Source organism: Pseudohongiella spirulinae (assembly GCF_001444425.1).
GTDB lineage: Bacteria > Pseudomonadota > Gammaproteobacteria > Pseudomonadales > Pseudohongiellaceae > Pseudohongiella > Pseudohongiella spirulinae.
In genome coordinates this window covers 1,149,748-1,207,418 of the sequence record NZ_CP013189.1, presented here as the reverse complement: position 1 = coordinate 1,207,418, position 57,671 = coordinate 1,149,748, and the positions used below count along the sequence as shown (strand labels likewise).

At 53.9% G+C, this 57,671-nt stretch carries 39 protein-coding genes (2 of these 39 only partly in view); 14 read left to right on the top strand and 25 right to left on the bottom strand.

What is annotated here, in order from left to right; all coding sequences use genetic code 11:
- Both PS2015_RS05465 and PS2015_RS05460 read right to left on the bottom strand, forming a co-directional pair.
- Window positions 1–179, bottom strand: partial view of a sensor histidine kinase gene (locus tag PS2015_RS05465; RefSeq protein ID WP_058023161.1) — the start only. The gene continues 1,228 nt to the left of window position 1, outside the view; 179 of the gene's 1,407 nt are visible here — the first part of the coding sequence; its start codon is at window positions 177–179; its stop codon lies beyond the left edge, outside the window.
- Between the two features lie 22 nt (window positions 180–201).
- Window positions 202–2,628, bottom strand: a complete 2,427-nt coding sequence (locus tag PS2015_RS05460; RefSeq protein WP_058021274.1) for a two-component system response regulator — start codon at window positions 2,626–2,628, stop codon at window positions 202–204.
- Between the two features lie 231 nt (window positions 2,629–2,859).
- On the opposite strand from PS2015_RS05460, the gene PS2015_RS05455 reads away from it, so the two are divergent.
- The 3 genes from PS2015_RS05455 to PS2015_RS05445 all read left to right on the top strand — a co-directional run bounded on the left by PS2015_RS05455 (window position 2,860) and on the right by PS2015_RS05445 (window position 5,257).
- Window positions 2,860–4,038: an Acg family FMN-binding oxidoreductase gene (locus tag PS2015_RS05455; protein ID WP_237113390.1), complete on the top strand. Its 1,179-nt coding sequence runs from the start codon at window positions 2,860–2,862 to the stop codon at window positions 4,036–4,038.
- Window positions 4,016–4,480: a MarR family winged helix-turn-helix transcriptional regulator gene (locus tag PS2015_RS05450; RefSeq protein ID WP_058021273.1), complete on the top strand. Its 465-nt coding sequence runs from the start codon at window positions 4,016–4,018 to the stop codon at window positions 4,478–4,480. Before PS2015_RS05455 ends, PS2015_RS05450 begins: the two co-directional genes overlap by 23 nt.
- A 147-nt stretch (window positions 4,481–4,627) precedes the next feature.
- Window positions 4,628–5,257, top strand: a complete 630-nt coding sequence (locus tag PS2015_RS05445; RefSeq protein WP_058021272.1) for a class I SAM-dependent methyltransferase — start codon at window positions 4,628–4,630, stop codon at window positions 5,255–5,257.
- Between the two features lie 59 nt (window positions 5,258–5,316).
- On the opposite strand, the gene PS2015_RS05440 is transcribed toward PS2015_RS05445, so the two are convergent.
- Both PS2015_RS05440 and PS2015_RS05435 read right to left on the bottom strand, forming a co-directional pair.
- A complete protein-coding gene (locus PS2015_RS05440; RefSeq protein ID WP_058021271.1) occupies window positions 5,317–5,718 on the bottom strand; it encodes a GFA family protein in 402 nt (133 codons plus the stop codon).
- Window positions 5,719–5,730: 12 nt separating this feature from the next.
- A complete protein-coding gene (locus tag PS2015_RS05435; RefSeq protein ID WP_058021270.1) occupies window positions 5,731–6,912 on the bottom strand; it encodes a helix-turn-helix domain-containing protein in 1,182 nt (393 codons plus the stop codon).
- A gap of 118 nt (window positions 6,913–7,030) precedes the next feature.
- Here PS2015_RS05435 and PS2015_RS05430 point away from each other — a divergent pair, with 118 nt between their 5' ends.
- Window positions 7,031–7,735: a DUF2306 domain-containing protein gene (locus PS2015_RS05430; RefSeq protein ID WP_058021269.1), complete on the top strand. Its 705-nt coding sequence runs from the start codon at window positions 7,031–7,033 to the stop codon at window positions 7,733–7,735.
- 59 nt (window positions 7,736–7,794) lie between these two features.
- Here PS2015_RS05430 and PS2015_RS05425 read toward each other — a convergent pair whose 3' ends face one another.
- From PS2015_RS05425 to PS2015_RS05350, 16 genes are all read right to left on the bottom strand, one after another.
- Window positions 7,795–8,298, bottom strand: a complete 504-nt coding sequence (locus PS2015_RS05425; RefSeq protein WP_058021268.1) for a P-loop nucleotide/nucleoside kinase family protein — start codon at window positions 8,296–8,298, stop codon at window positions 7,795–7,797.
- Window positions 8,295–9,326 (bottom strand): S66 family peptidase, encoded by a 1,032-nt coding sequence (locus tag PS2015_RS05420; protein WP_058021267.1) that lies wholly within the window; start codon window positions 9,324–9,326, stop codon window positions 8,295–8,297. The genes PS2015_RS05425 and PS2015_RS05420 overlap by 4 nt, the downstream gene beginning before the upstream one ends.
- A 118-nt stretch (window positions 9,327–9,444) precedes the next feature.
- Window positions 9,445–9,957 (bottom strand): hypothetical protein, encoded by a 513-nt coding sequence (locus PS2015_RS05415; RefSeq protein WP_058021266.1) that lies wholly within the window; start codon window positions 9,955–9,957, stop codon window positions 9,445–9,447.
- Between the two features lie 60 nt (window positions 9,958–10,017).
- Complete coding sequence (locus PS2015_RS05410; RefSeq protein ID WP_058021265.1) at window positions 10,018–10,785, bottom strand: hypothetical protein; 768 nt, start codon at window positions 10,783–10,785, stop codon at window positions 10,018–10,020.
- Between the two features lie 333 nt (window positions 10,786–11,118).
- Window positions 11,119–12,498 carry a flavin monoamine oxidase family protein gene (locus PS2015_RS05405; RefSeq protein WP_237113415.1) on the bottom strand — a complete coding sequence of 460 codons (1,380 nt, stop codon included), beginning with the start codon at window positions 12,496–12,498 and terminating at the stop codon, window positions 11,119–11,121.
- A gap of 17 nt (window positions 12,499–12,515) precedes the next feature.
- A complete protein-coding gene (locus PS2015_RS05400) occupies window positions 12,516–15,320 on the bottom strand; it encodes a hypothetical protein (protein WP_156412669.1) in 2,805 nt (934 codons plus the stop codon).
- Between the two features lie 148 nt (window positions 15,321–15,468).
- Entirely contained in the window at window positions 15,469–17,343 is a 1,875-nt protein-coding gene (locus tag PS2015_RS05395) for a transglutaminase TgpA family protein (protein WP_058021262.1), read from the bottom strand.
- Window positions 17,343–18,398, bottom strand: a complete 1,056-nt coding sequence (locus PS2015_RS05390; RefSeq protein WP_058021261.1) for a DUF58 domain-containing protein — start codon at window positions 18,396–18,398, stop codon at window positions 17,343–17,345. The genes PS2015_RS05395 and PS2015_RS05390 overlap by 1 nt, the downstream gene beginning before the upstream one ends.
- Window positions 18,362–19,315: an AAA family ATPase gene (locus PS2015_RS05385; protein ID WP_082628205.1), complete on the bottom strand. Its 954-nt coding sequence runs from the start codon at window positions 19,313–19,315 to the stop codon at window positions 18,362–18,364. The genes PS2015_RS05390 and PS2015_RS05385 overlap by 37 nt, the downstream gene beginning before the upstream one ends.
- A 139-nt stretch (window positions 19,316–19,454) precedes the next feature.
- The gene (locus tag PS2015_RS05380) at window positions 19,455–19,982 is read right to left on the bottom strand and encodes a hypothetical protein (RefSeq protein WP_058021260.1); all 528 of its coding nucleotides are present in this window, start codon (window positions 19,980–19,982) and stop codon (window positions 19,455–19,457) included.
- Window positions 19,983–20,100: 118 nt separating this feature from the next.
- Window positions 20,101–21,423 carry an ATP-binding protein gene (locus PS2015_RS05375; RefSeq protein WP_058021259.1) on the bottom strand — a complete coding sequence of 441 codons (1,323 nt, stop codon included), beginning with the start codon at window positions 21,421–21,423 and terminating at the stop codon, window positions 20,101–20,103.
- 7 nt (window positions 21,424–21,430) lie between these two features.
- The gene (locus PS2015_RS05370; RefSeq protein ID WP_058021258.1) at window positions 21,431–22,174 is read right to left on the bottom strand and encodes a winged helix-turn-helix domain-containing protein; all 744 of its coding nucleotides are present in this window, start codon (window positions 22,172–22,174) and stop codon (window positions 21,431–21,433) included.
- Window positions 22,171–22,641, bottom strand: a complete 471-nt coding sequence (locus tag PS2015_RS05365; protein WP_082627976.1) for a DUF3019 domain-containing protein — start codon at window positions 22,639–22,641, stop codon at window positions 22,171–22,173. Before PS2015_RS05365 ends, PS2015_RS05370 begins: the two co-directional genes overlap by 4 nt.
- A gap of 12 nt (window positions 22,642–22,653) precedes the next feature.
- Window positions 22,654–23,634 carry a MipA/OmpV family protein gene (locus PS2015_RS05360; RefSeq protein WP_156412668.1) on the bottom strand — a complete coding sequence of 327 codons (981 nt, stop codon included), beginning with the start codon at window positions 23,632–23,634 and terminating at the stop codon, window positions 22,654–22,656.
- A 102-nt stretch (window positions 23,635–23,736) separates the two neighbouring features.
- The gene (locus tag PS2015_RS05355) at window positions 23,737–25,008 is read right to left on the bottom strand and encodes an MgtC/SapB family protein (protein WP_058021255.1); all 1,272 of its coding nucleotides are present in this window, start codon (window positions 25,006–25,008) and stop codon (window positions 23,737–23,739) included.
- Complete coding sequence (locus tag PS2015_RS05350) at window positions 24,998–26,062, bottom strand: helix-turn-helix domain-containing protein (RefSeq protein ID WP_082627975.1); 1,065 nt, start codon at window positions 26,060–26,062, stop codon at window positions 24,998–25,000. The genes PS2015_RS05355 and PS2015_RS05350 overlap by 11 nt, the downstream gene beginning before the upstream one ends.
- A 256-nt stretch (window positions 26,063–26,318) precedes the next feature.
- On the opposite strand from PS2015_RS05350, the gene PS2015_RS05345 reads away from it, so the two are divergent.
- Window positions 26,319–28,268 carry a redoxin domain-containing protein gene (locus PS2015_RS05345; protein ID WP_058021253.1) on the top strand — a complete coding sequence of 650 codons (1,950 nt, stop codon included), beginning with the start codon at window positions 26,319–26,321 and terminating at the stop codon, window positions 28,266–28,268.
- Here PS2015_RS05345 and PS2015_RS05340 read toward each other — a convergent pair.
- From PS2015_RS05340 to PS2015_RS05330, 3 genes are all read right to left on the bottom strand, one after another.
- Entirely contained in the window at window positions 28,225–28,779 is a 555-nt protein-coding gene (locus tag PS2015_RS05340) for a GNAT family N-acetyltransferase (RefSeq protein ID WP_058021252.1), read from the bottom strand. The two genes, PS2015_RS05345 and PS2015_RS05340, sit on opposite strands and share 44 nt — an antisense overlap.
- Window positions 28,772–31,180, bottom strand: coding sequence for a sensor domain-containing diguanylate cyclase (locus PS2015_RS05335; protein ID WP_058021251.1), 2,409 nt, complete (start codon window positions 31,178–31,180; stop codon window positions 28,772–28,774). Before PS2015_RS05335 ends, PS2015_RS05340 begins: the two co-directional genes overlap by 8 nt.
- A 116-nt stretch (window positions 31,181–31,296) precedes the next feature.
- A complete protein-coding gene (locus tag PS2015_RS05330) occupies window positions 31,297–34,509 on the bottom strand; it encodes a TonB-dependent receptor (RefSeq protein ID WP_058021250.1) in 3,213 nt (1,070 codons plus the stop codon).
- A gap of 209 nt (window positions 34,510–34,718) precedes the next feature.
- On the opposite strand from PS2015_RS05330, the gene PS2015_RS05325 reads away from it, so the two are divergent.
- From PS2015_RS05325 to PS2015_RS05315, 3 genes are read left to right on the top strand one after another with little or no spacing between them, the layout of a single operon-like run.
- Window positions 34,719–35,948, top strand: coding sequence for a GGDEF domain-containing protein (locus tag PS2015_RS05325; RefSeq protein WP_058021249.1), 1,230 nt, complete (start codon window positions 34,719–34,721; stop codon window positions 35,946–35,948).
- Complete coding sequence (locus PS2015_RS05320) at window positions 35,920–37,170, top strand: exonuclease SbcCD subunit D C-terminal domain-containing protein (RefSeq protein ID WP_335338259.1); 1,251 nt, start codon at window positions 35,920–35,922, stop codon at window positions 37,168–37,170. The genes PS2015_RS05325 and PS2015_RS05320 overlap by 29 nt, the downstream gene beginning before the upstream one ends.
- 2 nt (window positions 37,171–37,172) lie before the next feature.
- On the top strand, window positions 37,173–40,283 hold the full coding sequence (locus PS2015_RS05315; protein ID WP_058021248.1) for an AAA family ATPase: 3,111 nt from the start codon (window positions 37,173–37,175) through the stop codon (window positions 40,281–40,283).
- Here the strand turns inward: PS2015_RS05315 and PS2015_RS05310 are convergent.
- Window positions 40,280–42,706, bottom strand: a complete 2,427-nt coding sequence (locus PS2015_RS05310) for a DUF5916 domain-containing protein (protein WP_058021247.1) — start codon at window positions 42,704–42,706, stop codon at window positions 40,280–40,282. The two genes, PS2015_RS05315 and PS2015_RS05310, sit on opposite strands and share 4 nt — an antisense overlap.
- A 315-nt stretch (window positions 42,707–43,021) precedes the next feature.
- On the opposite strand from PS2015_RS05310, the gene PS2015_RS05305 reads away from it, so the two are divergent.
- The 5 genes from PS2015_RS05305 to PS2015_RS05285 all read left to right on the top strand — a co-directional run bounded on the left by PS2015_RS05305 (window position 43,022) and on the right by PS2015_RS05285 (window position 55,821).
- Window positions 43,022–44,632: an amidase gene (locus PS2015_RS05305; protein WP_237113389.1), complete on the top strand. Its 1,611-nt coding sequence runs from the start codon at window positions 43,022–43,024 to the stop codon at window positions 44,630–44,632.
- A 47-nt stretch (window positions 44,633–44,679) separates the two neighbouring features.
- Window positions 44,680–48,072, top strand: coding sequence for an exodeoxyribonuclease V subunit gamma (gene recC / locus PS2015_RS05300; protein WP_058021246.1), 3,393 nt, complete (start codon window positions 44,680–44,682; stop codon window positions 48,070–48,072).
- A complete protein-coding gene (recB, locus tag PS2015_RS05295) occupies window positions 48,069–51,773 on the top strand; it encodes an exodeoxyribonuclease V subunit beta (protein WP_058021245.1) in 3,705 nt (1,234 codons plus the stop codon). The genes recC and recB overlap by 4 nt, the downstream gene beginning before the upstream one ends.
- A complete protein-coding gene (recD, locus tag PS2015_RS05290) occupies window positions 51,774–53,768 on the top strand; it encodes an exodeoxyribonuclease V subunit alpha (RefSeq protein WP_237113388.1) in 1,995 nt (664 codons plus the stop codon). It begins immediately after the preceding gene.
- 97 nt (window positions 53,769–53,865) lie between these two features.
- Window positions 53,866–55,821 carry a hypothetical protein gene (locus PS2015_RS05285; RefSeq protein WP_156412666.1) on the top strand — a complete coding sequence of 652 codons (1,956 nt, stop codon included), beginning with the start codon at window positions 53,866–53,868 and terminating at the stop codon, window positions 55,819–55,821.
- Window positions 55,822–55,837: 16 nt separating this feature from the next.
- Here PS2015_RS05285 and PS2015_RS05280 read toward each other — a convergent pair whose 3' ends face one another.
- Window positions 55,838–56,989 (bottom strand): GGDEF domain-containing protein, encoded by a 1,152-nt coding sequence (locus PS2015_RS05280; RefSeq protein WP_058021243.1) that lies wholly within the window; start codon window positions 56,987–56,989, stop codon window positions 55,838–55,840.
- A 52-nt stretch (window positions 56,990–57,041) separates the two neighbouring features.
- Here PS2015_RS05280 and PS2015_RS05275 point away from each other — a divergent pair, with 52 nt between their 5' ends.
- Window positions 57,042–57,671: the 5' portion of an SAM-dependent methyltransferase gene (locus tag PS2015_RS05275; RefSeq protein WP_082627973.1), read on the top strand. 102 nt of this gene lie beyond the right edge of the window; 630 of the gene's 732 nt are visible here — the first part of the coding sequence; the start codon lies at window positions 57,042–57,044; the stop codon falls past the right edge of the window.

Here is a 57,671-nt window from a genome sequence, read left to right as displayed (position 1 = left end):
TCGATAGGCTGACCGAGCAATTCATCGCGCTGGTATCCAAACAGTGTTTCAACACTGGAATTGGCCCGCACAATTTGGCCGCTGTCATCGACAATAACCATGCCATTGGGCGCCGCTTCGATGGCAAAGTGCATTAATTCATCGTTGTCCAGCCGTTCTGAATGATTCGCTTTCGCCATGTCTTTTCCGCTCTTGGGCTCGTCAGTCATTTCCGCGTAATAGATCAGCCAGACTTTCCGCCGGCAGTGGCTTGCTGAATAGATAACCCTGCAGTTCGTCGCAGCCCGCTGCACAAATAAATTCAGACTGCTCCCGCGTTTCTATTCCTTCCGCGATAACCTGCAGCCCAAGTTCATGACCGAGAACGATGATCGCGGTTGCGATAGCACAGTCGTTGCGGTCACCAGGTATGTCTCTGACAAACGACTGGTCAACTTTCAGCCGATGGATGGGTAGCAGTTTCAATGAGCTCATACAGGAATAACCAGTACCAAAATCGTCTATGGAGATTGTGACACCCAGGGACTCAATTCTTCGCAGTGCTGAAACACTGTCCTCCGAGTTCTGTAACGATGACTCAGTAACCTCCAGTTCCAGAAATTCTCCGGGCATAGCATGGGCTGCCAGTGCGTCCGCTACGATACTGACAAATTGCGGGTCTTTTAGCTGCCTGACTGCCACATTGACGGCAATGCGCACGCCCGGCAATCCGGCATCAACCCAGGTGCGATATTGCCTGCAGGCTTCGCCAATCACCCACTTGCCCACATCAACGATCAGATTACTGTGCTCCGCAACCGGAATGACCTCGGCCGCCGAGAGCAGCCCAGCCTCGGGGTGTTGCCAGCGGATAAGTGCTTCCACACCAATGATCGACAACTCATCCGCGCTGAACTGCGGCTGATAGTGCAAAACGAACTCATTGTTCTGCAGTGCATTGCGCAATTCCTGCTCCCTGTTCAGGTAATGCGCCACCTGCCGTGTCATTTGTGGCTGATAGAATGAATAACAACCCCGCCCCATGGTTTTGGCAGAATACATGGCGGTATCAGCCATCTTGACCAGATCATCCTTGTCACTGGTGTCATCCGGATAGATGCTGATACCAACACTACAACCCGGTGTAAATTCAGTTTTACCGAGCGTCAACGGCTGGTGTACAACATCAATGATTTTGCGAGCCAGAACCTCAAGATCCTGCAACGTACCATACGTATTGGCAATGACAATAAATTCGTCGCCGCCAATCCTGCAGAGGGTATCCGAGCTACGTAAAACCGATCGCAATCGATCCGATATAGTGCGCAGCATCTGGTCACCAATCTGATGTCCCAGGGCGTCGTTGACACGTTTGAAGTGATCGAGGTCGATGAACAATATAGCCAATCGTCGGGCAGTCCGTTCGGCATGTGCAAGTGCCATATTCAAGCGGTCCATGAACAGATGACGATTGGGTAATTCAGTCAGGGAATCGTAATAGGCTATGTAAGCCAGCTCAGCCTGGGCACTGCGTATTTCCGTGATATCGGATATAAGGATGACATATTGTCTGGCCGCGCTGCCGTTATGAGTCATCCGGGAAACGTTGACCAAGGCATGAAAAACTTGCTGATTTCGCCGGTACGAACGAATTTCTCCTCTCCAGCTCGCTCCCCGCTTAAGCTTTGCCGTCATCTGTCTGCGCGCCTGACGACCAATGCTGTCTGCTGACAATAAGGCCAGCGGCTGACCCTGCACATCTGGCTCTTCTAGCCCGGTTATTCTGTAGAAAGCCGCATTTGCGCTTATAACTTTAAGACTTTCATCCGCAATCACGATGGCTTCAGAGCTTGTGTTAAACACCAGGGCTGCCTGCCTCAGGTCTTTTTCCATCCGCTTACGTTCGGTGATATCCTGAATGACGCCCACTGCGTCACAGCAATGCTCATCACCGCGGTTTCCGGAGATACCGTAAAGAGTATAGAAACGCTGTCTTTTTTGCGTATCGACAATCTCAAACTCAACCTCAATCGAACGCTTTATCCTGCGTTGCAGGGCGTTTATTTCAAGGTCGACCCGGCCTCTGTCTGCAATCGCGATCAACGGGCGAAACTCATCCCAGCTTGATACATGCGCCAGATCCGGATGCGGAAGATTAGCCAGAACGATCGGATTACCGGTATTTTCTCCGATCTCCCAGGTCCCCATGTTAGCGGCATCAATAGCCAGCCTCAGCTGTGCTTCGCGACGCTGTATTTCCTGATCCCACTTTGAACGTTCAAGAGAGATACTGATCACGGCGTACAGATCGCGTTCGGAAAACGGTTTTAGCAAATACCCATAGGGTCGTGCCTGAGTGGCGCGTCCCATGGTGGAGTCTTCTGAATACGCAGTGACAAAGATGACGGGGATATGAAACTTTTGGTTAATTATATTGGCGATATCAACGCCATCCAGCGTGTCATTCAGATGAATATCCATCAGGATAATATCCGGAGGGTCTCCTTCCAACAGATCAAGTGCCTGTTTTGCCTTGGCTGCCAGGCCCGTAACCCGGTAGCCTAGCCTCTCCAGCCTGCGCTGGATGTCCATCGCAACAATAGTCTCATCTTCGACTATCAGTACCTTGCTCTGTGCAGCGACATTCACGTTGCCTCCTCACCGGCGAAGAGCATACAGCTTTCGCGACGGTTGTTTAACGGTAATAACTCACGTGACCCTGGATGTCAAATTACGAATTACTCCAGTCAGATCACACATCTCCAGCCATATCACTACAAATTTAGAAGCCACACACATTTAGTTCGATTTCGTACTTGTTTAGTTCGATATCGTACTTTATAGTGACTTACCAATCAGTCATCGTTAGAGGCAAACGTCATGAGCACACAAGAAAACAGAATGACCCGCCGAAAGTTCATTGCCACGCTTGGTGGCGGGATTATTCTCGCCGCTGGCGGCGGAATTACCGGTTTCTCCATGACCCGCACACCCAGCGAGGCACTGGCTCCCTGGGACGAAGCCGGACAGTACAATGAACCGCGCCGTTTTGCCCTGTCCTACGCAATTCTGGCACCCAACCCGCACAACCTGCAGCCCTGGATGGTTGATCTGTCGGAGCCGAATGTGGTCACTCTGCTGGCCGATCCCACCCGCCGGCTGCCCGAGACCGACCCCTTCGACCGCCAGTTAACCATTGGCCTGGGCTGCTTTCTGGAATTGAAGCGGATCGCCGCGAGTCAGCAGGGTTATAGCCTTAGCACAACCCTGTTTCCGCAAGGCAGTAATGGCCAGTTGCTCGGCTCAAACCCGGTTGCCAGAATCGTTTTCCAGCCATTAAACGCCGCCACCAACAGCCAACAGCGTAACGCTGACCCGCTGTTCAGCAGCATCCTGCAGCGTCGTTCAACAAAAGAGCCGTTTGACAGCCAACCGGTTGCCACCAGCACCCTGACAGGTCTCAATCCGGATATTACTGGCGTACGCTTCGCTGGCAGCAATGATTCTGATCAGGTCGTGGCCCTGCGTGAATTAATCTGGCAGGCATTCAAAGTGGAGTATGAAACGCCGGCAACGCTTCAGGAAAGTATTGACCTGATGCGTCTGGGCAAAACGGCCATCAACGCTTCGCCGGATGGCATTGATGTCGGCGGCATGCCGCTGGAAGGATTGCAGCGCGTCGGACTGCTGACCAAAACAGCACTTGCCACGCCCGGCACGTTTGCCTGGCAGACTGGCCTTGATATGTACGAGAGCATGTTTACCGCCACGCCTGCGTTTGTCTGGCTGTGCACGCCCGGCAACAGCCGCGAGCAGCAGATTGCGGCCGGTCGGGCCTGGGTGCGACTTAACCTGATGACAACGCAGGCTGGTCTGGCCCTGCACCCGGTCAGTCAATGCCTGCAGGAATACCCGCAGATGCAGACCCACTACCGACGTGCGCGGGAAATGCTCGCTCAGGGCGGGGAAACCGTGCAGATGCTGGGGCGATTAGGGTATGCTGCGCCCGTAGCCCGCACACCCCGATGGAGACTGGATGAAAAAATCCGCAACGCCTGAATCCGATAACGGTCAATTGATGTTTGATGTGCTTAACGAAATCGGCATCATCGCCCAGCTCAGCCGGGCATTGCTGGAATCGCGGCTGGGTGATGGATTGACGCAGCATCATTTCAGCGCACTGAACCATCTGGTCAGACTGGGGGATGGTCGCACGCCTCTGCAAATGGCGCGGGCCTTTCAGGTGCCAAAAACCAGCATGTCACATACCTTGGCCGGGCTGGAGAAACGAGGCCTGATCCGCATGGAGCCGAATCCGCAGGATGGGCGCGGCAAACTCATTTATCTGACCGATGCGGGGCGCACACTGCGTGACACGGCCGTCAGAATGATTACACCCGACATCATGGCCCTGATACCTCAGTTTGGCACTGAGGACGCGAAAGCTGTATTGCCGGTATTGAGGAAATTACGCGTATTATTGGATGAGGCGCGTGACTGACGACGCTCTACACACTCCCCCATTCTCCGAAGGCATTATTGAATCAAATAGCAAGCTTGCCCAGACACTCAGAAAGAAAGGACTCTATGTCTGACTGCTGGTACATTTCATAATCATCCAGCACATACAACAAGGTATCCAGAGAAAATGAGCAAAGAACATCCCTCAGCCCGCTTCTGGGACAAACTGGCACCAAAGTATTCAAAAAAACCGGTGCCCGATGAGTCGATTTATCAGCGCAAACTTCAGCTTACTCAGAAATACCTTAAACCCGACAATGTGGTACTTGAGTTTGGTTGTGGCACCGGCAGTACGGCTTTGGTGCATTCGAAACACGTGGCACGCCTTGATGCCAGTGACATCTCAACTGCCATGATCACCATTGCCAGAGAACGCGCTGAACAAGCGAGTGTATCAAACATCTCGTTCAGTATCGGTCAACTGGAGGATTTTGACTATGCAGCACAGACCTATGACGCCGTGCTGGGACTCAACATCATGCACCTGGTAGAGGCACCTGAGCTCACACTCAACGAAGTTCATCGGGTACTTAAACCAGGTGGCGTCTTTGTATCGAGCACAGCATTACTGAAACATGAGCCGGTTTTTGTTCGCTGGATACTCAAGGTGATGCAACTGTTTGGCCGGGCACCCCATATCAACCTGATGACCAAAGATGAATACTTGAAGCAGGTCACTCACGCTGGCTTTGAGATCGTTGAACAATGGATCCCCGACAAATCCAGTCTCTTTCTGATCGCCCGAAAGACAGTTTAGAAAAGGTAAATAAATCCCACACCGATTTCAGCTTCATAGTCGGCGCGGGCTATCGGGCTCTATTTGGGCGGCCCCTCGAACTCAGGCAAGGCCTCTAACTCTTTGTCCCAAATCGCTTTGCTGGCTGTAAACAAGTGGGCTGTTGGTTTTATAGAGACTTCTGTGTCCAGACATCCAGCAGGAACAACAAGCAAACCAGGCATGTGCGTGCATGGCAGTGCGGACCCACAACACCGACAGAAACTTTTACTGTGGCGCGTGCCCGCCAGTGTAAACGTTGTCACAGAATCCGATCCCGCCAACCAGGTCAGTTTGGCTGACTGCGAAAACAGATTGGCCGCATGGGCAGATCCGGTATCCTTTTGACAATGCCGACAGTGGCACAGATAAAAGCTCTCAAACTCACCCTGCACTTCAAATTTTGCAGTGCCACACAGACAGGACCCAAGGTAACTGTTCATTAATCTTCCTTTTTAACTGGCTTTTCGGAATTGGTTGGGCGTGATCCCCGTTTCTTTCTTGAAAGCCGTATAGAACGAAGACTTGGCGTTAAAGCCAACATTCATCGCGATATCCAGCACCGTATCGTCCGTGTTTTGCAGCTGTTCTTTAGCAGCATTGACCCGGTAACGATTCACATAGTCGAAGAAATTGACCCCCATGGTTTCGTTCAAGGTCTGTGAAATGTGATTCGCCGAGCGTGAGATATGCCTGGCAAGCCTGGGCAATGACAGTGAGGCATCCAAAAAGAGTCGATCGTGTTCCATGGCGTGATTCAGTTTGGTCACAATACTTTCAGCCAATTGCTGGTTTAAAGCAGAGCGCTGATATTTAACGTCAGTGATCGATTTAAGCACCTCCTGCGCCTCTTTATCACCCTGATACACCTCTTCAAAGCCCGGCTTTTGCCGCAACCCCCATATCGCGACGCTCCAGACCATAATCAGAATCACAAGATCTCTGATCACAATATCTGTCTGGACAGGGGCAACCAGGTTGCCGTACAGCAGAATGCCGGCCGTCAGCAGCCAGACACCACCGACAGCGAGCATGAGCCACAGAATCCAGCGCCCTTCCCGTGCCTCAGTACTGGCGAACAACTCCCTCAGCTGAGTCCGATAGCTGTGCAAGCGGCGAAACACTGAGTGAACATAGAAACCCGCCTGCACAACCCAACCCAGAACCATCATAAAGGTGATGATCAACAGACCATAAACAATGAAGCGCAGCATGTCGGGTGTTGATGTCAGCGCAGAAATGTCCTCTTCCACCAGCATCGCATCGCGTAGTTCACCGGGTAGCAGCAGTGCACAAATAACAATGAATAGCCCGAGCCCAGCAGGAGTAAAATGTTTGAGATGAGCGCGTTCAGGTCGCCACCTTGCACTGCTGGTGATGCCTTGTACATAAAGCCAGAAGCAAGGTGGAATAAGATACAACGCGGGCAAGGCCAGCAGCAGAATATAAGTTTGCAGACCGGGCGCGAGCTCTTTAACAACCGGCTGGCAAATCAATACCGCAACTGCGCTCAGGCAGCCCGCCAACGGCAAATACACCGGCTGTTTTGCCGAGCGCAAAAGCAATAGATGAACACTGAATCCGATGATAGCCAGGGATGAACTGGTCAAAAAATAGGCAACAGCGCTATCTGACACGGCAATCTTCCATATTTTTTATTCCTGAAGGTCCGAACCTTTAGATCCGGACGACGATTTCCACGGTTTAGCGCAACATTTAGGGCATGTTAACCAACCAGGCCGACGAGACCAACCGATGACTTCTATCAGTCCAGATAAATTCGACAATTCACCTGCTGTAATCGCCTCTGCCTCTGTAAAACACAACTGGCCGCTGGTGGGCACCTTGTTTGTATTAACCGCCATCCCCGGTATTCCAGCCATTCTGATTGTCCTGCTGGTATTGATCGGACCCGTGGACTCCCAATTTCTCACGTCCCTTGTCAATGCACGCTATTTCGAAGCGCCGCTGGCAGTATTGGTTCACGGCAGCAGTGGCATCGCCTTTTTCCTGACTGTTCCCTTACAGTTCTCGCCCGCATTCCGACACAAACACCTTCAGGGGCATCGCATCAGTGGGCGAATTGCTCTACTAAGTGCCTATATCATGGCTGCGTCAGGGGTCTGGATGCATCTGGTTCTCACACCGGAAGAACGTGGCATGCGCTTCACGGGTCTGGTCATCGTCAGCCTGAGTATGGTCGTGGCCTTCACAATCGCGTTTGGTCATGTACTCAAACGCCAAATCGCTGCGCATAGACGCTGGATGTACCGCGCCGTCGCAATCTCCCTTGCAGTGGTCACACCCTTATTCGTCGAAACCGTTGCCGCGCTAACGCTTGGACAGGTGGAAACACTCAGGCCGCTTCTGGTTCAACTGCTTCATGACTACGACAGACTCATTGGATTGACTATCAATCTGCTTATTGCCGAGTGGTTGATCAGAAGCAATCGCCTTTAGGCCTTCATCCGGACCTGCAGGGCCGAGCTGTTTGTGATTGTTACATGCCGGTTAACACTTCAATTTCGGGGTGACGTCGCTGCAATCACAGTAATGTTAAATCCTTCATCGGCTGTTGGCGCCGCAAAGTGCGCCGTCACCCGATCAAACATTTCTTTGGTATCCGTTGCTGCTCTCTCTGGTTGCTCCAGGCGCCTTTTGGCTATATGCAACAGGCAGGTCTCGTCTGAGTGATCAATGTATATCAGCTCATGTGGCGCCTGAATTTCAGAAAAAATGCCCCTGAACCAGGCGCGTTGCTGAACAGTGTTTGCCGGAAAGTCCATGACCACATTCGTACCAGATAACAAAATTGACTGAACCAGCTTCTTCATCGGCGCTTTGAGCCGACCAGCATGCTCAATGTAATCATCCAGGGTCTTGATTGCGTGCGGGTAAAGTGATGCCAACCACTCGTCTTCTGACAGCAACACCGCATTCTGCGCTTGAGCGATCTCACGAGACCAGGTTGTTTTACCTGCGCCCATTTTTCCACAGAAGAATGTCAGTAATCCTTTTTTCATTTTAACCACTGTGTGATTGACCCCTGGCCGTTTACCAATCTGATTTCAGCGACACTTCCATTGATAAGGGTCAGGTTCGGTGGCACATGCCCAATATCCACGTCGTACATTACCGGAATATTCTTGTTCGCCAGATGTTCAGTCAATACGTCAAGATAAGTTAAGTCATCTTCAATTTGTGAGTCTGCCCGTAAGTTGCGTCCGAGTATCAGCCCATTCACGTTATTAAACACACCGCGAAATTGCATGTTATGGATAGTACGAACAAGGTCACAAGGGCTCATTTCCGCATTCTCAAGATACAGCAGCAATCCCTCTTCATATTTTGAATTCAGCTCGGATAGCGCCAAAAATGGTGTTTCGAATAAATGAAACAGGGTGTCCCAGCACCCACCGATCAACCGTCCTGATACAGCATCCACGGACATGGGCCTAACGAGCCATTTCCACTGGGTCTTTGTTTCGCCAACGACATAAGCCAAAGGTTCAGTTTCAATCTCCGGCCATTTTCTTGTATGGTTTTCAGAGCCAGTTTGCACAAAAGTGCCGCCTACAGGTGTTTCCAAATGATTCAAGGTGTTTGCAATCAGCGGCTCAACATTTGTATCAACCAGATCCATAAGGTTTGAGCAGTGCACGGTAGCCCATCCAACCACGGAATTAATCGATGCGGCAATCGTGCTGACATCAGAGAATCCGAATATCCACTTAGGTTTTGCTCTTGAAATTCGCTTGAAATCCAGCAGAGGCAGTAACTCCATTGCCAATTCTCCGCCCCACGGAGGGGCAACAGCGTCTATGTTGTCGTCGGTCAGAAATCGCAGTAACTCGTCAGCTCGTTGCTCCTTCGGAGCGCTAACATGCTTTTTCCTGGACTTTAAACAGTCCCCGACTACGACATCGTAACCACGCTGCTTCAGCGTTCGAACAACTTCCTGAAATCGTTTCTCATGACGCTCAGCAATTCCCGACGAAAACGCCGTAATAGCAACGCGACTGCCTTTTTTCAGTGGTTCTGGGTATTTCAATTTTCGCAATCCCTTATGAAAAAGATTGAGGACCGCCCGAATTCACGCGCCAGCGCAGCTGGTCGCGTGGAATCGTTTGTTATGTGTTGGTCGCTAAATGGTTCACGGATAAGATTCATTAGGATTCAATTATTATCTTCTCAATAACATCGCGAGGTAGTTTTGCTTCTGTCTCTGCTATTCTCGCCTCGTTCACGAGAGCTTGAAAATCGTCATTGAAAAAATGGTGCCGACTTTCCCACCATTGGGCAACAGCATCGCTTTTCATGATTTGTTTTAGATGCTCCACATGTCCTTGCCACACTTCATCTTCCAGGTATCCTTTCCTGTGGTAATACTCTCCTTGCTCGAGGACCCTGAACCAGGAAAATACCCATACAGTAAACTGGGCTTTTTCATCATCAGGCAGAGTCTCGAAATCCGACTGGCCAAGTATGAGAACTCTAGCAGTTTGTGGCGAAGAAGAAGCCACCTGAAGCGATTCGTTTAGCGAAGAAAGTATAGACTGACCGGCACTGATTCTGGTGGCGTCATTATTCTGCCGAATCTGAAGAGCCAGATAAACCAACGTGGCTATAGTTGCGATAGCAGCTATCAGTTCGCCAATGTTCCCAAGGTCTTCAAGATTCATCGTTTCTCACCTAGCTCTCTAATGGCACTGAAACACATAACGCCCAAAACAGCGGCGCATTTATGCGTCCGGCTGGTTTTGCTTGTTATGTGATACACGCTCGGACTCAATTTCCAGACTTTCCGTTCGGTCAGGGTTTTGCTCTTTCCACGCGTCGACAAAACCTGAACCAAGATTCTCTACGGCTTTATCAATAAACTTTGCAAGCTTGATATTGATATGAGTATTCTCAGAGTCACCATCTACAACATTTTCATAGCTCCAAAATTTCGCCTCTGCTGAAGTGACGACTTGCTGCCCTTTTTCCGTCTTGATGTTTATCTCCAGGGGAACTGAACCCAATAGAACAATAAGTGAGCCGGCAGCTAATGAGTTTTTGTACCAGGGTGGATCTATGAGTAGTTCTTTTTCCTCGAGCTCTCTAAGGGTGTTCTCATACATCTCTGATGCTTGCTCATAGGCAATAGAGACCTTGCTACGCTTCTTCCCCTCTTTCCCTACGTTTGGTTCATCAATGACCAAGGGGAAACCGATGTCATCTAGTTTCTCTAGCAGCTTTCTGACTGGGAGATCGTAGCGCACATAGCTTCCACGTTCTGCGATATGCTGCACCAAGTCTTTGCTGTATGTTGAAATCTCAGACAATGCTCTTTCGGCTAGTCGAGGATTATTGAGCTTGGCAAAACCCTGGGCCAAAACTGTCATCAATATCAAGGTTGCATTTGAAGCCAGAATTGTCGGTTTTTCTTTATCATCTCTGGTCAGGTCAGAGGCCAGCCACAGGATAGCAACTTCCGCGGGGTTAAGACTTTCGAACTCATACTCCAATTTGTCTCTCCTTGCTTTGTAGACCTTGAGTATTCACATAACTTTTGTATAGCGCGTATGCACGAATATCCATAATTAAAAAAGACCATCTTTTTGAATACTTGATAAATTTAAACCGAAAATCCCGATACTCTGCACACCTTACCAACATTCCGTGCCCGCACGACCTTCCAGGGCACGCCTATTCCTTGTTCCCGACTATAAATCCAAATCCTTCACCCCGCCAGTCAATCAGCCAATTGTCCTGCCCTTCAAGTCAGTCGCTCAGAACTTCAGAGCGCAGATTTCCTTTATTGTCGTAACTACTCAAGTTCCAGCCATACAGCAGGGAATTCAGGTCAGAACCTTTTCGATGATGCGCAGGGCAGCGGCCTGCCCACTTTGCAGCGCACCGTGTACGGTTCCGATTTCTTTGAGCCAGGTATGTTCCCCGGCAAAGTAAAAAGGCGGGCAGTCTGTTGCCAGCGCATCGAAATCAGCTTTCTGCGCACCCAAAGTTGGGTAGGTATAAGCGCCATAGCCGCTCAATGGATCGTTGTTCCAGGCAGACCGCAGGATTGCCAGCGGTTTAAACGGAAGCGTCTCCAGACCAAAGGCTGCACATAGACGCTGACTAACCAACTGTTCTAACTCATTCTCCGTCAATGAGTCCACATGCAGAGCACCATGGCTGGTGGCAATACCCAATAATGCATTTGGCTTGTCCGGCGCAGCGCCATGGATTGCGCTGACATTGTGCCACACGCAAAGGTATGATGCCGAATGAAGCTCGTTGCGCGCTGCGGAATCGTCGCGTACAACAATAAAACCGTGCTTGCCGCTGTCCCAGAATCGTCTTGGAAATATCACAAGCACTTTCGTGAATTTCGCCATTGCAACACGCTTCAATGCCGCCAGATGCGCAGGAGGAAGTGGTGGCGAGAACTTGATCATGTCATTTTTCAGTACCCCAAGTGGCACCGTAACTACAACGCCCAACCTGGCGCTGAGCGCACTACCATCTGCGCAGCAGACGTGCGCCTGAACGCTTTCATCGGGGGAGGCGTGCGACAGACTGACCACGCGCGCACGATAACGAATAGACGGCGCACAATTAACCAGTTTCTTGACAAACCACGACATACCTTCATGCGGCTGTGCGTCAATGCCTTGAGTTTCATTTTGGCCGAGTAACGAGACAGCCATATCGCTCAAAGGAGCCGCATAACTGGCTTCAGCCTGAGTATAAAGCAACATTTGCGCTTCGGGCGTCCGGTGCAAGCTCGCAACAGGAAACAACGTCGACGCCGCAGCTTTGGACTGATGTTTAGAGGTCAGCGCTCTTCGAGCATAGCCAATCGCTGCAGAGAAACCGACCCGCATCATCGCGCTGCCAATCGCCAACAATCCAAGTTGGCGGCCGGAACCTTGATAGCTGAATTGGGTCCGGCGCCAATCGGTAACAACAGGCTCCCCTGCTTTGCTCTCGCTCAGCAACTGACTCAAGAGGTGCTGTTTCCCATGACCATGTATCCAGCCAGCTCCCATTTCGAGCGCTGCAGGGGAAATCCCGGACAGTGGAATGTCCAACATGGGGTCATCAGCCGCATTGTGAATTCGGCCACCTGACCTGTCACGTGCTTCCAGAATAACAATACGGTCTGCAGGAATACCGGATTCAACTAACTTTGTCGCACACCCCAGTCCAGCAATCCCTGCACCGATAATTATCACATCATAATGCGCTTGGCTCACAGCCGGCTCAGGCTGAATATTGCCACAACATTTCTGGAGGTAGTTGAACTGCCGACGCGAGTGACCCGCTGCAACACGGCACGGAAACTGAGTTGGGTTTCTGTCCTGTTCACATCGTTGATCTGGACGCTGTCCGGATTTTCAATTTCATCGAGCAGGAATGAGCGAGCAATGTCAGCCAACCTGGTATCAGTTAGCTCTTCCGGTTCGAAATCTGCCTGCCTGACTATATTCAGGGTTCGGTTAACATTGTACAGGCCACTGAGATTGACGGTCGAAGTTCCGGTCACGGTGACTGAAAAGGTGTTTGAGGTAATCGGTGCTGTTTCAATATCTTCAATCAATGCAGGAATGAGTTGCTCAATTGTGCCAACAAAGAATTCGCTGCTGCCAAACTCGCCACCCCGGACCAGAACCTCACCGTTAAGCACACTCAGGCTTACGCCAGTTGATTCGTAATGACGAAAAATGACTGAACCAGCGGTGCGCGTTACGGCACTGTCTGTAGCAGGAAAGTATTCATCGTAGCGCCGCTCGGCGAGCTCAAACAGTTCGTTAGCGGTACTGATCTGTTCCGCAGAGGGTGTGGTCGTGGAACAGACGGTTGCATTGCTGATGCGCTCCACCGCCAACTGTCCCAAAGCTTCGCCACGAGTATTGGAGAGCGTCAGACTCAATTGCGTCAGATCATCCAGCGGCAAGGATGCGGACAGATCGCTGGAGCCAGCCTGCCAGGTCGCCATGGATGGTGAAAGCGGATAGCTGCTGGTTGGTGTCAGCGAGAGATTATTCAGACAAAGACCGCCATCAGGCTGCAGCACCAGCCGCACAAGGGAGCCTGTGGGGAACGGTGCAAACGGATTGGCACCACTGACCAACGCCTCGTAAGTCCCGGCCAGGTTGGTCGGCACCGGGGGTTGCGCCCGCAGATTGGCAAGCTCCGCGCCAAGCGACTGGCTCAGGCTGGACACACTGCCCAGCGCGACATCGTGATCACCGAACTCGCCTCCGTGCACAAAGACCTGGCTGCCCAGTACCGTCAGCGTAATTCCGCTGGCAGCATAGTGACGAGTCACGGCACCGGCGGCATTGCGCGAACTGACTACCGAACTTGGCGGCAACAGGTTACCGTAGATCTGCTCTGCCAGAGCAAATAACTCCTCAGCGGCCTGAGCCTGAGCGGAGTCTAATGGCGCTCCTGGGCAGCTGCCCAGCCGGCTTGCGCGATTTCCTGTTAACTGGCCAAGATTGCCGCCCAGGTTACTGGTCAGATCGATTGTCAGATCCGACCCGGATGCTGGCACTTGCAGCGACGCGCTGACACCGGCCTGCATATTGGTCCAGTTGACGTCCTGCGGGGCACTGAGCAGACTCAGGGGCGAACTGAGCATCAGATTATCGATGCAGAGACTGCCATCGGCTGCCAGGATCACCCTCACCCGGTCACCATTGCGTACCGGAGACAAAGGATTTGCCGCTGAAACCAGCATGTTATAACTGCCGACCAGCGATTGAGCCGGCACAAAAGCGCTTGTGGCGCTGGTAAACGACTGAATCACTGACGCCAGTGTCCCCAGCGGGGCTGAATCGAAATTGACTGCGCCAGAACCAGAATAGACTTGACCATCTCGAACTGCCAGAAAGACGTCGGTTGCCGGGTAGTAGCGAAAACTATAATTGTCCACGCGCTGGGTAGAACTCAATGGTCCGCCCGGTGTGCTGTCGGGATAAAGCTGCTCAGACAGGTCAAACAGGCGTTCGATTTCATCAGCATCCGGGTTAGCTGGCAACGCCGGATTGCAGACCGCATTCAACGATATCTTTTCGCCCTCCAGCTCACCATACTGGGTATTGCCCGTGCTGGTAATTTCCAGCAGATGCTCATCCGCATCGAACTGAGCAGCCCGCAACCGGTAAATTCGGCCTCGTGCGGCATCAAACCAGGTAGCCCTGACAGTATCGTTATTGCGGTACAGTGGATTGGAGAACTGCGTATTGTCATTAAAACAGAGCACGCCATCACTGTTGATTGCATAATAGAAGTCAGTGCCGTCCGGGATGGGTGAAAAAGGTTCAGTTTCGGCCATGGCACCCGAATAAGTGCCTGTCCAGGAAGAATGCACAGTGGCAGGTCTTGGTATCAGATTTACATTGGCATTCAGCGTTTCGAATGAGCCCAGCGGCACATAGCCTGCACCATAACCGTCACCCCTGGCGTAAACCTGACCATCCCTGATAGCCAGCGTAACATTGGTCGAGTCATAGTGCCGGAACGTGTAGCCACCCGACTGCTGGGTAAACGTGAAGGGCCCACTGGGAAACAGCGAGCTGAATGCCGCTTGAATCGCGCTGAAATACGCGTTGAACTCCGTCAGACCCGGCTCGGCGTCCACAGCGCCACAGGTGCCAGTTGCAGCCGCGTAACTGTCCAGAGTAAAAGCGCCGTATAACACACCGGCATGGGAACGGAAATCAATACCTGCAAATGCGTAGTTCACCACATTCGGATCAGGGTCCGTGTCGGTCAGTCTGACGTCAAACCTGGCATCGGACAGCATACTGTTCCAGGAAACGGCAAATGACGGTGATGAGACGGTAGTCGGTGAGCTCAGATCAAGATCAGACGTACACAGCCGGTTGTTCAAACCAATGATGAAATTGACCTGGGTACCGTTGGCAACCGGGACCGCATCCGGAGCATCGGCATCCTCCGTAAACGTGACAGTGTAGGTGCCGCGCAAGGGCGTCAGAATATCTTCGATGGACTGGGCCTGGATGGCTGATGAAAACAGACATGCCAATATGCACAGAGACCTCCAAATGGTCAGTGTGTTATTGGACCTGCAATTGGGGTTGATATGTGTTTGCACTTCGATCCTGCCAGAATTAGTCGCCGAAGTATATGCCACAACCTGCCACTTGAGGAACACGCAGAGTACCTGTGATGCCCTATTTTAACCCTTTTAAACCATTTAAACCCTCCGCATCGGTCACCAGCCGCTTGCCTGCTGAGGCAATAAGCTGCCGGATCAGTGTTGAGTCCTGTTCCTCTTCATTGCCGTACTCCGCCTTGTTCAGTGCATCAGCCAGCCGTTGCAAGTGAGGCTTATTTTCCGGCCAGTTTTCACCAACCCGTTCCAGATGCGCCGCCATGGTTTCCCCCGGTTCGCGTCCAAGGCCTCTTCTTCGCAACCTGCCATCCAGTCGCAGATACATCCGCATGGCAGCCGACCTGGCTGGTTGCCTGAATTGCCCCCCCGACATGGCCCGTAGTCCGACAGCCACCAACAGCAGCGCCAGCAGCCAAAGTGGCAGATTGTCCAGCCCGCGCTCTGCCAGCCAGTTGTTCAGATCCTCAGTACGCAGATCACCATTGTTGTCATACATGCCCAGGTTCCAGCCATATTGCAATGCATCCAGCGTGCTTCGAACACTCTGATAGCCCGGAATATCAGTCAATTGAAGGCGCAGACGGGTATCGTGGTCCAACTGGCTGCGCTCATTGCTGCCAAGCGAAGCGAGCCAGGCTTCGATACCGCTCTGGATTCGTTCAGGGGCAATGGCGGCGGTTGGATCAAGGCGCTGCCAGCCAACACCGGGGTACCAGGCCTCAACCCAGGCATGTGCGTTGTATTGATAAACACTCCAGTGGCCAGTGATCGGGTTAAATTGCCCGCCCTGGTAGCCGACCACAACCCGGGCAGGAATCCTGGCGGCACGCAGGATGACAGTCAGCGCGCCAGCGTAATGTTCGCAGTAGCCTTCTCTGGTGTTGAACAGCAGATCATCAACGCTGTGGGTGCTGTTGAGTGCCGGTGTCAGCGTATAAAAGAATGCTTCCTGATTGAAATGCTGCAGCACAGCCTGAGTAAACTCAAAATCATCGCGGATGTTGCCGCGCAGCTCATTAACCCACTGACGTGTTGCCGGGTTTGAATCAGGCGGTAGTGCCAGATTTCGTTGCCGATTAGTATCACTGAGTGTCAATTCCGGCAGCGGAGCGATACTGGTGACCGGATAGCGCAGGCGCTGGCGAACCATTTCCGATGTGATCAATACGCCTCGCCTGTCGCGAAAAGTCAGAGGGCGTGTTGCATAGGCCTGGTGCAGGCCATACAGCCAGAACTGACGACTGGGCTCCAAAGTCACCAGATAGTTGAGGCGATCCGCTTCATCCACGCCATCGGGAATCGGGCCCAAATCATATTCCAGGCGATTGTTGCGCGACCAGGTACGTCCATCAAAGTCTTCCAGAACGATACCTCTCCAGTACAGATTCTGTGCCGGTGGGACCGTTTGACCGTCACTGAAGCGAACACGCATGGCCAGATCACTATCGTTGACCAGCTCACTCACCGTGCCCGGTGTCATGGATGGGCTGATACCGGTCACGGCCCGGGAACCGGTATCGCCTTGAGACCATTGTGCCCCGGCGGCCAGCATCATGACTATAATAACCATCAGAATCGGTGCTGCCAGCAGCAATTGACGCACAGCACCAGCGATCTGGTTGATATGGCTGGCTACCGGATTGCTGTTCATGCGCATCATGAACAGAACGATCAGCGCCAGAAAATAGACAGCGGCAGCCCATGTCTCGGCATAAGTCATGGCAGCAAACAGCAACACGAAACTGATACTGCGCCAACCCAGAATAAGGCCAATCAGGCAAGGCAGGATCAACCACCAGGCCTGGGCCTGCAGTGGCGGCAGAATCAGAGCAACAGCGGCCATGAGAGAGAAAGGAATGACCAGGTCGAGGCCGGGAGTCGGCTTCGTGCCGGGCTCCGCTGACCGCCGAACTGACTGTGAGATGTGCGACATTACTCCTCCCTGATGTCCGCGTTGTTAAACAGCGCCAGGGCCTGCAAGAGAGCATGCTTGTTGGCATCACCCTGCGCTGGCGCCATGACTATCTGACCTGGCAGTTTCAGACCCACTGCCTGTCCGCGACGGCTGAGCTGCAGAACCTGAAAGCACAAACACGACAACACAGATTCCAGCTCACGGCCCGGGAACTGATCAAATGAAAGCAACACTTGAGGGTCGGCTTCGCTCACAAACTGTCGGGTTTTCAGACCCTGTCCGCGGGCCAGCGTTTGCCAGGCTATGCGGCGCCGACTGTCGCCCGGCTGGTAGCTGCGCAAGCCGGCAAAGTCATCAACTCCCGCCTGTCGCGCCGTGATCTTGCGGCCATGGGCAGCATCGGGTAACCGGCGAACGTTGGCGGGTAAAGCGCAAATCTGCGGCTGGGGATACACCAGACATCGCATGGCCAGATCAGGCCGACTCCAGCCTTGCCACAACCCCATGGGATAGAGTGTGCGCAGCGTCAGTCGCGGTGCACTCAGCAAGCCGCGCTGCGTCGCTGCAGTTGTCAGGTTAAGGGTCACCTGATCGCCTTTGGGTACGCAGACATACTGCATCGCGTCATTACTGAACCCGAGCCAGAGATCCTGATGAAAGCGGCGGCTACCGGCTGCTCTCAATGTGACAGCAAAATTGGCGTTACCTCCAACATAGCAACGCTGCATCGTTGACGTCTCCTTACCGTCTGCAGATGTTTGGGCCTGCAGTTGCAATCCGCTCAGATTGCGATAGCAGAGCACCAGACTCAGCAAGAACAGACTCAACATCGACAGCGCCAAAATCAGGGCAACCGAATTCCGATCGGCGATAGCAATGATCAGCACAACCACCGCGCCCAGACCAAACAGTGTGCCGTGCAGCGTAGGCAAGATGAAAATGATGCGCTGACTGAGCTTCAGACTGTCTGTTGCCGGCACACGTCGTGCCAGCCACCGCGCCTGGCGCGCAGCCATCAGCCGCTGCCAGCGCTGTCTCAGCCCGGCAAGACGTTGACCGAGTCCAGAACCCATTGCGCCAGTACCCCGCTTGGCTGTGATGATGTAACTGAGGTAGCAGAACCGGAAACGGCGAATTGATCACTCGCACTCAAACGATGATCTGCCACGGCGACGAATATTGCCTGCACATCATCCGGTGTCACGTAGTCACGCCCATCCATGAGGGCATAACAGCGTGCTGCCCGCACGATGGCCAGACCGCCGCGCGGCGACAACCCAAGGTAAATACGTGACGTCTGCCGACTGAAATCAATCAGGCGCTGAATGTAATCCAGCACTGCGTCGCTCAGATGGACTTGCATAAGCAAGCGTTGCCAATTTTTGAGATCGGCAAGCGACAGGCATTTGTCGATTTTCTGTGCAATCAAACGCTGGTCGGGCTGCGCTAGCAACTGACGCTCGGCCACGGTATCCGGATAACCCAACGAAAGGCACATCAAAAAACGGTCAGTCTGTGATTCAGGCAGTGGATAGGTGCCAGCCAGTTCAGAAGGATTCTGGGTGGCGATGACAAAAAATGGTTCAGGCAAGGGACGGGTCTCACCATCCAGCGACACCTGTCCCTCTTCCATCGCCTCCAACAGGGCGCTCTGGGTGCGCGGTGTGGCACGATTGATCTCATCGGCCATCAGCACCTGGCAGAATACGGGGCCTTCATGAAAGTGAAACTGCCCGGAAGATGGGTCAAACACCGAGCCACCCAGAATGTCCGCCGGCAGCAGGTCGCTGGTGAACTGAATGCGGCGAAAACTCAGACCCAGCACCCCGGCCAGAGCATGCGCCAGTGTGGTTTTACCCATGCCGGGCAGATCTTCCAGCAATAGGTGACCGCCGCTGAGCAGACAGCAAAGAGCCAGTCGAACAGGCTCATCCTTGCCCAGAATGGCGCGATTAAGCTGAGTCAGGGCGGTGTTGATACTACTTTGCATGGTGTCCTGCATCGGGATTCGCTCTCCTTGAATGGACAGAGTGTATCCCGAAATGCAGGCGCCGTGCTATCAACCATGTGCCGCGCCGGCGCCACTGAACTGCGTGGCCACCGGCGCGGGTTTTCAGATGCGTCCTGCATCACTCCAGCGTGAAGTCAATTTCATCGCCGTTTACCACAACCAGATAGTCACCCAGGGGCAATCCCTTCACATCCAGCGGGAAGGTGATCTCAAATGGTTCTATCACCTGCACGCAGGCCACCAGGGTCTGCAGCGGCGTTTCGCCTACAGCCACATAGAAGGTGCTGTTTTTGCGCGTGACCGCAATGTCCAGTTCCACACACGGAGTTGACTTGTAACCCACCACACCCAGCTCCACCTCGGCCGGATCTGTGAAAGAAACCGCCACTGACAGTTCGTTTATGTAAGCGAGCTGTTTTTCAACAGAGTCAACAACCTTGAAGTCACCGTTTTGCGTCATGGTCAGACGCACTTCCTTGAAGTAGTGGGTTGTCCCCGCATTCCTGACAATAGCATCATTGATAGTCAGCTCATTGTCCTCATAGAGCACGCTGTCTCGCTGGGCATGGGCCGTCTGCAGTAAACCAACCATCAGGCCAGTCATCATCAGTTGGGCACCGAACAGTTTTAATATCCTGGAACTCATAATCCTCACCTCTCCTGCATTTTGCTTCCAATGCTTTCCGGCACAATTGTCGGAAATTGTGTGCATTGTGCAAAAAGGCGTTAGAAATGACTGTTGCGGAAATGTAGAAAAATTGTGACTAATTGTACGGCCAGCTCAGCACAAAACAGGCACCTTGCGGCGAGTGCTCAGCAAGGTGGATATCGCCACCATGACGCTGCAGAATCCGCTTGGCAATCGCCAGCCCCAGGCCATAACCGCCAGACTGTCGGTCACGGCTGGTGTCCAGCCGGGCAAAGGGTTCGAAAACCCGCTGCCAGTCAGCTTCGGGAATGCCGGGGCCGTCATCAAAGATGCACAGTTTGACCTCACCTGCCCTGATCAGACAACTGACAGTCACCTCCGTTACCGCATAGCGGAGACAGTTACGGACGATGTTATGAATGGCCCGGGCCAGCAGTTCGGGATTGAATGCCACGGCCGTCAGGTCGTCTTCGGGCTTTACGTTCAACAGCACGGGCGGTTGTGAGTCTCGATACTGTGCCAGTTGCAACTTCAACCAGTCATTCAGTCTGACAGTGTGCAACTGAAGTTGCAGGTTATCCTCGCTAAGTCTGGCATAGGTCAGCATCTCATCAATCAGTTCCTCCAGCTCCTGGACATCGGATTTCATGCCGTTGAGGTGCTCTGTCAGACGCTCGCCGGCTTCCATCTTCGGGATCATTTCCAGTCCGAATTTGAAGCGCGCCAGCGGTGTGTGTAACTCATGCGCCACCGCATTGGTCAGATCACGATGCGCAGTCACCAGATACTGTATGCGCTCCGCCATTTTGTTAAATGAGCTGGCCACCGGCAGAATACTGGAGTTGCTGCCCACCGCTACCCGCGTCTCAAAGTCATCGCGGCCGAACTGGCTGGCCGCGTGACGAAGTGCACTCAGATCCCGGTAGAACGGCCTGAGCCATAGAAACAGCAGCAGTGCCACCAACAAGTAGTAGCTGACAATCACCAGGGTTTCGACAGAGGCCTGGGATACGGGCGGCGCCGGCAGTGGCCCGAGCGCAATGAGCTGCTCGCCTGAAGGCAACATGCGGTAGAGGATTTCCTGCGAATTTCCGTCTATAAAGGTCTGCACGGTCCCACTGCGAAGCGCGGTCAAAAACGCCTGCTGGTCACCCATTTCGGCAACCTCGTAGAGACTCACCGGCACGCCGGCCGCCTCCTCCAGCGTTGGCTGCATGGTCTCAAACAATCTGCTTACAGCGCCCGGCTCTTCGCCTTCCCCGGCCAGTATCAGTTCAATGAACGCGAATTCGGCGCTATAACGTTCCGCACTGCTCTGCTGATTATCCGGCAGCAGCCAGAGCAACAGGCTATCCAGTGCCAGCGCGACAATCAGTATGCCGGCGGCAATGACGCTGTAAGAGCGGAAAAACAGCCAGGACGACAATTGATTTTTCATAGGCCGTTCACGCCCAGGCCGAGGCGACAAACAGATATCCCTTGCCCCAGATGGTGCGGATCCTGAATGGTTGTTCCGGGTTATCGTGAAGTTTTTTGCGCAGCCGCGAAATGCGCACATCGACCGTGCGATCCAGGCCGTCATAGTCAATGCCGCGAATACGGCTGTAAATATCATCGCGACTCAGCACAGAGCCGGCATGCTGCGCCAGGTAGGCGAGCAGCTCAAACTCCTGGGTTGTCAGATCCACATCAACACCATCCAGCACCACCCGGTGCGACTGCAGATCCACCAGCAGGCGGCCAAATACCAGTTGTTCGCTCTGGGGTGAATGTGTGCTCTGCCTTGAACGGCGCAGCAGCGCCCGCAATCGCGCCAGCAGCACAGGTGGCTCAATCGGCTTGGTGACAAAATCATCAGCACCCAGCTCCAGTCCCATCACATGATCAATATCGCTGCTTTTCGCCGTCAGGATCAATATCGGGCCGGCGAAAGTCTTGCGCAATTCGGTACAAACCTGCAGTCCGTTCATGCCGGGCAGCATCAGATCCAGAACCACTATGTCCACCTGACTGGCATCAAAACTGGCAATGGCGACATCGCCCTGATGCTGCACAGTGACTTCAAAATATTCCTGCGCCAGGTAGTCTCGAACCAGACTGGCCAGACGCACATCATCTTCGATCAGCAACAGTCGAACGGCAGATGACGGGGCAGATGTTGTCTGAGACGATGCTGTCTGTTGGTTCATGAGAAAATACTCCAGGCGTGACGGCGTCGTCGGCGCGTATCACGCAGGTCTCGTTTGATTACCGGTATGTCGATCTGGCTCAGAATCTGCCCGGTCTCTGCATCCTGCAGAAGTACACTAATATTGTTTTCCCGCGTCAGTTCAACAGTATGGTCACCCTGCCGTCGTGCCTGCCAGCACTGTAGAACGCCGGTCTGTTCTGCCAGCCTCAGACAGACATTCCGGTCATGTTCAGCCGTCCAGCTTAGTTGCAGTTGCAACTGACACAGCTCTTCACCGGGAGCGATCACACACAAGCGCGGCTGCGCACTCAGCGTAACGCCTTCATCGGCCTGCACGTCGCAAAGTGCCAGGGCAAGCAACATGGCACACAGATACATCGCAACAGATTGTGCGGACGCGAAACAACCCACAGTCCGGGTTGCCGTGTCTGATACCACCCTGCGCGCTGTAAATTCTGTCAACATGCGGCAGCAGGTTTATTTGAATTGATAATAAATACCGACAAATGCCGTACTCACACGACCTCGCTCGATAATGGGACTGCGTTTGATGTTCTGACTCAAAAATTCCTGTTCCACGACGCCGACCAGCCGCCAGCGTTCGCTCAGGGCCCGGCTGGCGGAAAAACGGATCACCGAGTTGACGCCGGATTTGCCCCGATAGGCCGGTCGGCCCTCAATCACTTCGTCGGGCCTGACGCCATAGTAATAATCAACCAGCTCACGGCTTTTCCATTCCATGCCCAGCGTCAGGCTGAATTCACTGTGACGCGTAATCCAGGGGTATGAGTAGGCCAGCCACGCTGACTGCCCGCGATGCGTGCCACTGACATCGCTCAGCAACTGCGCCTGCAGATCGCCCCAGCGACTGATATACAGCAGCTCTATGCCTGAATTGACGGCAAAATCCCGTTCCGGCAAGGACGCATCCAGATCTTCAAAAACAAATTCTTCAAGTTCCGAGGTGCCCAGCGATTCCAGATCGACCGTCTCACCGCCGGCAATTCCAATCGTCCCGAAGCCCTTGTCGATGGCCAGTTCCCTCAGACTGGAAATATCCAGTCCCGAACTGCCATTGCTCAAGTAGCTGAAATAGTTACGCTCATTGTTGAAGGTCAAAAGAAGGTTAGCGGAGAATTGATCAGTCTGATTGAAGGTATAACCAACATCACCATTATCAAAAAACCAGCGCTCGCCATACCAGGCCAGATCAACGATGGCATTCTGGGTAAGATCATCCGAGGCAACAAACGGATTACTGCGCCGCCCGACCCCGGCGGCCACACCCATGGTCCAGGCGCTTGGCTGAGCGCTGGCTGTTGCCTGCGGGGATTCCTGCGCGGCAGCAGGCAGCGGAAGACCCAGAGCCAACGCAATCGACAACAGACACCCGGCATACCACCGGAGTGCAGTGACAGGGTGTGTTGACTCAATGCGCCGGAACGGAATTCTCGTCAAGATCAGTCTCGTGAAATTTCATCAGAGGTAACAGTGTCAGTCTACCGACTTGGCACTGCAGAAATTGTATGGGTTTTGACGTTGAATTGTTAACAAATGTAATCAGCTGCCAACACCAATCCATATGCCAGCCAGCATACCGGGCATCAGCGCCAGCGCCAGCACTGCCACAAACCAGATATTCTGCTTGAGCCCGGTAATGTACGCAAATATCACACCCTTCACCAGTGTGTTAACCACTGCCGCCATCAGAATGCCGTTTGCGGCAACAGGCGGAGCCAGCTCCTCTGTGGCCATGCGCGACAATGACAGCGTAATGGCATCCACGTCAATCAGCCCCGAGGCCAGCGCCAGGGCGTAAATACCACTGTCACCAAACCAGGCCACCAGCGCTTTGGACAACAGCAATATAACGGCCAGTAGCAATCCGAATTGCATGGCGGTCTTCAGCTGCAGGGGATTAGGCAGCTTAACCTGCTCTGCCAGATTTGCCGGTGCCTGCTGATGACGACGCCAGATAAAGCCGGCCGCCACCACCATGCCCACACCCATGAGACCCAGCGGCAAAATTACCAGCGACAGCAGCGCCGGATTGACAACCAACACCTCGATCAGCACTCTGGCAAACATCACACTGCCCGCCAGCAAAATGCCGGCGATATACAAGTGCTTGCGCGCGGATTTGTGGCAGAAATTGGCCAGCGTAATGGTGACGGCTGTCGAAGATGCCAACGCACCGGCCAGTGCAATGATCAGTACTCCCATGCGGGCACCGGTCAGTTTGACGGCTATATAACCCACAAATGACAGCCCGCTGATCAGCACAACCATCCACCAGATCCAGTAGGGATTCAACGCCTGCCAGGGGCCGAAACCCTGATCGGGCAACAGCGGCAGCATCACCACAGAAATCAGCAGCAGAATCACCCCTGAAGAAAATTCCTGTTGTGAGATCTGGCCCAGCCATCTGTGCAGTACGCGTTTATAACCCAGCAGCGCCACAACAACCACGGCTGCACCCAGCGCCGCCAATTGCTGGCCAGCAGCAGCCCAGGCGGCCAGCAGGAAAGTCAGCAACATCGCAAAGGCTGTCGTTGTCCCCCGGTCCTGATTGGTTTTGAAATCCAGCACGTGGGCAACCACCACTAATGCAGCCACTGCGGCAAACACCGACACCAAAAGCCAATTACCGAACTGCTGTGCAGAGATGGCTGATACACCGCCCAGCACACCAATAATGCCAAAGGTCCGCAGTCCCGCCACACGCGAGCCTTCATTGGCCTCGCGCCCGCTCCAGCCGCGCTCCGAACCGATCAGCAGGCCAACAACCAGCGCAGCTGTCAGATTCAGTGCCAGTTGATAGTCAATGTCCATCTTGCATACCTGCCTGTCGGCGGTAATCGGAGGGTGTGGTGTCCATTCGCTCCCGGAATGCACGATTGAAGGCAGACAGTGAGGAATAACCGACATCCATGGCAATGCGGGACACCGGGTAGCGGGTGCTACGAATCAGATGACAGGCCTCACGAATCCGGTAGTTGTTCAGAAACTGATTGAAGTTTTTATAACGCATGGATTTATTGATAGTCTGTCTGGCCTTGTATTCCAGAACACCAATGTGCCCGGCCAGATCAGCAATGGTAAGACCCGGCTCTCTATACAGATGCTGCTCCTGCATGGCCTGTTCTATCGCCGTAATCAGCGCCTGATCAGTTGAATCAGCCACTTCGTCACCATTATTCGCAACGGGTGGCGGTGCGGGATTCGGGGCCACAATCTTCAGCGCACCATCGGAGGTGCCAATGGCGCCCAGATTAAATGCCAGAGCAACCGCAAACAGGCTGAAAGAAGCCAGTATCACGTAAGGATCAACACCACCGGCAAGCCCATCCTCCAGTAAATCATTCAGGATGTCGCAGGTCACAATAAAAATGACCACCGTACCCAGACCGGTGACAAAGGCAATACGGAACTTACGACGCTCCTCCAGCAAGTCGAAGCCGTAACCACGTACCGCCAGATAAATAGCGTGCAGCGGAAAGCCCAGTAGAATCAGCTGTGATCCATAATTAACCAATAATGCTGCCAAACCCGGTGCCAGAATGACCGAACCAGTAAAGTCCAGCGCAAAACAGGCAGCGATCGCCAGCCAGGCTATGCCGTGCTGTTTTTTCTCATCCACAAACAGGATTGATGCAATAAGCCACAGAAAAAAGGGTGCCAGCGTTGCGAGAATGTCCAGTACGATATCAGTCCACGAACCAGCCTGAAGATTCAAAGATTCGTTCAACAGATAGGCAATGGTACACAGGCTGAACGCACTAACCAGTTTACCGATTGTATTTCGGTAGTGAATCAGAAAGTGAATCGCCATAAACACGAACTGTGAAATGGCCATTGAAGAGACGATGATCGTTGCTGCGTCCATAGCTGTGCACGTCGACTGATACAGCGTTTATTCTGAACCAGCCATGTCTGGCTTTAAACCTTATTTTCAACTGAATTCTGATCAATTCTGAAGAGATCACAATCAGTCAATGCAAGCCATTGAAATATGGCCATATATGACAACTATTGTGCATTTCTGAAATTCGCAGCAAAGGCCAAATCATTTTGATATAAGGGAGCGCGTCAGCGTTCAGCTCGCTAGCATGACGACTGTTTATCACTCAGGAGACATGGCTATGGGACAACTCGACTGGAAACAACGATGGCTGGCACTATGCCTGATTATTTGGGGAAGCGTGGCATTTGCCAACGAACGAATCGGTAACTTCACACTACTTGATCAGCACGGCAAAGCCACTGAGCTGCACTATCACAGCGATGCCACTGCGGTGGTATTGATGGCCTATCGAAGTGACTCAGCACCGGCGGTGCAGGCTGCCAGAGCACTGATGCAGCTGCAGTCGCAATTCGACAATCTTCGCGTCTTCCTGATCAATACAGGCAATGAGCAACGGGCCGATATTCGGCAATCTCTGCGTGAGTCTGGTGTAGAACTGCCAGTGCTCATTGATCGCGTCGGCCTCATCAAGCAGGATCTGGGTTTTGAATATGCAGGGCAGGCTCTGTTACTGGACCCGGCGCGCTGGCAACTTGTTTATCAGGGCCCGGTACTGAATCCTGCCAGTCAAGCCACAGACCCTCTTGCGCGGGCACTGCAGGAACATTATGCCGGCCAGCCGGTCAGCGAAGCTGTCATCGCCATGCCTGACTCATTCCATGACCAGACACTGGCCATTGATAACACAGCGGCACAAAATCCGGTCTCTTACAGCGAGACCATCGCACCCATATTGATGCAGAAATGTGTTGACTGCCATCGCCCTGGCGGCATCGGGCCCTGGTCCATGACCGGTCATCTGATGGTGCAGGGTTTTTCTCCCATGATTCGCGAAACCATTCTGACCAAACGTATGCCGCCCTGGCATGCTGATCCGGAGGTGGGACATTTCGCCCAGGATATCAGCCTGACGGTGGAAGAAGAGCGCGCGATTATCAACTGGATTGATGCCGGAGCGCCAAGAGGTGACGGACCCGACCCGCTGGCGGATGTCACACCGGTAGAAAGCAACTGGACCCTGGGGGAGCCTGATCTGATCATCGACCTGCCCGCCTTTACGGTGCCTGCCACCGGGGTGCTGGACTACGAGGATTTTGAAGTGCCTAATCCTCTGAACGAGCCGGTCTGGGTAAAGGCCGTACAGATCATTCCCGGCGATCGGCAGGCCGTGCACCACGTTATTGCAACCGTCGGTCCCAACTCGACAAGCAGCGGCGGAGTAAACGGCAATGCCCTGACCGATCCACAATTAATGACATTTGTCCCCGGCAACGATGTTTATCAATATCCTGAAGGGACGGGACTCTACGTGCCTGCGGGCAGCTCATTCCATGCACAGATGCACTACACGACCTACGGCCGCGAATCGTCTGATAAAACACGCATAGGCCTGTACTTTGCAGATCACGAACCTGAACATGTCCTGCAGCACTATGCCATTATCAACCCGCAGCTGAGTATTCCGGCAGGTGCCCGGGAGCACGAAGAATCCGCCTACTATCAATTACAGAGAGACGCAGTGGTGTACGCGCTGTTTCCGCACGCACACTATCGCGGCAAAGCGTCAAGTTTCAGTTTTCGCTACCCCGACGGACGAGAGGAGCTGGTGTTAAGTTCACCGAATTATGATTTTAACTGGCAACGTTATTTCAAGTTTGAGGAACCCAAACGAGTCCCGGCTGGCACCATGATCATTCATCGAACGATTTATGACAATTCAGCCAATAACCCCAGCAACCCTGAACCTGATGCGCTGGTCAGCTGGGGTGAGCAAACCTCGGAAGAGATGTTGTACGGCGGCATCTCCTATCGCTATCTTGAGCCACCGCAACCGGGATTTATCGTCGACCCGCAGTCCCATTTCATGACCAGCCTGGCGTTAGGTTTTCTGGACATCAATATGGATGGCAGAGTGTCGTTGAGTGAGATGCCAGCCCCCATGAGAGATGCGCTGGCACTCACCTTCACCATGCTGGATAACAATAAATCAGGGGGGCTCGAATATGATCAGCTCTTTCAACTGATCACGCAGACGCCGGTGGGGGAGGCGCTGATGGACGCGATATAAAAAAGACCTGAGTTTGCGTGCCGTCCTCATTATCCTGCAACTCACCGCGCTGCATGCCCGCCTTGAGCAGCACGCGGTGAGAAGCGGCGTTTTCGGGTGCTGTGGTCGCGATCACATAGTGAATGCCCAGACTGGCAAAGGCGTATTCCAACAATGCTGTAGCAGCTTCAGTAGCAAATCCCTGACCCCAGACTGAACGCATAAAAGCGTACTTGATCTCGGCCTCCGGCTGCCCGCCAGGGTGGACAATGCCGCAGAAACCAATAATCTCGCGGCTGCCTTTGAGCTCGACCGTACACATGCCGTAGCCACGTGTCACATAATTATTTTGCGTGATCTGCATCCACTGGCGACAGCCTTCCTCGGTAATCGGCGACCCGTCCCCCACCCAGCGCATGGCTTCAGCGTCACTGTACACCGCAAAAATGGCCGGCAGGTCAGATTCACGCCAGCGCCGTACACACAGACGTTCGGTTTCAAACAGCTTGTCGGCATGCTCGCTGTCAGTCATGATTAGAAGCATCTAACCCAAGAAAGGTGATTTCACCATCCTCACCAAACAGGTATGCACAGTTCTTGCCGGAGTTTTTTGCTTTGTACATAGCCTGATCTGCCTGCCGTAACAATTGATCCTCCGTTGTTTCAATTGTTTGCGGAAACACGCTGATGCCAATACTGGCAGAAATGTGACACTGAACCCCGTCAACATCAAAAGCATCAGCGGCTGCGTGCAGCAAACGGCGCAGCACAGGTGTAATATCCTGGATATTGTTAAAACCTGTCAGCATGACCACAAACTCATCACCGCCCAGGCGAGCCGCCGTATCGCCGTCACGAATTGATGCAGTCAGGCGATCACCAAACAGTCGCAGCACCTGGTCACCTGCATCGTGGCCATGGGTATCGTTAATTGTCTTAAAACCATCCAGATCCGTATATACAACAGCCAGCTTATTGCCTTGCCGTCTTGCATTTGCCATGGCCTGATGCAGTCGGTCAGACAACAGCAGTCGATTCGGCAACCCCGTCAACGCATCATAATGAGCAATATGTTCCATTTTTGCTTCATGCTCTTTCAGTGGCGTGATGTCTGTTGATATGCCCAGGATACCAACAAGCTTGGGGTTATCACCTCCCTCATAAATCGGTGACTTGACGTCGAGATAGACCACTCTCAATCCGTCTTCACGGATCACTTCCAATTCTTCTCGGGTCTTTTCACCAGCCAGCACCACCTTATCTGTCCTAGCGATATGCTGGCAGCTGGATTCCGGAAAGAACTCCTCATCAGAACAGCCCCGCAGACTTTTTTCATCACGCCCAAAAAGTTCCAGCGATGCACGGTTTGCGTAAACATAACGACGCTGCGTGTCCTTGATGTAGATATAGGCATCAACCACATCCAGCGCCTGACGAAAACGTTGAGCTTCTGCGTTGGCCTGCCGCAGCGACAGCTCCATTTTCTTGCGATCACTGATATCAGAAACACTGCCTATCAGTCGCAGCGGCTTATCTTCAGCGTTACGACTGACGACTGAGCCACGATCCAGTACCCATATATACTTGCCGTTATCACATCGCAGGCGGTATTCACTGTTATAACTGTCTGTCACGCCTTCGACGTAGTCCTGAAGAGTCTGCCTGGCACGCTCATCGTCGTCCGGATGGATACGTGATTCCCAGTCGTGCAGGGAATCACTGGTGGTCGACTCGGAGAGCCCTAACATCTTGCGCCAACCGTGTGAATAATAGACCGTGTTGGTGCTCACATCCCAGTCCCAGACCCCATCGCCCGGGCCGTCAAGGGCAAAACGCCAGCGCTGCTCACTGACCTTCAATTCCTGCTCACGTTCCCGGATGTCTTTGGTTAGCTTTTCCGCCAGATGCAACGCTCTGTTGCGCGTGGCAGACAGGCTTGAAATCAGCGAATACAAAAGAATGCTGATCATGCTGCCAACAATACCGGTCGCAATCGTCAGGGAATAATCAACCGCGCCCGCACCTGACTGCGAGGCAAACTGCAACAGCCAGCGTTTGCCGTTAAAGTCGACAACAGACTCCAGCACCGGCTCAAAGTCATCGAGGTCAGTTGTTAGGTTACTGAACAACAGTGACGCTTCGCTGACAGTTTCGTCATAGATCCGGATTGCAAAGTCCTGTGAGTCGGCTGAACCACCACCTGCAATCAAACCGCTCATCAGATCAGACATCCGGTATGGGCTATAGGCCCACCCTATCAACGCAGCACGACGCTGTTCAACAGTGGCTGCAGCCTGTCCGGGGCGGTAAACCGGCACGTACATCAACGTGCCTGCCTGCACATCAACACCGGTCTCCTGAAGCAGCTCAACCTTTCCAGTCAGCGCGGCACGGCCAGTGTCTCTGGCCTGTGACATGGCTGCCTGACGTACCGGCTCGGAAAACATATCAAAACCAAATGCCTGCTGATTTCGCATGTCAAATGGTTCCAGATAGACAATAGACGAATAGATCTCACGATCTCCGGGCGGCATGACATGGTAATCAGGAAAACCTTCCGCCCTCACTGATGCTTCGTGTTCGGCAAGGTCCTGCGGATAGATAAGCTGACTGAAGCCAATGCCCTGAACGTTAGCCATAGTGCTGTTCACACGCATCAGCTCGGTGTGTCTGCGCCACTGGTCCCGGGAGATCTGCGCATCAATCTGAAATAGACCGGCCATACTGCGTAGCACCAGCGCATAGGCTTGTAATCGCTCCTCAATCTTCACGATAGTCTCGCTGGCTCGCAGCCTGATCAGGTCATCAGCCTCGTGCGCAGCATTGCGTGCTATCGCAACTGTCACCAGGCCGGTCAGCAAAAGTGACAGGATCAAAATCCCGATAGCGAAGGAAGATTTGTGAGTAAAAAAAGGCAGTTTGAATAACAACATTGAGCAAGAGCCTGGGAACAATCAACTGATTGTAACAGCACTCGTCAGGCACCAAAAGCCGGACACGGCACAGGCGCTAACCTGCGCACCGTGCCGGTCCTGCAATTGAGCCGCAATCAGAACTCCAGCTGCACACCCAGGCGTACTTGCCACAGAGACTGGGTCTCTTGCAGATCACTGATGCTGCGTGGGTTAAAGCGCTCAAAGACGTACTGTCCCTGCGCGTTAACCGACTGTGTCACCACATCCGGCGAGAAGAACTGGGCATCGTACTGGTGTCCCCACTCGTCGTTGAGCAGGTTCAGGAAGTTGTACACTTTGACATACATCCTGGCCTTGGCACCCTCAAAGAAGGCCGGCAGCTCCTGATCCAGTCGCAGATCCATGCGCGAGGTCCAGCGTGAGTACTGGTCGTTACGGGTCGTAAAACCCTGGTCAAGGCCGTTGTCGTCAATGAACTGCGCAAAGGCCGCCACGTCAAAGTTCGGACCCACCACCACATTCGGGTCGTTCGGGCCGGGCACGTAGAGCAGGTGTCGACGGTTTCTGCTGTTAGAACCTTCCAGACCGCTACTGCTCATGGTCCAGCTCTGCGGCTGACCCTTGGCGCGGAACCACTGCGCCGTAACACGAGTCTCGTACCCCGGCAGGAACTCGCGACCATAGCTCACCCGCGCCGTAAAGCGGTGCGGCGATTCATAGTTTGACGTCCCTGCAGTCGGGTTGTTCAGGTCATACAGCGCCAGGTTGGAGAAGTTGGAACCGGCGACGGCAGAGGTCATGGGGCTGACATCCTCGGCCTGGGTATAAGCATAGCCGAAGGTCCAGTCCAGTCCCCAGTCGTGAGTCTGTTTGGCCAGCAGCGACAAGGAATGACTGTCAGGCGACTCGCTAGAGTTGGTCAACATGTAGTTGCTCTGACCACGCACATTGCCATAAATGGGCTGACCGGCCGTTGTGCTGCCGACAACATCCTGAGCCACATCGACGTAGTAGGCCGGGTCGTTCTGCTTTGAGTACAGGTAATCGCCTTCCAGTATGGTGCCCATCGGCAACGTATAAGTGGCACCCAGTGCAAACTTCCATTCAGAAGGCTGTTCGTAGTCAGGGTCAATCAATACCAGGAAGTTGGTCGACGCATTGGCAGCTGTGGTGGAGGCAACCGCATCCTTCATCGCCTGCGGTACGTCATAACCCGGTCGCTGGCTGCCGCTGAGCACATAATCAGTCAACACGGACTGATTGGCATTGTTGCGGTCACGGATCTGCACATTGGACAGACCGTCATTGCTCCATGCATTGGAAATCCAGACATTGGGGTTGCCACCGGAGTAAAGCCCCAGACCACCTCGGACGGTAAGATTATCCATGGCCTCCCAGGTAAAGCCGATACGTGGCATCAACAGATCCAGGCCGTCAATATTGGCGTCGTTGCGCAGACCACCATTAAGGCTGGTAAATGCCTGGTTAAACTTGGGCCGGTCATCACTGCTGAACCAGTCATAGCGAAGCCCCGCTACCAAGGTCAGGTTGTAGTCGTATAACTGAAACTCATCCTGCACATATAAAGTGTTGAGTACGTTACTGAAACTCGCTGCCGCGTCCGCTGCATTATTGGTACCACCACCACTGCCATAGAAAATGTCAGTGGGAATACCCAGTTCAAAGTTGTCGATGCCGGTCAGGCCACAGTTCGGATCATTCTGACGACCCTGCGCGGTCAGATCCGCACAATAAGCCGGGTTGTTTGCGGAGTCATCGGCAAAGCGATATTCACCGCCGCGGGCGTGCTGCACGAACTGATTGAAAATAGCCAGGTCTTCACGCTCGTAGCCCACTGTCACCACATGGTCGCGCCACAGGTATTCAGCCGTCAATTTCAGGAAGTCAGACTCAGTGTTCAGGGCATTGGCCTGTCGGGAGTCATCCGCACCCAGGTAAACAGTATTGCTGCCCATATAAATCTGGAACTCGGCGAAATCACGCGGTCCAACGGTGATCTGGGAGTCGTCCATGGTGTTGCGACTGACAAACAGGTCGGTGGACAGCGCACTGTTCCACTGCGAGGCCAGCTTGAAGGTCAAGGTCTCTGACACGGCGCCCTTTTTGTAAAAGTGATTGGCAAACTCAAACTCGTTGCTGTCCGAGTCGGAGGCGCGATCTTCCACACCATCATAGAAGTTATAAATCACAGAGGCGTCGTGCTGCTCACTGATATTCCAGTCCAGACGCAGCATATACTTCTCTTCGGTCTGAGCACCGTCTGATGGCATGCCGCCGGTATCATAGTCATACACACTGGAGGCAATGTTGTTGATGCGGTCGAAATCAGACTTGCTCAGCCATGGACGGACCACACCGTTGGACGAGCCGGCATAACCCTGGGCAATAAACTCGGGCTCTTCACGCTCTTCATAGGCGCCGTAGAAAAACACTCTGTCGCGCATCAGCGGGCCACCGATGCTGAAACCACGGGTTTCTTCGGTGTAATCCTGACTGGGGAAGTTCTGCTCAGCACCGTCCACGGTCAGTTTGTCGCCGCGCATGTCCTGATTGTTGTATTCAAAGAAGGCCGTACCGGTCCAGGTGTTACTGCCTGACTTGGTGACGGCATTGATGTTACAGGCTGTGAAACCACCATAGGTGACATCAAAAGGTGCCAGTTCTACGGCTACCTGCGCGACCCCCTCAAACGGAAACGGCATACCAGTGGCTGTTGAATAACCATTGTCGTTCAGACCAAAGCGATCGTTCTGACTCACACCATCCAGGCTGATGCTGTTAAAGCGCGGATGTTTGCCAATACAATTGATGGCTGAGTTGGTATCCAGATTAAGACGCGGGTCGTAAATAAAGACGTCTTTGATATCGCGATCGAAGGCCACTGATGTCGCCAGGTCAAACGTAGAATAGGTAGCCGCCGGGCCAGATGCCACATCCACAAAGTTGCCCGATCGTCCCAGCACCAGAACCTCTTCCACCTGCGCGGCATTCATATCAATGCGCAGGTTATAAATATCGCCCAGTGAGATAGAATCCACGACAACCGATCGACCACCATCGACAGTAACGCGATAGGGACCGCCGACCGGCAGATTGGTCGCATAAAACGCGCCCGAGTCATTGGTCTGCAATGTACGGACGGCACCGGTACGGGTATCCTCGATCACAACGGTGGCATTGGCCTGTGGGTTGCCGCTGCTGCCGCTGATCACACCTCTGATTGCCGAGGTCATGTCCTGTGCGAAAACCGATGCTGACAGACCCAGTCCGATCAGGACTGAGGTCGCCAGCAATTTCTTCTTCATGAAACCTTTAGATAAAACCATTTCTGCTCCCCTTAAGAGTAATAACCAACTCGTCAAGATAAGGGGAGTAGTTGACAATCAGATGAAATAATTGCGTCAATTCTTTGAAGGTTGTACGACACCTTCTGAGCATCAGGTAGGCTCCTGGAAATTCTGGTGTTATACTCCGGCTCGCCCAGCTTGAGAAAATCAAAAAATCCAATTAAAACAAAACCAAACCGGACAGGAATGTGCTGACTCTGCTCAATGCTCTGCAACCCCTCTATATTGTCAATATCCTTATAGGCATGACACTGGCGTTCTGTGTGAGTTTTGTGGCAGCTGGTCAGCACCGTGACCTGATGGTATGGGCTTCAGGATTTGCCCTGTATGCCCTTGCTTTTGCGCTCTTCGGTCTGCGAACTGAAATTCCTCCTTTTTTAAGTGTCGTGGGTGGCAATGCAGCCATGGCCATCATGTTCGCGATGTTTTCCGAGGGACTTTGCAGACTTTATGGTTTTAGCGTTTCGCGCTGGATAATCTGGGTTATGCCTGCCCTGGCGGTAGTGGCCTTTGCCTGGTATCACGATGATTTCGAACGCCGCGTTCAGGTTGGTGTTGTTGTCAGCAGCTACCACAGCCTGTTGGTTTTATATCTGATCATCCGAAGCGTGATGTCGGGTCACGGTCGGGGACGTTGGATTATATTCGCTGCCGTTGCCACTTATGCTCTGATGTTTCTTTTCAGATCTATCCTCGTTGTATCCGGTGTGAGCCGCGGCGACGGATTTCTGGCTCCAGGTATAGAACAGTCTATCTATTTTTCGATCGCTGCTGTATCAATCGTCATGTTTGCGATTGGACTACTCGTCATCTACAAAGAAAAGGCGGAGGCGGTTGCCTTGCAGCAAGCACATAACGACCCATTGACCGCAATCGGAAACCGGCGTGTTCTGAAACAGCGCCTGCAGGAATTGTCTGGCAGGCCCACCGAAGGGCCAATGTACTGCGCCCTGCTGTTGCTGGATCTGGACCACTTCAAAGATCTGAATGACACCTATGGTCATGCATTAGGCGACCAGTTGCTTGTCCACGTTGCTGAGCGACTTAAGCGCTGTGTGAATCATACAGATACGGTAATCAGGCTGGGTGGAGATGAATTCGTCGTTATCCTGGATCATCTAGGTTGTGACGAATCGGAAGCTCGCAGCAAATCTGAATCGGTGGCACGAAGGATTCTGGATCAGATCTGTCAACCTTACCGATTAAAGCTGACCTCTGAACAAACTAATGAAACAGAAGATCTGAACTACCGAATTACCGTCAGCGTTGGAGTGGCTTTGTTTTCCTGCCGCGGCTTTAATCACGAAGATGTCCTGCGTCAAGCCGATATTGCCATGTACAATGCCAAACGCGTTGGTCGCAACACCTATCATCTGGATATCTGTCAGCATGACTCTGAAAGTACTGCACACCTCTGACTGGCACCTGGGCCGCAGCCTTTACGGACAGCGCCGCTATGAGGAGTTCGATGCCTTCCTGGCCTGGATGCTCGATACCCTTCGTGAGCAGCAGACAGACATTCTGCTCATCGCTGGTGACGTGTTCGACACCACAGCACCCAGCAACCGTGCCATGCAACAGTATTACAACTTTCTGCGTGATGCCGCGCACAGTGGCTGCCAGCATGTCGTAATCATTGGCGGCAACCACGATTCACCGACTTTTCTTAACGCTCCGCGACAGATATTAAAAACCCTGAATGTGCATGTAGTCGGCGCCAAAACCGACAACCCCGCCGATGAAGTGCTGCGTCTGGATGATGCTGACGGCAAACCCCTGGCGCTGGTCTGCGCCGTGCCCTATCTGCGCGACCGCGATATCCGCAGCGCCGAAGCGGGTGAGAGCATCGAAGACAAAGAGCAGAAACTGCTGGATGGCATCCGGGCCCACTATCAGGAAGTCACAGAGACAGCAGAGCGTCTGCGCGGCGAGCTGGAGCAGCAGTTTGCCAACGACATCCCGCTGATTGGCATGGGCCACCTTTGGACGGCAGGCGGCCAGGTCGGCGAGGGTGTGCGGGAGCTGTATGTCGGCTCGCTGGCCCATGTTGGCACAGACATTTTTCCACCCACGCTGGATTATGTGGCGCTGGGGCACTTGCACATACCGCAATCGGTCAGCGGCAAGGCATATATCCGCTACAGCGGCTCTCCTTTGCCTATGGGTTTTGGTGAGGCGCGCCAGCAAAAGACTGTCTGTGTTCTCGAATTTACGGGACGCAAGGTCGAGATCACTCAGACCGACATTCCCGGCTTTCAACGCCTGCGCCAGATCAGCGGCAATCTGAGCGGCTTGCAGGCCGAGCTTCAGGCGCTGCTTGAAGACGGCATTTCTACCTGGGTAGAGGCTATCTATACCGGTGAAGAGATCGTGCCCGACCTGCGCGACAAGCTGCTGGAGGCCCTGGCCGACGATGAACAGCAACTCATCACCCTGCTGCGCGTTAAAAATCAGCGTATCAGTGTGCAGACCCTGAAGGCACAGGAAAGCGATCAGACCCTGGATGACCTGACGCCTCAGGATGTTTTTGCCCGCTGCCTGGACGCCCATGACGTGCCTGAAGAGCAGCGCCCGGAACTGCTGCATCTGTATCAGGACGTGCTGCGCCGGGTGCAGGAAGCGGATAGCAGGGCGGAATAAAAATGCGCATCCTCAGCATCCGTTTTAAAAACCTTAACTCTCTGGCCGGCGAGTGGAACATCGACCTGACTCACCCCGCCTACACCAGTGACGGCATATTTGCCATTACCGGCCCCACCGGCGCGGGCAAATCCACCCTGCTGGATGCCATGTGCCTGGCTTTGTACGGACAAACACCACGGCTGGGTAATATCACCGCTTCCGGCAATGAAATCATGACCCGGCAGACCGGCGAGTGTTTCGCGGAAGTCACGTTCAGTACCCAAAGCGGCGTCTATCAAGCCCACTGGTCCCAACATCGCGCGCGCAAAAAGCCGGGTGCCAAATTGCAGCATGCCAAACACGAACTGGCAGATGCCACCAGCAGCAAAATCATCGACAGCAAACTGAGCACCGTCGGTGCCCGCATCGTCGACATCACGGGCATGGACTTTGAGCGTTTCACACAGTCCATGTTGCTGGCCCAGGGCGGCTTTGCTGCCTTTCTGCGCGCCGATGCCGATGATCGCGCCCCCATTCTGGAAAAAATCACCGGCACTCGTATCTACAGTGACATCTCCATTGCCGTGCACGAGCGACTAAGTGAGGCAAAACAACAGCTGTCAATGCTCACGGCAGAGCTGCAGGGCATGCGCCTGCTCAGCGCAGAAGAAGAGACGCAACTGCGCACCGAAATCGACACGCTGTCCGGCCAGTTGCAGACAGAAACGGCCACGTTGAACAAACTGCGTGAGCAACAGCAGTGGAAACTGAACTGCGAACAATTGACTAACAAACTGAAACGACTCAACGCAGAACTGGATCGCTGGAAGCAACAGGACCAAGCGTTTCATGCTTCACGCGACACGCTGGCAGCTGCCAATCGCGCCATGGAGATAAGTGCTGTTTATGCCACGCTGACGGCGCTGCGCAGCGACCAGCAATCGGAGCAGCAACAGCTGAACAAAGCCCGCGCAAGGTTGCCGGAGCTGATCAACCTTCTGCAAACAGAACAGGCTCAATTGACTGAGGCCCGGCAGGCCAGCAAGCAAGCCAGCACAGAGCTGGAGAAAATGCGCCCACTGTTCAGACAGGTGCATGTATTGGACAGCCGCATGGCTGACGCACAGCAGAATCTGCTCAGCCTGCACGATAAACTGGCTGACGCCCTGCCGGACAAGATCAAGCTGCCGGACAATCAGAGCATTGCTGAACAGCATTTGCTCGCTGCACAAAAAGCCGTTGAAGAGCGCCAACTCAAACTTGACGGCATCATGCAGGACAAAACCGCCGCCCAATGGCGCGCGGCGCAGACGACCCTGTCGCGGCAGATCGCTGATGTTGACACCTTGCGCGGCTTGATGACTCAACAGACCGAGCTGAACAGCCAGTTGACAGGCATTGAGCAGGATTCAGTCGGGACTGACGATGCCCTGTCGACTTGCCTGACGGAACTACAGCAGGCTGATGAACTAGTGTCGGCACATAAAAAAACGCTGAACGCCCTGCGCCAGCAACAACAACTGAAGCAGCGGCTTATTGATCTGGAAAACCTTCGATCCCAACTTGAAGAGCAGCAGCCCTGTCCACTCTGCGGCGCTACCGATCATCCTTACGCAGAGCATTTGCCCGATATCAATCTTGACTCTGTGCAACAGGAAATTGATCAGGCCGAACAGCAACTCTTTACGAGTGAGCAAAAACGCAGTCAGCACCATACAACCCAAATCAAGCTTGGCACCCAACGTGAATTTCTGATCCGGCAGAAAACAGATCTGCAGGACAGGCTGAGTAAACTGGCACTGCGCATCGAAGCATTATGCAATGAATTTGAGCTTGCCAACAATACCGAAGCCGCAGACGCCTGCCTGCAATCTCTGCACAAACAACAGCAGCAAATCTCAGACACCCTGCAGGCTATTGACGAGTGTGAACTGGCACTTAAACAAAGTCAGAAAGAGCTGCAACAAACCCTGCTGATTCGCGATGCATTGCTGATCAAAGCCGATATCAACAAACAGGAGCAGCTGCTGGCGGAACTGCGCCAGCAGCGCCACTCAATGTTGGGCGAAAAGAATGCTGAGCAGGAAGAAACCCGCCTGCAGAAAGCCGTTGAACAGGCGCAGCAGCACCTGGAGAAGATTCGCACGCAGCACCTCAAGACCGAACAGGATCAACAACGCTGCGATCAGCAGATACAGACACACACGCAGAGCCTCGAATCGCGCGCACCCAGGCTGCAAACACTCGAAGACGACTTCGGCACTGCGCTTGAGAGTCAGCAATTTGCTGACGAGGCCAGCTTCAAAGCAGCGCAGTTAAATGAGTCGGAACGACGCGCCCTGGAAAAATCTGACCGTGAACTTCAGCAACAGGGTACGGCCCTGCGCGGGGCTCTGGATCAGACTCATCAAGAGCTGGACCATGAGCTGGCCAGAGCACTGACAGAAGAGCCGCTAAGCACGCTGCAGGAAAAGACCAGCAAGCAGGACAGTCTGACCCGCACCTTGCAGGAAAAACTCGGTGCCCGACGCCAGCAACTGCAGTCCAATGAATATGTGCGCAAGCAGCAACAGCAACTGTCAGAGAAAATTGACCTGCAAAAAGTTGAGACGGAGCGCTGGGCACGCCTGCACGATCTGATTGGCTCAGGCGACGGCAAGAAGTACCGCAATTTCGCCCAGGGCCTGACCTTTGAGTTGATGATTCAACATGCCAATGTGCAGCTACAGAAGATGACAGATCGCTATCTGTTGACCCGTGACAAAGGCCAACCGCTGGACCTTAATGTCATCGACAATTATCAGGCAGGCGAGATCCGTTCCACCAAAAACCTGTCGGGCGGCGAAAGCTTTATTGTATCGCTGGCGCTGGCGCTGGGTTTATCACGCATGGCCAGTCGCAATGTCAGAGTGGATTCTCTGTTTTTGGACGAAGGTTTCGGAACCCTGGACGAGGAAGCGTTGGAGACGGCGCTGGAAACACTGACCAGTCTGCAGCAGGAAGGCAAACTGATTGGTGTGATATCGCATGTCAATGCGCTCAAAGAACGCATTGCCACACAAATTGTTGTCAGCCCGGTCGCCGGCGGGCGCAGTCGCCTGCAAGGACCGGGCATCAAAGCCGTCGATTAAGTACCCAGACGATATCGCAGCTTTATCACCAATTGGCTGGCCAGCGGATTCTCCCAGGCATCATCAAACTGATCGCGGAAATCAAAGATACCAACGCGACGATTACTGTTGCGGTTATAGACAATAAACAAATCTGACAAAGGGGCTATCTCCCAGCGATAACGAAGCTGGAAGTTCATCCGCGAAATACTGAAGTCACCAGGCGTGCCGGCATGCTGGGCTACTTCAACCAAATCGCGATTTCGCGTGGGTGCGTCAGCCGGCAACAGGAAATAGCGATCACCACGAGCTTTGATGCCGATCCATTGCATGCCGGCACTGATCTGCTGTTTAGCAGTCAGATAATATTCCAGACGCAGGTTGCTTTCCCATTGGTTGGTATCAAAAGCCGTAAAGCGCTGATCACCCTGATGCAACAGCCAGCCGCCGCGCTCCTGATAGGTCACATCGGCAGACATGTTCAAATTGGCCAGCGGACGATAGTTCACGCCAAGGTCGTATCTGTAGCTATTGCCGCTGGCAAATTCCTCCGAACGGCCAACACCGACATTCCAACTGAACGGCAACGCCGTGTTGGTGCGGTAGTTGATACTGCCGTTTACCCGTTCCCGGGTTGAGAACGTACCGTTCCCGAAACTGTTCAAATCGTCATAACGCTTCGGGAAATACTGAAAATTCAGATTGATGCGATCAAGGTTGTTCAGCGTTATGTTAGTACTGACAACGGGGATCGCATTATTGGTCCTGTCCCCATCCAGACTCTCCTCATAACGCAAAAAAGGACTGACACGAATATCACGCACACGGGTCAGACCAGTCTTGACCCATTCGAAGCGATACCAGGCTTCCCAGACATTATTGCGATCCTGATAACCGAAGTCATTAATATCGATGGTGTCATCGAGGTAGGTCAGATTCAGGGTGTGAGTAAATCCCTGTCGAGGCGAATACACAATATCAGTGAAAGCGCCATAGCCTTGCCCTTTGTCATCGGAATCCGAGGTCACTACCGCGCCATCAAAACTCCAAATACCGCCCTGCGTCAGGTAACGGTAGTCTACTGCGTGAACTTCGGCATCGGACTCGTTGTGGGCCACCAATGTACCGATGTAACCGAGACCACGATAGGCCGCTCCGCCGCCTGCATCCTCATATAACACTCGAAAAGCGGTAAAGTCCCGCCCAGTCTGCTCAACACGCTCACCATTGCTGGCCCTAAATTGCGTATCGTCTTCAAGCGCGGTCAACAGGCCATAACGAATGTTGCCTGCCTGACCCGTTGCTTTGACGGCACCCAGCAAGTCGGAATTCTTAATACGTTCGCGTGCGCTTAATGACACCCCTGGTTCCAGCTCCGGCGTGCGTGGACGGCCGCCAATCCGGCGGGTGTTCAAGATGGTAAAGCGCTTGCCGGATCTGCCATTGGCGCGCGAGGTGACATTGAAAATTTCCTGACCTTCCTGAAAAAACAGTCGTTTTTCAGGGAAAAACACTTCAGTGGCGGTCAGGTTAACCACTACATCGTCCGCTTCGGCAGAACCAAAATCAGGATTCAGGGTGGCAGTCATCTGAAAATTACTGGATGGGCGCCAGAACACGTCAACGCCGGTACGATGATCCCAGGTGCTATCAATCTCATCGTAGGTTGAAGCAACAGACGGAAACAGACTCCACTGCTGCCGCGGATTAACATCATCCAGGACCAGTCGCGGATAATTGCTCAAAAAGATGGGATCTGAGCGCGCAATCACCGGCCACGCCCAGAACTGATTCAGGTGAGCGACAGCACGCTCCGAATAGAACCCGATTTGGCGCTCACCGTCTCGTGACGGCATTGCCAGTTGCCCCCATGGTACAAAAAATTCTGCTGACCAGCCGTCATCTGTCTCTGCGGTTGCCCCATACCAGGCACCATCCCACTGACTGTCGTACTGGCGCTCCGGCAAGATGGTGCCGTCCATCTGATTGTCACCAAGCGCCAAACTCATCCAGTAGCCGTACTGACCTTCACCGGAACTGTCCAGGGTGAAGGTAATTCGATCACGATTCTCCATACGGTTATCGCGAGCCGTGATCCGCCGAACTAATGTATCTTTGGGCTGTTCCATATCAAAGCCAACATAGATACCTCGGTCAGTGTAAAAAATACGAATCTCAGTCCTGTAGGGAACCCCCTCCAATGTTTCCGGGTCTACCACGCCGTAGCCACTGTAGACCGTCAGGCCGGACCAGACGTCATCATCCAGGATACCATCCAGACTAATATCGACATTATCCGCAACGCGTTGCAGAGGTAACTGGGTCTCACGACCGAACCGGGCAACGCTCTGATCAGCGGAAGGTCCGGGAGTTTGTGCAGAGGCAAGCTGCCAGGTCTGGGAGGCCATAATGCCGACGATAGACAGATGTAAGAGGGATTTCAAAACAACGTTCCTGTAATTTGAATATGTGAAATTAAACTGATTGAGTATAGCGGAATTGCGGCAACACGACGTTCAACGAATTGCAGCAAATATTGTCCAATTGTGAATGGGCGGTTGTATTCAAAGGTTCAATCCCTTGCCAGCCCGGTTTAATTACTCAATAATCGAACCGTCGACCGACATTAAACTGTAACGATAGTTGACGACGGGGAGGAGAATAATAATGAATTTCCGATTGAAAGCCAGTTATTTCATCCTGAGCCTCAGTACGCTGGCCGGTGCCCGCATGGCCGAAGCTGACGCGGTGCAGCAAGAGTGAGGTGCATAACCACAGGCTTAAGACTGGCCACCCTTGGTGCACTCATGGTGCTGGTGGCCTGTCAGGACTCACAGACGCCCGCCACTGAGATTGAGATGTTGCAGTCAAACACCGCAAGTCCTGCTTTAAACACTGTCCCGCCAGACCCCACTGTCAATGATCTTCAGGATCTGATGCGCACCGGACGGCTGAGCGCCGAACAACTGGTGCAGCATTATCTGGATCGCATTGCCCGTCTGGATGCTGATTATAACGCTGTCGTAGAGGTCAATCCTGATGCACTGCGCATTGCCCGGGAGCTGGACCAGGAACGCGCCAGTGGACGGGAACGCTCCGCTTTGCACGGCATTCCTGTGCTTCTGAAAGACAATATCGACACCGCTGACCAAATGAAAACCACGGCCGGAAGCCTGGCGCTGCTGCATATGCCAACACCTGCCAGTGATGCTTTTGTGGTTCAGCGACTACGCGACGCCGGTGCCGTCATACTGGGCAAAACCAACCTTAGCGAGTGGGCCAACTTCCGCTCCACCGAATCATCCAGCGGCTGGTCAGCACGCGGTGGTCAAACCCGCAACGCCTATTCGGCAGCGCACACGCCCTGCGGCTCCAGCTCAGGGTCAGCCGTCGCCGTGGCTGCCGATCTGACGGTCATCGCCGTCGGCACCGAAACCAATGGCTCCATCATCTGTCCGGCCAGCAATAACAGTGTTGTTGGCATCAAACCAACTCTGGGGCTGATATCCCGAAGCGGCATCATCCCGATTGCCATCAGTCAGGACACCGCCGGCCCGATGACGCGCACGGTTGCTGATGCGGCCCTCAGTCTGGGCGCCATGGTGGGTGCTGACCCGTCTGACGCCATCACTGACAATGATCAGACCCGCAGCACTCTCGACTACAGTGATTATCTGCTGGATGGCAGCCTGACAGGCAAACGTATTGGTGTGATGCGCAGTCTGTTCGGGCGCAACCCTCAGGTCGATGCTCTGATGGAGGCGCAACTGGACATATTACGTGAGGCCGGAGCCACAGTTGTCGACATCCCGCTGGGCGGCAACAATGAAATGAGTGCGGCGAGTTATCAGGTTCTGCTCTATGAGTTTAAAGACGGACTGAATCGCTACCTGCAGAGCCGGGGCGGCTTTTATCAATCCCTGGAACACATCATACGATTTAATGAGGTCAATGAGCGCTTGCAGATGCCCTGGTTTGGCCAGGAGATTTTCTTGCAGGCCCAGGCCAAGGGCAACCTGGACGAGCCGGCTTATCACAACGCCTTGCGACTCGCAAAAAACACGGCTCAAGAGCTGCTGAACGAAGCATTGAGCGCCGACAATCTGGATGCTATTGTTGCACCCAGTAACGGCCCGGGATGGCTGATTGATCTGGAAAACGGTGACAACGGTGCATCGGTCAATTATGTCTCCAGCTCTGGTCTGGCGGCGATATCCGGCTACCCTTCCATTACTGTGCCAGCGGGCTATGTCAACGGCCAGCCCGTGGGTATATCTTTTATGGGACAGGCTTTTTCTGAGCCCTTGCTGATCAGCATCGCTCACGACTATGAACGCCTGAGCGCAGCCCGGGAATCTGCCCGCCGTTAAAGCGGCCTGATGGCCGACCGGATTATTCAATTGCAGGGACACGCCCGATGATACAAAGCGGTTTTATGGTGCTGCAAAGCAACCGCCTTGAAAGCCTGCGCCGGGTCACTGTCGAGTGGCTGCGACGCAATCCGCTGAATCCGCTGGAAAATGACATCATCCTGGTACAAAGCAACGGTGTTGCCCAATGGCTGAAAATTGCTCTGGCACAAGACGATGACGGCAGTGACGAAGCGGGTTGTGGCATCGCCGCCGCCCTGAATATTGATTTGCCCGGGCGTTTTCATTGGGACGCCTATCGGGCGGTGCTGGGTGATTTGCCCAAGACCTCTCCTTACGACAAACCACTGCTGACCTGGCGACTGTTGCGCTTGCTGCCAGACCTGCTTGAAGAACCCCGGTTTGCCACGCTGAAACATTTTCTGGCAGACGATCGCAGCCAGCGCAAACTGTTCCAACTGGCTCAGCGCCTTGCTGACCTGCTGGATCAGTACCAGATCTACCGCGCCGACTGGCTCAATGACTGGACTGCAGGCAAGGATCAGTTTACCCGCCTCAACCAGCATCAGACCTTGCCGGACAGCCAGCAGTGGCAGGCGGAGCTGTGGCGGCGCGTACAGGCTGACATTCCCCCTTCACAGCGACACAATGGCCGGGCACAGATTCACGCTGATTTTCTGGCGACATGCCAGGCCGGATTAGAGCCCGGCTCCCACTCACTGCCGCGCCGCGTCATTGTCTTTGGACTGTCCTCTCTGCCAAAGCAGACTCTGGAAGTGCTGGCCGCTATCGCCAATGTCAGCCAGATTCTGTTGTGCGTGCAAAACCCCAGCGAACAGTACTGGGGTGACACCATCGATGCACTTTCTGATCACGGTAATGCGCTGTTAGCCGCCTGGGGCCGCCAGGGACGAGACTATCTTCGCCTGCTGGCCGAACACGATGAACGCAGCGCCTATGAGCAACTGTTTGCGGCCAATAAACTGGCACTGGATTTATTTGAGGCCCCGGATGAATCGAACCTGTTGGGACAGCTTCATGCCGACATTTTTTACCTGCGCAGTCGCTCCGAACTCAGCAGTCTGGCCGCGCCGTCGCCAGACGACCACAGCATCAGCTTCCATATTGCTCACAGCCGTCAGCGCGAAGTGGAAATTCTGCAGGATCGCCTGCTGGATCTGATGGCCGAAGACCCTGATCTGCATCCGCGTGACATTCTGGTCATGGTGCCGGATATCAACCAGTTTGCGCCGCATATACAGGCCGTGTTTGGTCGCCTGCGCCCCGATGATCCTCGCTACCTGCCTTTCACCGTCTCTGACCAGGGCCAGACCCAGCGTGCACCGGTTTATCAGGCGCTGGAAATGCTGCTGTCCCTGCATCGATCACGATTCACAGTCAGTGAATTGCTGGATCTGCTGGATATTTCCGCCATTCAGAAAGCGTTTGGTCTGCAGGCAGCCGACCACAGCCTGCTGCACAATTGGGTGGCCGGTGCCGGCATCCGCTGGGGACTGGATGGCCAGCAACGTCTGCAACAGGAGCTGCTTTGTAGCGAGGACCCGGATGTACTTGATCAGAACACCTGGCAATTTGGCCTGCGGCGGATGCTCTTGGGTTATGCCGCCGGCAACAGCGAGGCCTGGCAGGATATTGAACCCTATGATGAAGTCAGCGGACTGGACGCTGCTCTGGTTGGCACAGTCAGCCACATTCTGCAGCGCCTGGCGCACTATCGCGCGTTGTTTATGCAGCCTGCTAACGTTGAGCAATGGACAACGCGCATCACGCAACTGATACATGAATTTTTTGTCCCCCAGGATGACCGCGAACAGATTTTAGTAAGCCGCGCCGAGCAGAAACTGCAACAGTGGCTGGCACAATGCGATGAGGCGGACTTTCACGAGCCGCTGCCTGTGGACGTGGTCAGCGAGCATTTTCTCTCAGCGCTGGATTCCGCCGATCTGAATCAACGCTTTCTGGCTGGCACCATCAACTTTGCCACCCTGATGCCCATGCGGGCCATCCCGTTCCGTCATATTTGCCTGCTGGGCATGAATGACGGCGAGTATCCGCGTCAGGTGCCCGCTGTTGATTTTGACCTGATGCGCCACGACTACCGCGCCGGCGACCGGTCGCGCCGCGAAGATGATCGCTACCTGTTTCTGGAAGCCATCCTGTCCGCGCGCGATTCGCTGTATATCAGTTGGGCGGGGAGGAACATCCGCGACAACAGCGAACGGCCGCCTTCCGTACTGGTTGCCCAGTTAAGAGACTATCTGGCACAGCGCTGTAATGTGGAAAAACTCACGCGCAGCTACCCTTTGCAACCGTTCAGCCAGCGTTATTTTACGGAGGGTACTCCATGGCACACTTATGCCCATGAATGGCAAACCACTGCTGAGCCCGAGCCAACGCAGCAAGAACAGACACCTGACTACCTGCTGGCCAGAGCAGTCACAACACCAATACCTGATGCGATCAGAATACGACAGCTCAGCGCCCTGCTGAAAAACCCCGCCGCCGTGTATTTTGAGCAGGCACTCGGCACCGTGTTTCGTGACGCCAATATCGATGTTGAAGATGATGAATGCTTTGATATCGACGGCCTGCAACGCTGGCAATTACAGAACCAGATGATCAATCACACAATCCGCAACATCATGCAATCTGACTCACCGGAATTGTCAGTGGAGACGCTGCTGGAAGCAGCCATGCATCGCCTTCAGCGCCAGGGCCAGCTACCAATGGCCGGCTTTGCTGAACTACAGCATCGCCGCCTGATTGATCCATTGCTCAGACCCATGCAGCGCTTTCAGGCTCTGACCAGCGAATTCACGGTTCGCAGCGAAGGTCAGGTTGAAATACAGCTGCCCGATTCACCGCTCAGCCTGACTGATCGTTTGTCGGATATTCTATTGAATGACAAGGGTGAACGGATTCGAATTGAAATGATCAGCGGACAAATCTGGGACGGTGCCAGCAGCGGCAAGAAAGCAGCCAGCATTAAATGGCACTACCTGGCACGTCTCTGGCCAGCTCATCTGGCCGCGCAGTTAAGTGGACCGACACGCACGCATATTCTTGGGCCGGATACACATCAGGTGACACTGCCATCCGTGCCAGTTGATCAGGCCGTCAGGCTGTTGACGGATCTGCTGGCGTTGTGGACGCAAAATCTCGACAAGCCCCTGGCCACCGCCGTGAAAACCGGTTGCGCCTGGCTGACCGCTGACAATCAGGACACGCCATCAAAAGCCATCGCTCAATACGAAGGCGGCTTTGTCGGCACCGGCGAGATGCAAAGCAGCTATGCCTTGTATCGACTCTGGCCGGATTTTGAAACCATGCTGGAGGCCGGTTTCCGTGAGGCCTCAATCGAGCTGTATGCGCCCATGGTTGAATTCTGGCATCAGTACCGTCAGGGAGATGAGGCATGACACAAAAGCTGATGCCTTTAACTTTCCCCTTGTACGGTAGCCAGTTGATTGAGGCCAGCGCGGGCACGGGCAAAACCTATACCATTGCGCTGCTTTACACACGACTGGTCCTGCAGCACGGCCAGGCGCAGGCCTTCCAGCGCCTGCTGACACCCGAAGAAATTCTGGTGGTAACATTTACTGATGCCGCCACCCAGGAGCTGAAAGATCGTATCCGGGCCCGCCTGGCGGACGCTGCACTATGCTTTCTGGCAAACGATCCCTGCAGCGATTCTTCACTGCAGGCTCTGCGCGACAGTTACCCGAGTGACAAATGGCCCGAATGCGCCAGACTGTTAACTCAGGCGGTGCAGTCCATGGATCAGGCGGCAGTCTCAACCATTCACGGCTGGTGTTATCGCATGCTGCGCGAACACGCATTCGACAGCGGCACCTTGTTTCAGCAAACGCTGACCACCAGCATGCAGGATATTCACGCAGAACTGATTCGGGATTATTGGCGTCAGCATTTTTATAGTCTATCAGCCGAGACCGCCGCTTTGATCGCAGATACGTTCAAAAGCCCTGATGATCTGCTACAGGCGGTCCGGCCACTGCTTAATAAAACCAATACGGTCATCACCTACCGGGATCAGCCACTGCCTATCGCCGATTCACTGAGTGAGACACTCAATCCATTTGTAAATGCCAACAGTACCGTCAATAACGAACTGGCAAGAGCACGCTCGCTGTGGTTGCAGCATTGGGATGAACTCAACACATTGCTGGATCAACTGCGGCCCGGAATGAACCTTAAGTCCTACGCCGAAGCCAAAAATGACGCCGACTTCGCGCAGCTAAAACAGCAACTTCTGGATTGGGCGCAAGGCGAGGCCAGCCCCAAAAATCTGCTTCGTTTTGGCTCAACAGGCATGAAACTGAAAAACGGCTACACGGCGCCTGATCATATCGCCATGCACGCTATTGATCGCTGGGCTGAATCGGTGAAACTGGCAAACGATGAAAATCAACCCACGCCTCGCTCACTGATCATGCAGCACGCCCGGCACTGGCTGGAGCAAGCCCTGCAGCAACGGATTCAAACGCGGGCAGAACTGGGTTTTGACGATCTGCTGCTGCAACTGGATCGGGCCTTGCAGGGACCCCGCGGTGACCACCTGGCGGCCCAGATCAGAGCCGAGTTTCCGGTCGCATTGATCGATGAGTTCCAGGACACCGATCCCCTGCAGTACCGGATCTTTGATCGCATCTACCGTATTGCGGATAACAGAAAAGAGCAGGCTCTGATTCTGATTGGTGATCCCAAGCAATCCATTTATTCGTTCCGCAATGCCGATATTCATACCTACCTGACAGCACGCCAGGCAACGTCTGGCCGACACTATCACCTGGACACTAATTACCGATCCAGTCAGGCCCTGGTAGACAGTGTAAACACCTGTTTCGGTCATGCTGAAAGTTTTCCGGAAGGCGCCTTCCTTTTCAAGACTGGTAATGAGAACCCTGTACCCTTTTTGCCCGTTAACGCCAACGGCCGTCGTGAAGTTTTAAGCACACCATCTGGTTCCGCCCCGGCACTGACTTTTTTGAATCTGCAATGTTCAGAACCGGAGAACGGTGTAGTCAGTAAAACACAATACCTGCAGGATATGGCAGCCATCTGTGCGGCACAAATTGCCGATATTCTGGACAGCAAACAACACTGGACATTTACGGGTGATGACAGCTCACCAGTCAGACCCAGCGATATAGCCATCCTGGTCAGAGACTTCAATGAAGCCTCGTCAATCCGGCAGGCGCTGCAGCAGCAGGGCCTGGCCAGCGCCTATCTATCGGATCGTGAATCGGTGTTTGCATCGGCTCAAGCCGATGACATGCTGCGCTGGTTGCACGCTTGTGCCGAGCCCGGTGATGAGCGTCTGATCCGGGCAGCACTGGCCACCCGCTCTCTGGATCTGCCCCTGTGGCAACTGCAGGCGTACTATCTGAATGAACAGTCCTGGGAGCAGCAGACTGAACTGTTCCGTCAATTGCAGCAGCGTTGGCAGCGCGACGGTGTACTGCCCATGCTCAGAGAACTGATGCAACACTATAAGTTAGCCCGGCGCCTGCAGCGCCAGCCCGATGGCGAACGCGCGCTTACCAATCTGTTACACCTGGCTGAATATCTGCAACAGGCGAGTGTTAACCACGTGGGACAACAGGCGCTTATTCGACATCTGAGTGACATGTTGGAGAATCCCGGTCAGGAAGAAATACTGCGTCTGGAAAGCGATGAGGATCTGATTCGAGTGGTCACAATCCATAAATCCAAGGGTTTACAGTACCCTCTGGTATTTGTGCCCTATGCGGCCAACTGGCGCGACCAGAAGTCAGACAAGCCATTCACGATTTCGGACCCTGACAAACCTTCGCAGAGAAAGCTTGAAATCAGCAAAAGCGACAAACACAGTGACAGTCGACAGCAGGCCGATAACGAGCGTCTGGCTGAAGACATGCGTCTGCTGTATGTGGCTATGACGCGAGCCATACACGCCCTGTGGATTGGTGTGGGACTGGTTTCACAAGGCAGCAACAAAAGTTCGCTCACTCACAGAAGTGGCATTGGCTACCTGCTGTCTGGCGGCAATCAACTGGACAGCATCAGCCTCAGCCAAACCCTGACAACGCTGGCTGAACAGTGCGATAAGATCACTGTGCAGAACATCAGCGAATATCCGCCTGTTCCTGAATCTTCGCAATGGCGGCAACCAGCCAGCCCGGCGTCCACTGCGCGCAAACCAGCAGCCACGGCCCGGCACCGCCCGCCAACGCCCTGGTGGATCTCCAGTTATTCGGCCATTAAAGCGGGTGCACATGACAGCGAACCGGAGGCCGCCAGTATCGATCAGGCTCTGGAAGAACAGCAGTCAGGCCGTGATGTCAGCGCCATCCCATTGAGCAGAGGCAAACGTGAATTCAATCGTCTGGATCCCGGACTGCACGGATTTCCACGCGGTCCAAGAGAAGGCACGTTCCTGCATGATCTGCTGGAATGGGCCTGCGATGCCGGCTTCGAACAAGCCGCACTGAATGATGATGAACGACTGTCGGTCATTGATAAGCGCTGTCAGGTCCGTGACTGGAAAGACGAAAAAACGCGACTGGATGGCTGGCTGAAACACTTTTTACAATGCCGCTTCAGGCTCCGTGATGGCAGCGATTTCACGCTGGGAGAGTTAAAAGAAGTGCAGGCTGAAATGGAGTTTCTGTTTGCAGCCAACCGCGTTGATACCATGCAGATCGATCAACTCTGCACCCGATTTCTGATGCCTGGCGCACCTCGTCCGCCGCTACAGGCAGCCGCACTGAATGGCATGATAAAAGGTTTTATCGACCTCACCTTCTGCCTCAATGGTCGTTATTATGTTGCCGACTGGAAGTCCAATCATCTGGGCCGCACAGACGCCGACTATCACCCCGAAGCGCTGCAGCAGGCAGTCCTGCAACACCGTTATGACGTTCAATACGCCATATATCTGCTGGCTCTGCACCGCCTGCTGCGCAGCCGTCTGAGTGACTATCATTATGATCAGCACATCGGTGGTGCCGTGTATTTCTTTCTGCGTGGCTGGCAGTCGGAATCACAGGGCCTGGTTTTCGACAGACCAGCCGCGGAATTTATCGATCGGCTTGACCAGATCTTCAGCGGAGGACTTTGAGTGACCGCCCACCCACTGAACAATGCCGACGCCATGCTTGCCACCCTGGAAGACTGGGCGGATGCGGGCTGGATTCGCTGGCTGGATCTGGAACTGGCGCGTTTTATTCACACCCAGACAATCAACTCGCAGGCCGCTTCTCCCGCGCTGCTGTTAGCGACAGCGCTGTGCAGCCATCAGAATGGCCATGGCCACGCTTGCCTGGATCTTGCGCATTGTCTGGCCGACCCGCACCGTGCCCTGTCGCTGCCACCGGACGGCAAGCATCGTCAGCCGGCGGTATCACCTGCAGAGCTATTGGCGCAGTTAAACCTGCAGGACTGGCTCAGGCAACTTGAAAACCCGTTACTGACAGGCGCCGGCGAGGGCAACACACCGATGGTGCTGCCGCCTGAGCAGTCAAAACACCTGCTTTACCTGCGTCGCTACTGGCAGTATGAACAGGCCATCCTGAAACAGATTAATCAACGCCTGAAACAAACAATAACGCTGGACACAGCACACCTTCGGCAAATACTTGACCAGCTTTTCGGTAATACTACTGATGATTGCGACTGGCAAAAAGTCGCCTGCGCCGTTGCCGCAGCCAATCCATTTTCGATCATCACTGGCGGTCCGGGCACTGGTAAAACCACCACGGTTGTCCGTCTGCTGGCGGCCCTGACTCAGTTGCATGACAAACCGCAGGCCTTGCGTATCCGACTGGCCGCACCAACGGGCAAAGCAGCTGTCCGACTGAGCGAATCCATTAGCAGGCAGTTGCAACAATTGCCTGTGAGTGTGGTGATACCAGATGAAGTGAGCACTATTCACCGACTGCTCGGATCGGTGCCGGGCAGCCGCCATTTTCGCCATCATGCCGGCAATCCTCTGTCGGCTGATGTGGTTGTTGTCGATGAAGCTTCGATGGTTGATATCGAATTGATGGCACAGCTACTGGAGGCGCTGCCTGCTGATTGTCGACTGATATTACTGGGTGACAAAGACCAGCTGGCATCCGTGGAAGCCGGGGCGGTACTGGGCAGCCTGTGTGAACGCGCTGATCGTGCGCACTATACAAGGCAGACTGCCGAATGGTTACAACAGGCAAGCGGCCAGACAATTCCTGCTGCCTGTCGGGATGATGACGGGCAGTCTCTGGATCAGGCAATCACCATGCTGCGTTACAGCCACCGCTTTGGACAGGTTCCCGGAATCGGCGCACTGGCCAACGCGGTCAATCAACAGTCAGATTCGCCAGACGATCTTCTGCAGGGTACCTACAGCGAACTGCGACACCTGGCGGTGACAGCTTATAATGATCCGGGTCTGCGGCGTCTGGTGCTGGACAAGACGCATGGCTATGGCCACTACCTCGATGTCATCACCACGCAGCAGCCTGCTGCCGATAACAGCGACAGCCAGACCTGGAACGACTGGGCCGCTAAGGTGCTGGATGCGTTTGCCCGTTTTCGGCTGTTGGCCGCCATTCACAGTTCTGAGTGGGGCACTGAAGTGCTCAATCAACAGATCTCCGGCTGGCTTCAGAGCGCCGGCCTGGAACATGGAACCGGACCAACAGACAGTGAATGGTACAGCGGACGCGCAATCATTCTGACGCGCAATGACTACAACCTGGGCCTGATGAACGGCGATACCGGCATCGCACTGCCCTGCCCCGACGCCAACGGCAATCTGGTGCTGCGGGTAGCCTTCCCCGTCGCCTCCACAGAACAGGTCAGGTGGGTATCACCGGCCCGGCTGCAAGCCTGCCAGACTGCCTTTGTGATGACCGTGCATAAATCACAAGGATCTGAATTCGCGCACACCGCGCTGGTGCTGCCTGACTTCGACAGCCCTGTGCTGACCCGCGAGCTGGTGTATACCGCTGTCACCCGCGCCTCAGAGCGTTTTACCTTGATTGCCAGGGATGCAGAGCTGATGCGCAAAGCGATATCTCGCCGGGTCTTTCGGACCAGTGGGCTGCTCCGTGACACAAGACCCATTCAGGCGTGATTTAACGAGTCTCAGTCTCATTCTGTCTTTTACAGGGAATGCGCAGGAGAAAGTGCAGTAAGGTATGTCATCGAAGTAGACAAGGGAGTCAGTCGCCATGAAACGCACTTTTAGGACAGGGACATCACTGCCCGTCATGTTTTCAATCCTGATTTTCTGGATAAGTGCCGGGGTTTTCGCTCAATCGCCACCCCAGACTATCGGTGACCTTATGTCAGGACGTCACGCCTCGTTTTTACAGGGCAGTACGATCCCGGATTTCACTGAACTACCGTCCAACATCACTTTGACCGCCGTGCGTCTGCACGATTTCATGGCACCCGGCGCATACGATTTACTGGAAGTTGAACTGCACAACCCGGCAGACTCACCTTATACAATCACCGGCCTTACCGGCTCCTCAATCAGTCGGCTGAGCCATCCGTATCAGGCGCTGGGATCAGAGTTTACCCACAGCAATCAAGAACCAGCAGGCTGTCACGACACGACGTTTCTTTGTGCCCAAGGCGTCGGATTTCCGGTAGCTCCCGGCCAAACTGCACGATTCGCAATCAGGCAGGTTTGGTCTGATCCGTCGTTCCCTGAAGGCAACGTGATGGTGACAACAGTCCGTTACACGCTGCGCCTGCAAGAGGCTGGCGAGCCAGTCAAAACGGCCGCCACATCCGCTATAACCTTTCTTCGCATCATGAATCACACTGGCGCCGAGGATCCGGCAATTTTCAATGAGCTGATGCAAAGTAATGAGCCAATCAACCCTGTCGAACGACCTCAACTACAGGTAAGTCTGCAACAGCCGTTGGTGGCTTCAGCCGGACAACAGTATGCAATATATGCACGTGTAACAAATACGGGTGAAATTACCGTTCAAAAACCACGCATCATGGATTCACCGAGCATGGGTGCTTTGGACGAGAACTTCAATGTTATTCCCTGCCAGGCAGACTGCGTCATTGCCGGTCCACAGTTACTGGCGCCCGGCGGCGAATGGTTGATGCGGGTCGGCACGCTGGTTTATCAGTCACCCTGGCTGGACAATCTGTCATTCACGCTGGACAGGCTACTACTTTCTGTAAGAGGAATCGACAATCTGACCTTCACGGCTATCCATAGCATCAACCAGACCATCGAATTCAAGCATTCAGGTCCACCCGCCCCGAACCCGGCCATGCAATTCACTCCCAGAGAACACATGCAGGCCCTGCAACATGGGCTGGTACGCGACCCACACACAGGAAAAGAATGGCTGCCGCCTGTTCACACGGTGGGTCTGACACGGGCACAGCTCGATGAATTTCTGGCCACTAACGATGCATACCGGGGCATGACAATCGCCCGAGCCAGTGAAGTAGAAACGTTGATGGAAAATTTTGTTCTGTCTCAACAGGTTTTACCCGGTCCGCTAGGGCTTTATCAGGCCGGCTCACACCCCTTGGTTACACAGATCACCGAATTTGCCCGTGGGGCGGGAGTGACGGACACTGTATCGAGCAGGCCAACAGTGCGAGGTGTCGTGCGTGACCTGCCTATTCTGCGCCCGGGATCGGAACAACGCCAGAATACCCTGGTTATTCGCGCCCCTTCGCAACGCCAACTCAGTGAACAGCCAAACTGGGGCCTGCAATTGATTGAAGAACCGGTCATGGAAAACAACGCCATGCGCGATTCGACAGGTTATTGGCTGGTGCGCTACCCCGGGGGTATCCGCTTTCTGCCGGCTCGCCCGGCCATGGCAGCTGACGATTACCTGTGGCTCAACCGCGTCAAAGTGGGCAACGACCTGTTTAATGTCCGCCTGCAACGCATCGATGAATTTGATTCGCTACTACGAGTCAGCACCCTGTTCCCAATTGCAAATCCGTCAGACCCGCAGTCGGTGGTGAATTTTGTGTTTGATGAAGAAAGTGGCACTGTGCAGGTTGAGGAAGCCTGGCTGGCATTGCCAGATGACAGCTTCGAAATATGGCGTCTCAGACTCAAGCTGATACCTGATTCTGAGCCGCCCGTCCTGGTTATGGAAGATGCCGAGCTGACAGGTCTTTTGGTGGAGTGAATGGCGTCTGTCTGACTTATGCAGACGCTTCGCCCTTGGATGCTTTGAAAGCATACATGCGCTTGTCAGCGACCTGCAGCAGCTCGTCCGCGGTACTGCCATCTTCCGGCCACAAGGCTATGCCCAGACTGGGTTTGATCTCAATCAAACGTCCCTTGATGTCCACAGGCCCGCTGACATCATGCAGCAATCGTCGCAACAGGGAACGGGCAGCTTCGGGTGTGGGTACATCGTTGACAATCAGCACAAATTCATCGCCACCCAGACGCCCGACAAAATCCGCATCGCGCTGGAATACCTTCAGACGCTGTGCCACACACTTCAGGACGGCGTCACCAAATGAATGGCCGTATTGATCATTAAATAATTTGAAATCATCCATATCAACCATAACGACACCAAAGGGCAATTTGTAGCGCCCGGCCTCGCGCAAAAACCGGTCAAGCATTTCATCGATACTGCGGCGGTTTGGCAAGCCTGTCAGTGCATCTTCGCGAGCCAGATGAGCGATCTTTTGTTCTGCTCTGTAGTAGCAGGCAACCGTCAGGCTGAAGGTCCAGCCCATGATGTAAATCATACCGGTCAGAAAAATCAGATTGCCGGTTGCCAGTTCAGCGATACTCTGTGCGCCATGGGCATCCAGGGCATCTACCCAGCGAATCGCAATGCCGGCTGCCGGAAATGCGGCAAACAACGCCGGCAGAGCGTATACCATTCGTTCAGCGCGGTTTTTCAACTGACGCAGCATAACCACGACAATGGTCACAAAGCCGCTGAAACTGATTAAATCAATCGTCAACAATCGCGCCCGCATATCATCACGCAACAACCAGTTGATCAGCAGGATCAACGCCGCTGCCGCCAGCAAATATCTCACCGAGTGAGGACGAGAAAATCCGCGAAACCGCAAACAGCCTTCCAGGGCAACCAGCACTGAGCAGGTCGACAACGTATTGCTGAGCAGCATGGACAAAAATTCGGGGCCCGGAATCACATCACGCAATGCGCTGGCAAAAAACGCCCCGGTACTCAGCAACACCGACAGGGTCCATTGCGGCACACCGGCTATATCTCGGTTTATTCGCCACAGCACCAGCATCACGCTGGAGCTGACGATGGATGCCAGTCCCGTCGCGAACGCCAGTGTCAGCAAATCAAATTGAATCATTTTGCAGGCCCGCGTAGTATTTGCGTCTCAAAGATAAGCACAGGTTGTCGGCATGTGGGACGAACGCTTTAGTGATGATAGCTACTTCTATGGTACCCAGCCCAACGATTTTCTGAAATACAACTTTCATACCATACCGCAGGGCGAAGTCCTGTGTCTTGCCGAAGGCGAGGGTCGAAACGCTGTATTTCTGGCTGAACAGGGTTATCAGGTGACAGCCGTGGACTCTTCTGCCGTAGGGTTGAAAAAAGCCCGACAACTGGCTACTGACCGAGGAGTGCAAATCAAGACCATTGAGGCGGACCTGGCGGAGTTTGATCCTGGCCAGCAACGATGGTCAGGTATCGTCTCAATTTTTTGCCATCTGCCACCCGATATCCGGCGACAGCTGCACGGCAGACTGGCTGAGGCGCTGCTTCCGGGCGGCGTATTGCTGCTGGAAGCTTATACTCCGGCGCAATTGCAGTTTAAGACCGGCGGCCCACCCGTGGCAGACATGATGATGAGCAGAGAGATTCTGAAAGAAGAGATTTCAGGGTTGAGTTTCCGGCATTTGCAGGAAACCGAACGCGATGTGATCGAGGGCATCGGGCATACCGGTCATGCAGCCGTGGTGCAGGCCATTGCCACGCGCGATAACCGGCGCTTCGCCGTTTCTGCCAATCGTGGCAAAGCCGTGCAC

Excerpts from the sequence above, each read along its gene's own strand:
- PS2015_RS05455 (WP_237113390.1), top strand. The coding sequence starts at position 2,860 with ATGAGCACACAAGAAAACAGAATGACCCGCCGAAAGTTCATTGCCACG.
- PS2015_RS05450 (WP_058021273.1), top strand. The coding sequence starts at position 4,016 with ATGAAAAAATCCGCAACGCCTGAATCCGATAACGGTCAATTGATGTTT.
- PS2015_RS05445 (WP_058021272.1), top strand. The coding sequence starts at position 4,628 with ATGAGCAAAGAACATCCCTCAGCCCGCTTCTGGGACAAACTGGCACCA.
- PS2015_RS05440 (WP_058021271.1), bottom strand. The coding sequence starts at position 5,718 with ATGAACAGTTACCTTGGGTCCTGTCTGTGTGGCACTGCAAAATTTGAA.
- PS2015_RS05430 (WP_058021269.1), top strand. The coding sequence starts at position 7,031 with ATGACTTCTATCAGTCCAGATAAATTCGACAATTCACCTGCTGTAATC.
- PS2015_RS05425 (WP_058021268.1), bottom strand. The coding sequence starts at position 8,298 with ATGAAAAAAGGATTACTGACATTCTTCTGTGGAAAAATGGGCGCAGGT.
- PS2015_RS05415 (WP_058021266.1), bottom strand. The coding sequence starts at position 9,957 with ATGAATCTTGAAGACCTTGGGAACATTGGCGAACTGATAGCTGCTATC.
- PS2015_RS05395 (WP_058021262.1), bottom strand. The coding sequence starts at position 17,343 with ATGTCGCACATCTCACAGTCAGTTCGGCGGTCAGCGGAGCCCGGCACG.
- PS2015_RS05390 (WP_058021261.1), bottom strand. The coding sequence starts at position 18,398 with ATGGGTTCTGGACTCGGTCAACGTCTTGCCGGGCTGAGACAGCGCTGG.
- PS2015_RS05385 (WP_082628205.1), bottom strand. The coding sequence starts at position 19,315 with ATGCAAAGTAGTATCAACACCGCCCTGACTCAGCTTAATCGCGCCATT.
- PS2015_RS05380 (WP_058021260.1), bottom strand. The coding sequence starts at position 19,982 with ATGAGTTCCAGGATATTAAAACTGTTCGGTGCCCAACTGATGATGACT.
- PS2015_RS05375 (WP_058021259.1), bottom strand. The coding sequence starts at position 21,423 with ATGAAAAATCAATTGTCGTCCTGGCTGTTTTTCCGCTCTTACAGCGTC.
- PS2015_RS05370 (WP_058021258.1), bottom strand. The coding sequence starts at position 22,174 with ATGAACCAACAGACAGCATCGTCTCAGACAACATCTGCCCCGTCATCT.
- PS2015_RS05365 (WP_082627976.1), bottom strand. The coding sequence starts at position 22,641 with ATGTTGACAGAATTTACAGCGCGCAGGGTGGTATCAGACACGGCAACC.
- PS2015_RS05355 (WP_058021255.1), bottom strand. The coding sequence starts at position 25,008 with ATGGACATTGACTATCAACTGGCACTGAATCTGACAGCTGCGCTGGTT.
- PS2015_RS05350 (WP_082627975.1), bottom strand. The coding sequence starts at position 26,062 with ATGGACGCAGCAACGATCATCGTCTCTTCAATGGCCATTTCACAGTTC.
- PS2015_RS05345 (WP_058021253.1), top strand. The coding sequence starts at position 26,319 with ATGGGACAACTCGACTGGAAACAACGATGGCTGGCACTATGCCTGATT.
- PS2015_RS05340 (WP_058021252.1), bottom strand. The coding sequence starts at position 28,779 with ATGACTGACAGCGAGCATGCCGACAAGCTGTTTGAAACCGAACGTCTG.
- PS2015_RS05335 (WP_058021251.1), bottom strand. The coding sequence starts at position 31,180 with ATGTTGTTATTCAAACTGCCTTTTTTTACTCACAAATCTTCCTTCGCT.
- PS2015_RS05330 (WP_058021250.1), bottom strand. The coding sequence starts at position 34,509 with ATGGTTTTATCTAAAGGTTTCATGAAGAAGAAATTGCTGGCGACCTCA.
- PS2015_RS05320 (WP_335338259.1), top strand. The coding sequence starts at position 35,920 with ATGACTCTGAAAGTACTGCACACCTCTGACTGGCACCTGGGCCGCAGC.
- PS2015_RS05315 (WP_058021248.1), top strand. The coding sequence starts at position 37,173 with ATGCGCATCCTCAGCATCCGTTTTAAAAACCTTAACTCTCTGGCCGGC.
- recC (WP_058021246.1), top strand. The coding sequence starts at position 44,680 with ATGATACAAAGCGGTTTTATGGTGCTGCAAAGCAACCGCCTTGAAAGC.
- recB (WP_058021245.1), top strand. The coding sequence starts at position 48,069 with ATGACACAAAAGCTGATGCCTTTAACTTTCCCCTTGTACGGTAGCCAG.
- PS2015_RS05285 (WP_156412666.1), top strand. The coding sequence starts at position 53,866 with ATGAAACGCACTTTTAGGACAGGGACATCACTGCCCGTCATGTTTTCA.
- PS2015_RS05280 (WP_058021243.1), bottom strand. The coding sequence starts at position 56,989 with ATGATTCAATTTGATTTGCTGACACTGGCGTTCGCGACGGGACTGGCA.